Below are 57,671 nucleotides of genomic sequence, written 5' to 3' on the forward strand. Positions count from 1 at the left end.
TTTTGGAATTATTTAAAAGTATACGGAACTGGAGCCTGCAATAATTTAGGGTTTTTAGCCACTTCGTTATCTGGATAATCCATATAGAAATCATTTGTTGCGTGATCTTCACTATAAACTGGTGTATAGTGACGTTCTCCGTATCTGTCTCCTCTATTTTGCGCCGACATAATAGCGATTGCTTTCGCTTTGTCTATACGTCCTAGATCAAACCAATAATCTCCTTCAAAACATAATTCTTTTCTTCTTTCTAAAAATATATCATCAAAAGTAATTGAAGTTAAAGCTGCTAAACCAGCTCTCTTTCTTACCGCATTGATCGAACTTAAAGCTGATGCATCTGATGTGCTTGCTCCTCCTGCTAGAACTGCTTCAGCATGAATTAACAACAATTCGGCATAACGCATTACATAAGTATTGTTATCCATCATTGCCCATCCATCTGCCTGGCCTGTAACATTTCCGTTAACCACACCAATGCAATATTTTTTAATTGCTCCTCCAGACGCTTGAGCAAGATCTTTACCTGACGGAACTGTAAATCCTATTCCTTGTGTCGTTTTAATATTTGGATAAGTATCACCACCAATCATTACTGTTTCATGTTTTCTTAAATCCCCAGCACCATATAAAGAAAGCATAACTTCTTGGCTTGGGCCAAAAACTCCAGCATAAGATGCATTAGAAGTTGACAATGTACCGTCTTGGAATCCGAATTGTGTGTTACAGTTATTTGCAGATCCGTAAGCTCCATCTCCCTTCCATTGAATCGCAAAAATTGACTCTTCGTTGTTATTGTTGGCATAAGTAAACAAATCACCAAAACTTTTCCCAGGAAGCTGATCTCCACCTAAAAGTTTAAACTCACCGCTATTGATCACCTCTTCTGCCATTGCTCTTGCTTTTGCATAGTCTTTTTGATACAAATACGCTTTTGCAAGCATCGCTTTTGCAGAACCTTTAGAAACATGTCCATTATTTGCATAATTTGTTCCTCTGTTTTTTGCCACCAATAGATCAATTGCCTTTAAATAATCAGATGTGATTAATTTATAAATATCTTCAACTGGATTTGTATTTACATAAGGATTACTTGTATAATCTAACGGGTTTTCAATAATTGGCACTGGCCCCCAAAGTCTCACCAAATCAAAATAAGCAGTAGCTCTCATAAAATAAGCTTCTCCAATAGTATTATTCAAGACATCTTTAGAAACGCCCGACCCTACTCTTGCAGCAAGAAAGTTAATGATCATATTAGACTGCTGTACATTTGCCCATAAAGATGACCATCCGTTTACTAACTCTGGATCACTTCCGTTTAAAGAGAAAGTTCTTAATCCGCTTACGTCAGGAGAACCAGAATACATGTTTCCAGAACCTACTTCTAGCGCCCACCAAAATTTATTATACATTTGAAACCAAGTTCTGCTGTACATACCATTTGTCGCCGATGATACTTGATCGTCTGTGCTGTAATACGAATCCAAACTTATTCCATCTTCAGAAGGTCTGTCGGTAAAATCATCCTGACAAGATCCGAAAGTCAAAAATGCCACTGCTACAAAAAGCAGGCTATATCTATTTAAAAAAGATTTCTTTTTCATTTTTCTTTAATTTTTAAAATTCTAGGTTAAGTCCAATTAAAAATGTTCTCGCTACCGGATATCTTCCGTTGTCAATTCCTGATAAAAGCACATTCTGATTAAATGAACCAATCTCCGGATCGTAACCTGAATAATTTGTAAACGTATACAAGTTCTGAGCAGACCCGTACAATCTTAATCTTGATATTTTATATTTTGAAATTACATCTTGCGGTAAAGAATACCCTAACGTAATATTCTGAATTCTTAAGTATGATCCATCTTCAACATAACGATCTGAAATAAGAAGGTTATTATTTGAAGAATCTGCAATTGGTCTTGGGTTATTACTTGCTGTATTTGTTGGAGAATAATAATCCATTGCTTCCACCAATTGATTGTCATATAAAGAAGCATTTGTTGTACCAGCTCTTCTAGTCAAATTCATAACATCATTTCCGTATGAACCTTGAAGGAAAACAGAAAGATCTACGTTTTTATATTTAAAATTGTTTGTAAAACCGTAAGTAAATTTCGGATGTGGGTTTCCGATGAATGTTTTATCATTTGCATCAATTTTCCCATCTCCATTTACATCCACATATTTAACATCTCCCAAAGCTGTTTCTCCCGCTCCAGTTCCTACTGCTTGGCCAAATTGTATTGGCGCATTGTTTAAAACTGTCTGATCCTTAAAAATTCCATCTGTTTTATATCCGTAGAACAATCCAATCGGGTTTCCAATTGTAGTATTAGTAACCACAACTGGCTGATATCCGTTAGTATTAACCTCTTGAGTTAACACGATTCCGTTAGCAATTTCATCTAAATTATTTTTGTAATGAGAAACAACCAAAGAAGCATCCCAATTAAATTTCCCTGAAGATCTTAAATCATATCCAACCGTAATGTCATAACCTTTATTACTCATTGTTCCCAAGTTAGAGTATGGAGCAGAAACTCCTCCGTATTGACCTCCACCACCTGTTAGATATAAAGGCAATGGCACTTGAAACAAGAAACCTTTAGATTTTTTATCATAAACATCAAAACTTGCAGAAAGCTTATTATTCAATAATGTAAAATCAATACCTAAGTTAGTCTGATTCAAAGACTCCCAAACTAAATCTGGATTTGGATAATTTGAAGGTAAAAATCCGCTGCCTAAACCTGAGTTTTGAGTTCCTAACATTGCAGAATAACTGTTATTTGGAATCTGCTGATTTCCAGTTTCCCCATAACCCACTCTAAATTTAATATTATCTACATATTTACGAGTTCCTTCCATAAAAGACTCATTAGACAATTTCCATGAACCCGAAATAGCGTTAAAAACCCCTTTTTGGTTATCTGTAGTAGGATCAAACTTAGACGAAACGTCCTGTCTTATAGAAGCTGTAATGCTATATTTATCATTAAAGTCATAAATAATACGAGCAAATAAAGACGAAAGCGAAGCACTTCCTTTATACTGCGTTATAGTATTATTATCAACATCAGCTAAATTAATAGTATGAATTGAATTTGTTTTAAACCCTTGAGCAGATGCAATTAAACCTTCCCAATGAGAATCATTTGCTTCCTGACCTGCCAAAAGTGTTATTTTGTGTTTACCAAAAGCTCTATCATAAGTTAGCAAGTTTTTAATATTTGTAGAATACCAATTTTGTCTTCTTACGTCTAAATCTGCCAGTAAATTTACTTGGCTTCCCCAAGCGTACGATGGCCTGAAGTCATCATTTTCAGAAAACTCTGTATTTGCTGCAATTTCAATGCGATACTTTAATCCTTTAAAGATATCTGCCTCAGCATAAACATTTCCTAAGAAATTTTTTCTAACCAATTTATTATCTCTCGTCAATGCCTCTGCTACAGGGTTATAATATGTAACGCTTTGCTCAGAAGATGGCGGACCAGCAAATGAGCCATCAATATTTCTAACCGGAATATCAGGAGATTGCAATAATGTATTAGAAATTAATCCTGAATAACTTTGGTTTACAGTAATTCTTTCATTTGTAATACCTCCTGTTAAATTTCCACCAACTCTTAACCAAGATTTAATTTTTGAGTCTAAATTCAATCTGACAGTATATCTCTTTAATCCAGAATTGATAATAGTTCCCTCATTATCCAAGTAACTTCCAGATAAATAATAGCTTGTTCCATCTTTTGCACCAGAAAACGAAAGCTGATGACTATTAGAAATAGCCGTTCTATACACTTCATTCTGCCAATTTGTACCAGCTCCCAACAATTCTGGATGAGAAAACTCCTGACGAGTCTGAAAACCCCATAGTTTAGCCAGATTAGTTTTTAAAGTTGCGTATTCTGATAAATTTAAAACATCCAATTTATTAGTTACTGTTGCAAAAGAAGTATAGTTCTCATACGATACTTTTCCACCACCTTTTTTACCAGATTTAGTTGTAATAATAATAACACCATTTGCTCCACGAGATCCATAAATTGCAGTTGCCGAAGCATCTTTCAAAATATCCATCGATTCAATATCATTTGGATTAATCATAGACAACGGACTCATCGCAGTATTACCGCTTCCTCCAGAAGCAGAAAATCCGTCTTTACCAGCCAAAGTCTGTCCACTTGTAGATTTACCAGTTGCATCTCCAGAAATTGGCACACCATCAATTACGTATAAAGGCTCATTTGTTCCTGTAATAGAAGTCGTTCCACGAACCCTCACAGAAGCTGCACCACCTGGCTGGCCTGAGTTATTTGTTACCGAAACCCCAGCAGCCTTACCTTGAAGCATCTGATCAATAGAAACCTGTTTTAAGTTTTCAATATCTTTTGATCTAACAGAAGAAATGGCACCATTTACATCTTTCTTTTTCTGAGTTCCGTATCCAATTACAACAACCTCTTTTAAGTCTTCTGAAGACGGTTTTAAAGAAATATTAATTTTAGTTTTGCCTGCAATGGCAATTTTTTGAGAATCAAAACCGATAAATGACACTACCAAAGTCCCATTTGAAGGAGCATCTATACTATATTTACCGTCAAAGTCTGAAGATGCAGTATTTTTAGATCCAACAACAGAAATATTGGCTCCAGGAATTGTCATTCCTTTATCATCAGACACTACTCCTGTTATTTTAACCTGAGCAGTAATAAAATTACTAGTCAGCAGCAAGAATAAAATCAAAGGAACCGCTCTGTGGTTAGCATTCCAATGAAGAAAGTTAGTCATTAGTTTTTTCATAATAATGTTTGGTTAGTTAAATTTGTTTATTGCATAATTTTAAAAGTAAATGCCAGGGTAATTTTTACTTTTAAATTATTTAACAAATCTATAACAGAGAGAATTATCAAATCGATAATATTATATCATTTAATGATAATATTTTTACTGTAAGCGATTAAAAAAACATATATGAAAATAAAATCATATAAAAATTAAATTATTCGCAATTACAATCCTCAAAAAGAACCTAAACAATGAATAAAAACCAATGAAATCTCGAAAAGCAAACGTTTTCGTTAAAAATAATATTTATTTGTGATAAAAAAGTATCACTATAAAATACGCTTTAAACCTGAAAATTCTTCTCGATATTGACTTGGCGTGCAATTTTTTGTTGCTTTAAAACTGCGATTGAAGTTTGCAATATTATTAAAGCCCGATTTAAAAGCTACTTCAGAAACACTCATATCTTTCTCCACCAGCCAACGTGCGGCATAACCAATACGGATATCATTTATATAATTGACAAAAGTTTTCCCAGTACGCTTTTTAATAAATCTATTAAAAGAAATAATAGACATGCTCGCCACATTTGCCGCATCTTCTAAAGTAATTTTTTCTGCAAAATTTTTCTGCACATACTCGTAAACAAATTTCATTTTATCATAATCATCAAAAGTATCATAATCTACCGTATATGTAGAAAGCAAGCGCTGATTTCTAGAATTGGCAAGATCATATAATAAGGAAGTGATTTCTAAAAAATAATCCATACCATCCAATTTAGAAAGCCTCACAAGCCTTGGCGTTAACTCCTCTGCGGTTTTTTTTGAAAACAAAATTCCATGAATAGATCGGTTAAACATATCTCGAATCGGATTCATAATACGTCTTGCAAGCAAAGATTCATGAAATAAATCATTATGAAACTGTATCGTTATTTCATGTATTTTTTTATTTGTGCATTTATTCAGCTCCCATCCGTGATATAAATTTGGTCCAATCAAAACCAATTCTACATTATCAATTTCTTCAATATTATCTCCTACAACTCGCTTTACTCCTTTTCCATTTAGAATAAAATTAATCTCAAATTCTGGATGATAATGGACTGGAAAATCAAAACTATCTTTTACGCGATCAAAAACCAAAAAACTGTCACTTGCAGCAAGCGGCGCTATTTCTCTATAAAAATTTTTCGTAGTACTCATATTAAAAAGTATTTTCAGAAAGGTGATATTCTTTTTTTTGACTGCAATAATATGATATATAATTGATAAAATAATATTAATTACAGTTTAATCATCCGTTTATCTTTGAAAAAATTAATTATCATTTCTTTAAAAAGAATATTAATAATAAACATTAATCATTTTTAATCAAATAACTTTTTATAGTTTTAATAATTTTAACAAGAATAGCATAAAGAATTCCGAAAGAACAAACTCTATAATCAAAAAACTGTAAACCATTGTTTATTTTGCTTTTAGCTAAACAATCAACCAATAATTTCTCAATGAAAAAACATTTTTTAACGCTTTTGACTATAACTATAATAAGCAATTCCTGCTTATCTCAAAAAAGTATCACTGATACTAATTTGTCACTTTCAGATAAAAAAGCAACAACTGAAACTAAATCACTTTATAAAAACTTAAATGCATTATCTCAAAAAGGGTTCTTATTTGGCCATCAAGACGATCTTGCTTATGGTGTAAAATGGAAATATGAAGACAGACGAAGTGATGTAAAAGATGTTGCAGGCGATTATCCAGCAGTTTATGGATGGGATATTGCAGGTTTAGAAAATGATAAACCAAATAATATTGATGGTGTTCCTTTCAGTAAAATGAAACAATATATTGCAGAGGCAAATGCAAGAGGCGGAATTTCTACTATAAGCTGGCATTTTGACAACCCTGCAACTGGAAAAAATGCTTGGGATAACGTTCCTAATTCTTTAAAAACAATTTTACCTGGAGCAGAAAATCATAAAAAATTTACTTCTTGGTTAGATAAAGCTGCTAGTTTCTTTTTGTCTTTAAAAGATAAAAATGGCAAAAACATTCCGATACTTTTCAGGCCTTTTCATGAGCTTACCGGTGGATGGTTTTGGTGGGGAAAAGGCAATTGTACTCCGGAAGAATTTAAAACTGCTTGGAAATTTACATTCGATTACCTTCAGAAAAAAGGTGTGCACAATCTAATCTATATCTACAACACAGGAAGTTTTGGCAGTGAAGCCGATTTCTTAGCCAATTATCCTGGAGATAATTATGCCGACATTGTAAGTTTTGACACTTACCAAAATAATGATGATCCAAATGGTGAAAAATTTATCAGAGAAGTTCAAAATCAGTTCAAAATACTCAATGAAATCAGTACAAAAAAACATAAATTAATGGCATTGGCTGAAGCTGGTTACGAAGCTATTCCAGATCCAAAATGGTGGACAGGAACTTTACTAAAAGCCATTGGAGATTATAAAATTTCTTATGTTTTATTGTGGAGAAACCATGGCTGGCAGGAAAAAGAACAGAAAATGCATTATTACGCTCCATTTTCTGGACAAGTAAGCGAAAAAGATTTTGTCGATTTTTACAATCTTAATCAGACTATATTTGAAAAAGACATTCAGAAAAAATTGAAATAATTGCCCCAAATAAATTACAACCTTAAAAAATAACCAATGCACGACAAAATTAGTTTAAAAGAAAAAATCGGTTACGGACTTGGAGACGCTGCTTCATCTATGTTCTGGAAAATTTTCAGCATGTATCTCCTATTTTTCTATACTGACGTTTTCGGATTAGCGCCTGCCGTAGTGGGAACCATGTTTTTAATTACCCGTATCTGGGATTCTTGCTTTGACCCGATTGTTGGAATTCTAGCCGATAGAACCAAAAGCAAGTGGGGTAAATTTAGACCTTATCTTCTTTGGGTTGCCATACCTTTTGCCGTGATTGGAGTTCTAACTTTCTATACTCCAGATTTTGACGAAAAAGGAAAAATCATCTACGCTTATGTAACTTATTCGTTAATGATGATGATTTATTCTCTAATCAACGTTCCTTACGCATCACTTTTGGGTGTAATGTCATCTGATAGAAAAGAAAGAAATACACTTTCTTCTTACCGAATGGTTTTTGCTTTTGGAGGAAGTTTATTGGCGCTTTGGCTAATTGAACCTTTAGTAAATTATTTTGGCGGAAATCTAAATTCTAAGACAGGCTGGCTGGCAACAATTGCCGTTTTCGGTTTAATTACTACAGCATTTTTCTGGGCTTGTTTTGCCTTCACAAAAGAAAGAATCAAACCTATTGTAGACGAACAAAACAATCTAAAAGAAGACTTAAACGATCTTCTAAAAAATAAACCTTGGTGGATTTTATTGGGAGCAGGAATTGGTGCTTTGGTATTCAATTCAATTCGCGATGGAGCTGCCGTTTACTATTTCAAATATTATGTAAGCAGTTCTGTGAATTTCGATTTTTCGCTTTTCGGAACCGATTTTCACATGACACCAACTTCTATTTACTTGGTTTTAGGGCAAGCAGCAAATATTATCGGAGTTATCATTGCAACTCCAATTGCGAATAAAATTGGTAAAAAGAAAACCTTTTTTGGCGCAATGGCTTTAGCAGCAATCTTAAGTCTTGTTTTCTATCTATTCGGAAAAGAAGATGTTTTCTTAATCATGAGTTTCCAAGTTTTAATCAGTATTTGTGCCGGTTGTATTTTCCCATTAATCTGGTCAATGTACGCCGATAGTGCCGATTATTCTGAATGGAAACAAGGACGCAGAGCTACAGGATTAGTTTTCTCAGCTTCATCTATGTCACAAAAATTTGGCTGGACAATCGGCGGTGCTGGAGCTGGATGGCTTTTGGGTTATTTTGGCTTTCAGGCCAATGTCGAGCAGACTGCAACAGCTCAAAACGGAATTCAATTAATGTTAAGCATACTACCAGCAATTGCGGCCGCAATATCAGTAGCTTTTATAGCATTTTACCCTTTATCAGAAGAAAAATTACAGATTATAGAACAGGATTTAAACGAAAAGAGAGATCAAAATCAATAAAAAACCAAAGACAAAGAAATCAATTTATATGACAACAATAACATCTTCAATCAATTTTCAAGAAAGAAAATTGGCATTAGAAAACGAACATAAAACACTTATTGAACAAAAAAATGAGCCGCAGGAAATTGTTGGAAATGGCATTTACGAACGTTATAAAAATCCAGTTGTTACCGCTTCTCACATTCCGTTAAACTGGCGTTTTGATTTTAACGAAAAAACAAATCCGTTTTTGCAGGAAAGAATTGGTGTGAATGCCGCTTTCAATGCTGGAGCAATGAAATGGAATGGAAAATATTTATTGGCCGTTCGTGTAGAAGGAATTGACAGAAAATCGTTTTTTGCCATTGCTGAAAGTCCAAACGGAATAGATAATTTCAAATTTTGGGACAAACCTTGCGTAATTCCGCAAACGGAAGAACCTGATACTAACGTATATGACATGCGTTTAATCAATCACGAAGACGGATTTGTTTATGGAATTTTCTGTACCGAAAGAAAAGATCCAAAAGCTCCAAAAGGCGATACAAGTTCTGCTGTTGCCAATGCCGGAATTGTTCGTTCTAAAGATTTAGTAAACTGGGAAAGACTTCCTGATTTAATTTCGAATACAGGACAACAGCGAAATGTTGTTTTACATCCTGAATTTGTAGACGGAAAATATGCTTTATATACACGTCCGCAAGATGGTTTTATTGATGTTGGTTCAGGTGGCGGAATTGGTTTAGGGTATATTGAAGACATGAAAAATCCAGTCGTAAAAGACGAAAAAATTATTTTCGGAAAACAATATCATACTATTTATGAATTGAAAAACGGTTTGGGGCCTGCTCCAATTAAAACTTCAAAAGGCTGGTTGCATTTAGCACACGGAGTTCGTAATACTGCTGCAGGATTACGCTACACTTTATACATGTTCATGACCGATTTGAATGATATTTCGAAAGTAACACATGTTCCTGCAGGACATTTTATGGGACCTGAAGGAATTGAAAGAGTTGGAGACGTATCGAATGTTTTGTTTTCTAACGGATGGATTGAAGGTGAAAACGGAACAGTTTACATTTATTACGCTTCCTCTGACACAAGAATGCATGTAGCAGTTTCTACAGTTGATAAATTGGTTGATTATGTAATAAATACTCCAGCAGATACTTTTATTTCTGCAGGTTCAGTGCAAACCATCATTAATCAAATCGAAAAAAATAACGCAATTTAAAATATCGTGTCATTACAATTAAAGCTTTTAAAATCAGAGTTAACTGCAGAACTAGATTCTATTCTCAACTATTGGTCAGAACGAACGGTAGATGAGAAAAACGGAGGTTTTGTTGGCCAAATCGATTTTAACGATCATCTGATTGCCCATGCAGAAAAAGGTTCGGTTCTTAATGCCCGAATCCTTTGGACATTTTCTGCCAGCTACAAAACCACAAAAAACGAAAACCACAAAAAAGTGGCAGAAAGGGCATTTGAGTTTCTCGCAGCTTATTTTTATGATACAAAATTTGGAGGTCTTTTTTGGAGTATAAATGAGGATAAAACTCCAAAAGACACCAAAAACCAGATTTACGCATTGGCTTTTGCGATTTATGGATTATCTGAATATTATTCGATTTCAAATGAAGAAAGAGCTTTAGAAATTGCTAAAAAACTATACTTAAAAATTGAGGAACATAGTTACGATCCTATAAACAAAGGGTATTTTGAAGCTTTCACGAGAGATTGGCAGCCTATTGAAGATTTGCGTTTGAGTGCAAAAGATGCCAATGAAAAGAAAACCATGAATACGCATCTTCATATTATTGAAGCTTATGCGAATTTATATAAAGTCTGGAAAGACGAAAAATTGCTTGCTGTTATTATCGAATTACTAAAAACCATCGAAAAGTATTTCATCAATACAGAAACAGGACATTTACGTTTGTTTTTTGATGAAAATTGGAAAGAAAAACCAGATGTTATTTCATACGGACATGATATTGAAGCAGCTTGGCTTTTACAGCAATGTGCCGAAATTTCAGGAAATGAAACTTTGATTGCCAATTATAAAAAATATGCCATTCAAATTGCTGAAGTAACCAAAGAAGGTTTAGATGCTGATGGCGGTTTATGGTACGAATTTGATCCTGAAAAAAATGAGTTAATTGCTGAAAAACATTGGTGGCCACAAGCTGAAGCTTTAATTGGTTTCTATAATGCTTATCAATTAACAGGAAAAGAAGAATATCTGGATATTGTTTACAAAAACTGGAAATTCATAAAAAAACACATCATAGATCCGCAAAATGGAGAATGGTATTGGGGTGTTTATGGCGATTATAGTATAATAAAAAAAGACAAAGCCGGATTCTGGAAATGCCCTTACCATAATGGGCGTGCTTGTCTGGAGCTCATTCATCGAATTAAAAATTAAGGTTTCAAATAAAAATCAAAACGTCTTACAGAACGTAAAGCCCTAGCCCCGATAGAAGTGGAAATCCTTTTTGTGCTGGGGTTCAGCACAAAAAGATTGGAACGGATAGCGGGATTAGCTCCTTAAAGTATAAATTATGAAAAAAAGATTTTTTAAAACCCTTTCATTTGCCTTGATTTTTTCTGCAATTGCTTGTCAGGCGCAGGAAAGAATAACCGTAAAAGGAAATGAATTTTACAAAGGTGATAAACCGTATGCTTATATTGGAACTAATTATTGGTACGGAAGTATGTTGGCTTCTAAAAAAATAGGCGATCGTAAAAGGCTTTTGCGCGAGTTGGATTTAATGAAGAAAAACGGAATCGATAATTTACGTGTTTTAGTTGGCGCTGATGGCGGAAAATACGATTTTACAGTTCGTCCAGCACTTCAATATGAACAGGGAAAATATGACGAAGATTTATTGGACGGATTGGATTTTCTGATTAGCGAAATGAGTAAACGCAGTATGTATGCCGTTTTATACTTGACCAATAACTGGGAATGGTCGGGCGGAATGTCGCAATATTTGGAATGGAATGGCAAAGGTCCCGTTCCTGTTCCGAATATTCCGCCAAATACTTGGCCACAATTTATGTCTTATACGGAACAATTTCACAGTTGTGAACCTTGTATGGAAGCTTTAAATAATCATGTGAAGTTTATTATTGGAAGAACAAATGCATATTCTAAAAAGAAATACAACGAAGACAATACAATTATGTCGTGGCAAGTTGGAAATGAACCTCGACTTTTTACGGTCGAAAATGAAGTTAAATTCACGAAATGGCTCAATAATATTGTGGATTTAATTGATAGTTTAGATAAAAATCATTTGGTTTCTACAGGTTCTGAAGGGAAAAACAGTTCGAATGACAGCATGGAAATTTTCGAAAGAACACATCAAAATCCGAATATCGATTATTTGACGATGCATATCTGGCCAAAAAACTGGAATTGGTTTAAAGCTGACAATGCGGAAGCAACAATGCCAAAAACAATCGAAAATGCTGGAAAATATATTGACGATCATATTAAAGTAGCCAACAATCTTAAAAGGCCAATTATTATTGAAGAATTTGGACTTCCGAGAGAAAATGAAAACCTGAATACAGGAGCATCTTCTGTTTACAGAGATAAATTTTACAGCTATATTTTTGGAAGAGTTGCAGAAAGTGTCAAAAACAATGGTCCATTACGAGCTGCCAATTTCTGGGGTTATGGAGGTGAAGGAAAAGCAATTCATCCGGACGGAAAGTGGAATCCCGGAGAGCCTTTTACAACAGATCCTCCACAAGAACCGCAAGGGTTGAATTCTGTTTTTAATGGTGATAAATCGACATTAGAAATTGTTAAAAAGTACAATTCAGAATTAAAGAAATAAAAACAACTACTTTAATTTTCCAAACCCGACAGGTTTTAAAAAACTGTCGGGTTTAAAATACAACATAATCTGGGCGTAGATGCACTGCGGTGCGTCTCTACAGGATAACAAAATCGAAATTTGATAAAAAAAATACAACATGAAAAATATATTTATTCTTTTTTGTTTTTTATTTCTGAATATCTCTTTTTCACAAAATAAACAAGACTTTATTCTGAAATCTCCCGACGGAAAAATTGAAGTTAAAATTGCTGTGAATAATAAAATCTCTTGGTCAATTTCGCATGAAAAAGATTTGATTTTGGCTCCGTCTGAAATGTCAATGATCTTAGGTCAAAATGAGGTTTTAGGAAAAAATCCAGTTGTTTTAAATTCGAAAAAAGAAAGTATAAATACTGAATTTGAAACACCATTATACAAAAAGAAAACGGTTAAAGATCAATACAACAAACTGATTCTAAATTTTAAAAATGATTTCGCTCTCGAATTTCGTGTTTTTGATGACGGTGCAGCCTATCGTTTCATCACAAAAAAGAAAAAAGATATTACGGTTAAAGACGAAGAAGTGGTGCTGAATTTCGATCAGGATTATAATACTTTGATGCCGTATGTTCGTGATTTAAGAAATCCAAAAGATCAATTTATTTCTTCGTTTGAATCGCATTATGAAAACAAAAAAATAAGTGAATTTTCTAAAGATACTTTAGCTTTTCTTCCATTTTTAATTGATTATAAAAATCATAAAAAAGCCGTTTTCTTAGAAGCTAATCTCGAAGATTATCCGGGATTATTTGTCACAAACAATAAAAACAAAACCGGTTTTGAATCTCGTTTTTCTAAATATCCAACTCAAGAAACCAACGGCGGATTTAATTACCTCAACAAACTAATTACTGAAAGAGATGATTATTTGGTAAAAACGAAAGGAACGAGAACTTTTCCGTGGAGAGCAATTGTAATTTCTGAAAATGATGCTACTCTGGCTAATAATGATATGGTTCAGAAATTGGCAGAACCATCAAAAATAAAAGATGTTTCGTGGATAAAACCTGGAAAAGTAGCTTGGGATTGGTGGAACGATTGGAATATTTACAATGTAGATTTTAAAGCTGGAATTAACACACAGACGTATAAATATTATATTGATTTTGCTTCTAAAAACAAAGTTGAGTATGTGGTTTTGGATGAAGGTTGGAGTGTTGAAACTGATATCATGAAACACAATCCAAACGTGAATTTACAAGATTTGATTGCTTACGCGAAAGAACGAAACGTTGGCATTATTTTGTGGGCTTCTTGGATGGCATTGCATGACAATATTGATGGCGTTTTTGACAATTATGCAAAACTAGGCGTAAAAGGTTTTAAAGTAGATTTTATAGATCGAGACGATGCTAAAATGGTCAATTCGGTTTATGATATTGCGCAAAAAGCAGCCAATCATAAATTGATTATCGATTTTCACGGAATGTACAAACCAACGGGAATTCAGAGAACGTATCCAAATATTTTAAACTTTGAAGGCGTAAAAGGTCTAGAAAATAATAAATGGACACCAAATGATGATGTTCCGTTATACGATGTAACAATTCCGTTTATTAGAATGATGGCTGGACCAATGGACTATACGCCAGGTGCGATGCGAAATGCTACAAAAAGCGAATTCAAGCCAAGTCATTCAACTCCAATGAGTCAAGGAACAAGATGTCATCAATTGGCATTGTACACTATTTTTGAAGCGCCTTTACAAATGATGGCTGATAGTCCGACGGCTTTTACGAAGGAACAAGAAAGCACCGATTTTATAGCTAAAGTTCCAACTACTTTTGATGAAACCGTTGCTCTTGATGGTGAAGTTGGAAAATATGTTTCAATTGCTAGAAGAAAAGGAAATACTTGGTACTTAGGCGCGATAACAAATTGGGATTCTAGAGATATTATAATTGATTTTTCTTTTCTTGAAAAAGGCAAAAAATTCCAAGCCGAAATCTTCTCAGATGGAATAAATGCTGATAAAGCGGCAACTGATTATAAAAAGGAAATCATAACCGTTGACTCAGCAACTAAACTAAAATTTCATTTAGCAAGCGGTGGCGGACTGGCGACGGTTATAAAGTAATATTATTTATATACAAAAAAACATTGCCGTAATTTTTTTACGGCAATGTTTTTTTGTATATTTTTGTAAAAAAAATGAAATTATGCTAACAAAATTTAAAGTATCAAATTTTAAAAGTTTTAACGAAGACTTTATTTTTGATTTAAGCGAAACAAACGCATATAATTTTAATAGCGAATGTGTCAAAAATGGAATTGTAAATAATGCCTTGATTTATGGACACAATGGAGTAGGAAAATCTAATCTAGCATTTGCTATTTTTGATATAATTGAGCATTTGACAGATAGAGAAACTAATAATACGGAATATTCTGTATATCTTAATGCTTATAATAAATCTGAAACTGCTCATTTTTATTATGAGTTTTTAATAAATTCTTGTAAAGTTGTTTATGAGTATAAAAAAATTAATCATAAAACAATTCTGTATGAGAAATTTTTAATCAATGATAAAGAATTTGCATTTCTTGATCGAAAGAAAAAGGATAATGCAATTATTAAATTTAAAGGCGCGGAATCTTTAAAAACGGAACTTACAAATAGTAATTTATCTTTATTAAAATATATTAAAAACAATACGGAACTAGATAAAAACAATGACAATAAAACCTTTAGTCTTTTCTTTAAATTTATTGAAGGAATGTTATTTTTTAGATCATTACAATCTAATTTTTATTTAGGGATTGAAGTTGGAAAAAAAGGAGTCGTCGAAGATATAATTGAGAAAAAAAACATCACCGATTTGGAGCGCTTTTTAAATGAAGCAGGTATTGAATGTAAATTAAAAGTTATTGATTCAACAGATAAAAAAACTTTAGCATTTGATTTTAATGGAAAAGCAATTCCTTTTTTTAACATTGCTTCTCAAGGCACAAGAGCTTTAGTAATGTTTTACTTTTGGTTTCAAAGAATTAAAGAAAAATCTAAAGTTTCATTTCTTTTTATTGATGAGTTTGATGCTTTTTATCACCATGAATTATCTGCTTTAATTGTTAAAGAACTAAAGAAAAGCGGAGTCCAATTTATTTTGACAACCCATAACACATCTATAATCACAAATGATTTATTAAGACCAGACTGCTATTTTTTGATGACTAAAGAATCTATAAAATCTTTAGCAAAAAGTACTTCAAAGGAATTAAGAGAAGCTCATAATATTGAGAAAATGTATAAAGCAAATTCATTCAATGGCCAGTAATATATTGTTTGTATTTGAAGGTGCAAAAACAGAGAAATTAATTACGGATAACATCAAAAAAAATCTATTCAATGATGAAAATGTAATTATTCAATGTGCATTTTGTACAACTATTTATAATTTATATAAAAAAATCTCCCAAGATGAAGATTTGGATACTTTTGAAATTTTAAAAAATATCCCACATAATGCTGAAAATCTTTCCTCCTTCAACCGTAATGATTTTGCTGAAATATATATGTTCTTTGATTACGATGGACATACAACTTCTGCAAGTGACAAAAAATTAATTAAGTTACTAGATTTTTTCAATGAAGAGACCGAATTTGGCAAGCTGTTTATTAGCTACCCTATGGTTGAAGCTTTAAAACATTGTCATGACAAAATTGATTTTAAGGAATTGAAAGTAGAGGCAAAAAAAGAAATAAAATATAAAAAGAAAGTCAATAGAGAATGTGATAAAGATTTTATAAATATGCCTTTATATGATTTGAAAATATGGTTACATTTAATTGACTTACATTTAAAAAAAATGAATTACATTGTTGATGATAATTTTATTTTTCCAACGAAAAATTTTTCTCAAAATGATATTTTTTTTAAACAACTAGAAAAATATATAAATATCGATTCTACTGTAGCTGTTTTAAGTGCATTTCCAATTTTTTTGTTTGACTACTATGGCAATGAATATATTAGTAAATTGTTTTCTCAACATGAGTAAAACATAATTAAACAGCAAATTTATAAACTTTTAGATTCTGTTTAATTAGTCTCTTATGTGAATATCTTCTCAATCGCATTCAATTCATCTTGCGAAAATTCAGTTTTTTGAAGACAGTCAATATTATTACACAATTGTTTTACAGAGCTCGCTCCAATTAAAACAGACGTAATTCGTTTGTCTTTTTGTAACCAAGCCAAAGCCATTTGTGCCAAAGATTGATTTCTATTCTGAGCAATTTCATTCAGCTGAATTAATTTCTGAATTCTTTCCTTCGTCACCTCATCCTCTCTCAAATGCCCATTCGGATTATGAGCTCGTGAGTTTTCAGGAATTCCTTTTAAATATTTATCAGTTAGAAGTCCTTGTGCTAAAGGTGAAAAAGCAATACAACCTACTCCCTTTTCTTCCAGAACATCCAATAAGCCATTTTCAACCCAACGTTCCAACATGGAGTATTTTGCTTGATGAATCAAACACGGCGTTCCCAATTGTTTTAAAACATCGACCGCAACTCTGGTTTGTTCAGCAGAATAATTACTGATTCCAACATACAAAGCTCTTCCGCTTCTAACAGCGTGATCTAAAGCCATCATCGTTTCTTCAATCGGCGTTTCTGGATCTGGGCGATGTGAGTAAAAAATATCAACATAATCAATGCTCATTCGTTTCAAACTCTGATCTAAACTAGAAAGCAGATATTTTCTTGAGCCCCAATCTCCATAAGGACCTTTCCACATGGTATAACCTGCTTTAGTAGAAATTACGATTTCATCACGAAGATTTCCCTGAAAATTATGCCATAAGATTTTACCAAAATTTTCCTCAGCAGAACCTGGAACTGGCCCATAATTATTCGCCAAATCAAAATGGGTAATTCCTTTATCAAAAGCTTCAATAGCAATGCTTTCTGCATTTTCAAAATTATCAACCGAACCGAAATTATGCCATAATCCTAAAGAAATTTCAGGAAGCAGCAAACCGCTTTTTCCACATCTGTTATATTTCATGTTTTTAATTTAAAAGTTGGAGTTATAATAGATTTTAAAGGTAAAAAAAACTCCCCCAGATTTAACAGATTTAGGAGATAAAAAATCTGCCGAATCTGCTAAATCTGCGAGAGAAAATTAAAATCTAATTCTTTTTAAACGAAATCGTGTAGTTTTTTCAGTTTGAAAGAAAAATAAATATAAAAAATACCACTTGCGATGAAAGCAAAAGCAGTCCAATATACTATTGAAAGTCCAGCAAAAATAGGATTCCATAATAATAAAAATGAGAACAACACTCCCAAAATTCCTAATCCTAAAAGATTTTTCCAATCTGGAACAGAATAGCTTTTTAAATTAAAAGCCATAAAAATAGCCATTACAGAACGAAACAAAATAGCCAATCCAACATAAAGCGGCAAAAGTGTTACTGAAACTAACGGATTAGCAATTAAAACTATTCCAACACCTAAACCTATAATTCCTGATACCAGTGTCCAGCCCCAATTGTCTATTTTTTTTCTGTTTGAAAGTGCAAAAATAATTTCGAAAATTCCGCTGACCAGAAACGACACACTAAATAAAAATGCCAATGTTAAATATGCTTTTACAGGTGTGGCAAAAGACCAAAATCCGATGATTACAAAAAGTATTCCCACTAATAACGGAATGTACCAATAATCAATTGCTGCTTTCACTTTTTTAAATAAAGAATGTTCCATAATACTATTTTAAAATCTTGCCTACTCTATAAAGTTTTCAGCTTACCTTGAATTGCCAATTAAAAAACATTTAAATGGCTGTCTATCAAAGATAAGACAAAAGCGTAAACCAAAATATTTTTCCTACAATAAAATACTTACATGTAAATTTTTATCATGGCATCTATTAAAAATCCAATTCATTTTTAATTTTGTAAATTTGTTTAAATTCTTAAATTATGAATAATAACTGGCAAAATTTAATTTCAATAAATCCTGATATAAGATTTGGTAAACCTGTAATCACGGGAACTAGAATTTGTGTTTCAGATATTCTTTCATGGCTATCAACAGGAATGTCTTCTGAAGAAATTATTGAAGATTTCCCTGAATTAAATAAAGAACATATTCTTGCAGCTTTAGCTTTTGCGGCCAATAGAGAAAACATTACCAAAATAGTCGCAGCATAATGAAACTGCTCTTAGACGCCAATATTTCTTGGAGAATAACCAAACTTATTGAAAGTAGTTTTCCTACTTGTCTCCATTCTAAAGATATTCCAGTAAATCAACCCGCAAAAGATTTGGAAATTTGGGAGTATGCTAAAAAAAATAATTTTACCATACTTACACATGATGATGATTTTGAAAAATTATTACTTCTAAAAGGTGTTCCTCCAAAAGTGATTATTTTAAAAACTTTCAATAAAAACACTAAAGAACTTTCGGAACTCTTAATTTCAAAAAAGGAAATTATAGAATCATTTATTCTAAACGACGAATTAATGATTTTAGAAATATATTAAAAATATATCGCCACGAACTCACGAATTATAAATCAATTAATTCGTGAATTCGTGGCGAAAAAACTATGAACCTTTGTCACTTTGCTTCTTTGAACCTCAAAAAAGCTACTCTTTAATTTCAAAACCGCCCATTAAACCATTATCAGAGCTTCCTCCAACCATGATTTTAAACGTTCCCGGTTCAACTAAATAATTTCCTTCATTATCATAAAACCCAAGTTCCTCATCGGTTAAAGTAAAGTTTATCGTTTTAGTTTCACCCTTTTTCAGATTAACCAATTCAAAACCTTTCAATTCTTTTATTGGACGAACGATACTTGCAAATTCATCATGAATATATAACTGAACTACTTCTTTTCCATCATAATTTCCTGAATTTGTAACCTCAACGCTTATCTCAACTTTTTCACCTTTTGCGAAAGCCATCTTATTTAATTTCAAGTTTTTATAATCGAATTTTGTATAACTCAATCCAAAACCGAAAGGAAATTGAGGCGTTTTTTCCACATCCATATAATGTGACCAGAAAACATTTTTATCGCTGTCAATTGGCCTTCCTGTACTGTATTTGTTGTAATAAATTGGCACCTGACCTACATTTCTCGGAAACGACATTGGCAGTTTTCCACTCGGATTATAATCTCCGTATAAAACCTGAGCAATCGCATTTCCAGCCTGCGTTCCCAAATGCCAAGCCTCAACAATAGCTGGAACATTCTCTGCAGCCCACGGAATACTCAACGGACGACCATTATTTAAAACCAAAACCACATTCGGGTTTACTTTGTAGATTTCTTCTAGCAATTCTTGCTGTAAACCTGGCAGATTCAAATCAGTTCTACTTCTCCCTTCACCGCTTTGAAAACCGTATTCACCTAAAACCAATACCACAACATCGGCATTTTTTGCTGCTTTTTTAGCCGCTTCAAATCCGCTTTTGTCAGTTGTATTGAAAACGGTTTCCGTTAAGAAAGTTGCTTTTTGTTTTAGTAAATCAGCACCTTTTTCAAAAGTCAGCTGATTGCCTTTATATTGTTGCATTCCTTCTAAAACCGAAACTGCAGTATCGTCAGAAGCCGCAATTCTCCAGCTTCCCAACGGACTATTTTTATCATTTGCCAAAGCGCCAATCAAAGCAATTTTCTGTCCAGATTTCTTTAGCGGAAGCAAATTCTTTTCGTTCTTCAATAAAACGATAGATTTTTTCGCCATATCCAAAACGCCTTCATTGTTGGCTTTACTTCCAACGACTTCTTTTTCGCGTTTTTCATCACAATATCTGTACGGATCATCAAATAAACCCAATTCAAATTTCACACGCAAAATTCTTCGAACTGCATCATCAACCAAAGATTCTTTTACTTTTCCAGATTTTACCAAATCGACCAATTTTGCCACATATAAATACGATTCCATATCCATATCAGAACCTGCAATCACCGCTTTTGCAGTCGCATCGGCTTCGTCTTTTGCATAACCGTGAGCGATCATTTCACGAATTGAAGCATAATCAGAAATCACAAATCCGTCAAACTTCCATTTCCCTTTTAAGATATCTCTTTGCAAAAAAGCGTTCCCAGTCGCAGGAACACCATTCAAAGTATTAAACGAATTCATAAACGTACGAACTCCAGCCTCAACCGTTGCTTCAAAAGGAGGCAAAACTGAATTGTACAATTTCGAATTACTAATGTCTACAATATTATATTCCAATCCCGCTTCAACATAACCATAAGCTGCAAAATGTTTCGCACAAGCCGCGATCGTATTTACTTTAGCCAAATCAGCTATAGTTTCTCCTTGAAAACCCTTAACTCGTGCATATCCAATTTTACTTCCTAAGTATGGATCTTCTCCTGAACCTTCCATCACACGTCCCCAACGCGCATCATTTGCCACATCAACATTTGGTCCGAAAGTCCAATTAATTCCAGATGCCGAAGCTTCATCTGCTGCAATCGCCGCCGATTTTTTAATTGCTTCTAAATCCCAACTTGCCGCTTCTGCCAACGGAATCGGACTTAACGTTTTATAACCATGTATTACATCAAAACCAATAATTAATGGAATTCCTAATCGGGTTTCTTCCACCGCAATTTTCTGCACGGCACGAACTTCTTTCACACCACGAACCGTCAGCATCGATCCGACTAAACCTTTTCTTAAATGTTCGTATTTTAATTCGGCTGTTCCGCCTTTTGGTGCAGGTCCAGTAACATCCCAAAAACCATTGTACTGGTTCATTTGCCCTACTTTCTCCTCCAAGGTCATCATTGGCAAAAGCAAATCAATTCTTTGCTCTATTGTTTTGTTTTTATCCAGATATGTTTTTTTCTGTGCATTCATATTTCCAACAGTAAACAGGGAAAAAATCCCAATGGTTATTATTTTTTTATTTTTCATATGTGGTTTAGTTAGTTTTTTTCTAAGGTTCTGAGACGCTAAGATTCTAAGTTTTTATATTTTGGCGTGCCCCGCTGAAAAAAGCGGGTCGGGCTTTCGGCTTTATCTTTTGTTCCGTTTCTCTTCACAAAAGGCTCTATCCCTCACGCAAATCGTTTTCAAAAGAACGTTTCGATTATCTTATCATCCTGAGGAACGAAGAATCACAGTAGAAGCTGTGCATCGAATTCCGCTAATCTTTGTCGAGTTACATATGTGATCCTTCGTTCCTCAGGATGACAAACTTTGTGTCTCACTTTGCAGGGTTTCGACTTCGCTCAGCCTGACAAAGCAGATCAAAAATCTAAAAACTACCTTCTAAAATCTAAAATTCAGTCGTAAAACAAGATGCAGGCAAATTCGCTTTATTAAACAAATCTGACTGAATCGTATTTCCCCATGCAAATCTCACTTTTGCTGGAGAAGCCACTTTTTTGCTTGTCAAAACCACTTCGTTATTTTCAATTGAAGCCTCGGCAGGATAAAAAATGCCATCTGCTCCTGCCATTTCAAACTGATTCGATTTTTTGTCTTTAAAGTGTAATCCGTTTGCGTAATCAAAAGAAACGATTACTTTATTCTTATCTATTTTAATGGATTTAAAGAGCGGTCCATTAACTAAACTATTGTTGGTTTTATAAGTTTCAGCTAAAGCTAAATTGCCCAAACGAATTCCAACTGATTTTTTATTTTTTGGATGAATATCAATCGTATCTGAAATATCACTAATTACGACCATTCCCGTTTTTGAAACTTCTTTCAATAATTTTCTCTGCGAATCTCTAACCGTCACATTTGAAAAATTATTCTTTCCGGTTTTAAAAGGTGCAATCTGAACATAATAAAAAGGAAACTCATCTTTCCATTCCTTTCTCCAAGAAGTAATTAACGCTCCCAGAGTTTTATCATAAACTAGGGAACCAACATTAGATTCTCCTTGATACCAAAGCGTTCCCGCAATTTTAAATCCTATAATTGGATAAATCATGGCATTGTAAGCTCTTCCAGGCTGTCTTGGTCCGTATTCTTGTTCATTTAGTTTTTTAGCATTTTCCAATAAAATTGGGTCGTTATTTACAACTTCTGCTGACATCCAGATTTCAGCAGGAGTTCCGCCCCAGTTCGAGGAAATTAATCCGATTGGAACATTTTTTAAATCTTCGCGAAGGCGTTTGGCAAAAAAATAACCAATGGCACTAAAATATTTCATCGTCTCTGGAGTCGATTCTGTCCAATTTCCCAGTAAATTATTCTGCGGATTTTCAGCTGTCAATTTAGGAACCGTAAAAAATCGAATGTTTGGATTTGTGGCATTTTTCATTTCTTCTTCGCCATCGTCAATTCCCCAGCTCACCGACATTTCCATATTCGATTGTCCAGAACAAAGCCAGACTTCGCCAATTAAAATGTTTTTTAAAACCACTTCATTGTAGCCTTTTATCGAAATTGTGAACGGTCCGCCCGCTTCAGGAGTTTTAATTGTCAATTCCCATTTTGCCTGATTATTGGCAACGGTTTTATATTCCTGATTATTCCAGCTAGAAATTAGTTTGATTTCTTCTTTTGGATTTGCCCAACCCCAAATTTTCACTTCAGAGTTGCGCTGTAAAACCATATTATCACCAAAAATATTCGGAAGTGAAACGTTTGCCATCATAGTACTGGAAATCAATAGAAAGAAAACAAACTTAAAAATATTATTTTTCATTTAGCAACTTCTTTAAAAATGGGCCATATTCCTCTGCCAAAACCTTATGATCAGCTACATCTGGATGACCTGAACATCCGTTTGGCGTCATTGGTTTGAACTTGAAAATCTGAATTGATTTGTGTGATTTATCATCCGCGAAAGCGTTTTTAACTTTATTCAAACAATCCTCAAAAATAACTGCTCTTTCTCCGCCAACCATCGGACTGTTTGTAATGACAATCTGTGCATTCGGATTGTGTTTATAAAGCATTTTGATGAAGTTGATATAATTAGAAACATATTTTTCTGCATTAAAAGGAAGACGTTCTTTTTTGCCATCTCCGCCAGAAAAATCATTTGTTCCTAAAGCAATGCTGATAATATCGGGCTGAAAAGTAAAATCATATTTAGGTTTTGAAGCTTCTTTTGTTAAATATAAATTTGGATAAACATCTGGCATTATCGCTTCGTCTTTGTGCTCATCATTCCAGTTTCTGTACATTCCGATTCCTGAAACACAGCTCATTAAATAGTCAACATCGATTGCTCTTGAAAGTGTTGGTCCATACGCATAATAACCATTATGATGATCCATATATTCACCTTTATCACAAGAAACATCAGACGGATCACTCGCCGCGCCACAGGTAATAGAATCTCCAATGAATTCGATTTTCTTTTTCTTTTGAAACGAAATCGAAGTCACTTTTGCCGTTGTTCCAGCAAATAAAATATTGCCACTTTGGGCTTCTGTATTTTTGTAGATTTCTAATCGATGCTCTTTTTGATTTGAAGTCACTTTGATTGGAAAAGACTTAACTGCTCCTTTTTCAATTCTAATTTTTCCAATATATTTTCCGTCCAAAACCAACTGAACATAATTATGATGTTCTTCAACGCTTTGAAGAGAAATCGAGCATTCATTTCCCAGAAAATTAAACGAAACTGAAGAAGCTGTACCTATTAAAATGGCTTGATCATTCTGAAGTTTATCGATTCGACCTTGATACAAGAAAGTTTTACTTGAATTTTGAGTTTGCGAAGTCGAAACAACCGAAATCAGCAAAAACGAAATTAAAACAGCTATTTTTTTGGGAAACATAGTTTATTTGTTAAAATATAAATACGATTCACAAATATATTGGAAAGAGATTATCCAAAAAGATACTAAAATGTCAAAAAGTAATAAAAAAACACCACATAAACCCATCATTTGGGTAATTACAGATGTTAATTCTTACATTTCTAAAAAGAAACTTACAATTTAGATTTATCTTTGTCGTTTTATACTTTTACAATCCGTCAAAAATGAAAGCCCTGACCTTAATTTCTCTATTGTTTTTTATCACTCTTTCTTCTTTCAATTTAAAAAAAGAAAAAAGGCAAATTGAAAACAATCCATCTCAAACCGAAATCAATCGTGACTCTATAATTGCTTATGCCAAACAATATCTAGGAACGCCTTATGTTTACGCCAGCAGCAATCCGCAAAAAGGATTTGACTGTTCGGGTTTTGTGAGTTATGTATTTAAAAATTTTGGAATGACACTTCCAAGAAGTTCCAGCGGTTACAAAAATTTAGGCCAAGCTCTAAAACCAGAAGAATTTAAAGTGGGGGATGTTTTAGTTTTCTACGGATATAAAAACCGGAATGTCGTTGGTCATGTTGGGATAATCTGTGAAGCCAACGGAATGCAGTCAAAATTCATTCATGCTTCTTCAGGGAAAGCACAGCAGGTAACTATAACAGCTCTTGATACAGAACATTACACCAAACGCTTTTATAAATGTGTTGATGTTTTAGCGAAATAAGTTTTGCCACAGATTAAAAGGATTAAAAAGATTCTAAAATCTGTGCTAATCTTTTTAATCTGTGGCCTAAATTTTTCTTATACTAATTAAACCGAATTTTATATTAATGCCAATTTTGGAATTTGGATTTTTTGAAATTGGAATTTAAAGTTTTATTCTTCAGTTAAGAGTTTAATCATACTTTCATCTCTTCCGTAAATATCTTTATAGAAATTTAAATTGCCTTGTCGATCAACCCAAGCAGTAAAATATCCGATATAAACTGGAACTTTTTTCTTAAGCGTGTACCAACTTTCTTTTCCAGCATGCATAGCTTTATCAATTCTCTCAGGATTCCATTGCGGATCGACTTTTAATAATTCAATTGCCAATTCACGAGGTTTTGCTACACGTACGCAACCGTGGCTAAAAGCTCTGCTTTCTCTTTCAAACAAACTTTTTGAAGGCGTATCGTGCAAATAAATATTACTCGAATTAGGAAATAAAAATTTCACCAATCCTAAAGAATTATTTTTTCCGGGAAGCTGACGAACAGCGCCATTATTCCATTCAAGATTTTTCTTTTGCAGATAGTTTTTATCCTTTGCCATTCCAGGCTTAATTTCCGATTTGATGATACTTGGCGGCACATTCCAATACGGACTGAAAACAATATTGCTCATCATTCCGCTGAAAATAACAGTTTTTGTCATTGCCCTTCCCACAACAACTGGCGATACAAAAGCAATTTTACCATCCTCAACTATATACAATCTAAATTCAGGAATATTAACTTCTATATACTTCTGCCCTTTTTCTAATTCCGGATCTATCCAGCGGCAGCGCTCCATATTGACAATAATCGTTTTGATACGATCTGAAACAGGAATATTCAAATCGTTTATATGTTCCAGAAGAATCGTGTTCTTTGCAGTATAACCATGACGCAATTCGTAGTTTTTCATGGCTTTGATCAAAGTCGTATCACAAATAGCACTTTTATTGTCCTCTTCAATATCTTTAGTAACGAAAAGCCTTTCTCTAATTTGTGCTACAACAGCAGAAGAATCCCCAACTTTTAGGCTTTTATAGTCTTCATCTGTTTCAATAATTTTCCAGCCACCATTTTTCTCAATTTCTCTATACTGTTTCAGAGCATCGCGCAGTTTATAATACTGACTGAACATCTTTTTTTTCTTATCATCCAAAATGGTTGATTTTTTAAAGATAGAATCTGAGAGTACTTGGTAATTCAGTTTTTTACGAGGTAAAAGCCATTCTAAAGAAACTACTGTCTTTTCGTCAAAACCGCCCACTTTTTCACCATAATAATAGTATAAATTAGAAAGTATTAGGTCGGTATCTTCTTTTGAAAGTTTGGTGTTTGCATTATTATCAAAAACAGAATTTAACTGTTCATTATAAGGATAATTAGCTTTTAATCCTTCTTGACCTAAATTTTTGTATTGATTGAAAAGTGTATTGGCAAATTCGACAATTCCTTTATTATCCTGCCACAATTGAGTCGACTTATTTTTTTGATATAAAGAAGTCACATCATTTTTAAACTTGTCCAGTTTCGGATAATTTTCATAAAACTTCGCAATGCGCATACTGTCGATCGTAAGTTTTAATTCAGGGACTTTTTCAACCGTTTTTATCGAGTTTTCCTCTTTTTTATCAGCTTTCGAATTACACGAAAAAACAGCAAAAAAAACAATAGCAATAATAGGCGTATACCAGATTTTCATAACTCAAAATTTTTGATTAAAAGTAGAAAAAAATCTATTAAAACAAAGAACTCAATGTTAAATCTTAAACCTTATTTTTTTGAAGTTTAAGCGGTTAATAAAATAAAAAGCTCCAAACAATTTGCATGTCTGGAGCTTTCGCCATATAACCAACCTATTAAAATTCTAATTAAATAACAGTACCTTTTAAAGTAAGTACTTTTGGTGTTGTTTCTGCACTAGTTGTTACAGTAACCGTTTTTGTAAAAGCGCCTTTGTTTGCAGCATTGTAAGTTGCAGTAACTTTTCCAGATTTACCAGCCTGAATTGGCTCTTTTGTGTAATCTGTTGCTGTACATCCGCAAGAACCTTGTACGTTTGTGATTACTACAGCCGTTTTTCCTGTGTTTTTAAATTCGTAAACAATTGCTTTTGGAGTTCCTTGCGGAATTTGTCCAACATCAATTGTTTCTGCTTTCCAAGCAATTGTAGAGCCTGCAGTTGCTGAAATTTCAGTTTCTGAAACTAAAGATTGTACTGGAGCAATTGCTGAAAAAGACATTAGGCCTAAAGCCAAAGCTAACATCGAAATTTTGATCATTTTCATAACTGATATATTTAAAATGGTTTATAGTTCATTTTTGATATTACAAAGGTAATTCAGACAAATTCAAGTCGCTGTTAACTGGTTTCAAACGTTTGTTAATGACTTGTTAACCGCCTGTTTTTAGGCCAAAATTGATTAATATTACACTCTCAAAATCCTTTATTCTTGAAAATTAATAAACTCAACAGCATCATTATCTTAGGATTAGTCGCTATCATCAGTATTTTGGTAGCGCAATTACTATGGACGAAAGAGGCTTTTACAATAGAACAAAAAAAGCTGAGCCAAAAGGCTCATATTGCCTTACTGGAAGTAGCTAAAAAATTATACGAAGGAACCAATCACGAATTGCCAGTTCAGAATCCTGTTCAAAAAATTGCAAACGATTATTATATCGTAAATGTGGATAATGAATTTGAACCCGATATTTTAGAATTTTATCTGAAAACGGAATTCAAAAAAATGAATATCACCACCGATTTTGAATATGCAATGTACAATTGCCAAAGCGACGAAATGATTTATGGTGATTACATTTCACTTTATAAGAAAAAAGCAGAATGCAAAAAGACTGTTTATTTCCCTAAACATAAAAATCTGGTTTATTATTTCGCCGTGCGTTTTCCAAACGAAACGACTTATCTTTTTAGTTCGATGCGATTTTGGTTCGTCCTTTCAACCGCATTGATTCTGATTCTACTTATTTATGTTTACTCGATTTTTACTCTTTTGCAGCATAAAAAATATTCAGAATTGCAACGTGATTTCATTAATAATATGACGCATGAATTTAAAACACCTTTGGCTTCTATTCTAATTGCGTCAAAATATCTAATTGAACAAAAGCCAATTAAAGAAGACAAAAAACTGTTTACTTATACCGACATTATTATCAATCAGGGAAATAAATTAAATAGTCATATTGAAAAAATTCTAAATATTGCAAAGTCTGATTATGCTCCTTTAGAACTTAAAAAGGAAAATATTTTAATAGTTCCGATTATTGAAGAAGCCATAGAAAACATCAAACTAAAATATCCTGAAGCTTCTATTACAATTGAAACTCTTTCAAGAGATTATTTAATTGAGACAGATACTTTTCATTTTGCAAATTTAGTTTACAATCTTTTGGATAATGCAATAAAATACTGCAATGAAAAGCCAGAAGTTACGATAAAAATTGTCGAAAATAATAACTGTTTAAAATTGGAGTTTATTGATAACGGAATTGGAATTAATCCTAAGAAAATATCTTTTATCTTTGATAAGTTTTACCGCGTTCAAAACGAAAAAAGCAACGAGGTGAACGGATTTGGACTTGGTTTATACTATGTAAAAGAAATCTGCAGTCTGCAAAACTGGAAAATAAAAGCCGAAAATAATTCAGAAAAAGGTGTTACCTTAACTTTATCAATTCCTTACAAAAAATGAGAAATTTCAAAATACTATATGCCGAAGATGATGAAACCTTAGCGTTTTTAACCAAAGACAATTTGGAGCAAAACCGTTATGAAGTAATTCATTGTTCTGATGGAAAATCGGCACTGAAAATTTTTGAGGAAGAAGAATTCGATATTTGCATTTTTGATATTATGATGCCAAAAATGGACGGTTTTGAACTTGCCGAAGCCGTTCGAAAAATAGATCAAGATGTTCCAATTATTTTTCTTTCGGCTAAAACTTTAAAAGAAGATCGAATAAAAGGTCTTCGTTTAGGTGCCGATGATTATTTGGTAAAACCTTTTAGCATTGAGGAATTACTTCTCAAAATTGAAATTTTCTTAAAACGTTCACAGAAAAATATTCCAGTTGTAAAAACGATTTATGAAGTTGGAAAATATCAGTTTGACACCAAAAATTTCATTCTTTTCAATGATGAAGAAAAAGTTGGTTTAACACAGCGTGAAGCCGAATTATTGAAACTTTTTCTAGACCATAAAAATTCCGTTTTGAAAAGAGAACAAATCTTAACTTCTTTGTGGGGAACTGATGACTATTTTATGGGAAGAAGTTTGGATGTTTTTATTTCGCGACTGCGTAAAATCTTGGCAAACGAACAAGGAATTTCGATAGAAAACCTTCATGGAATTGGGTTTAGATTTTCTATTGGGTAAAATCATTACTGAGTTCTATAAACGAACATTTTGTCATTCCGACGAAGGAGGAATCTCCGCGATAATATTCCACAAAGCTATTCCATTCTTTGGCGAGCTACTTACGGGGATTCCTCCTTCCTCGGAATGACATACAGAACTTAAATACTTTAAATCAACTACAGTAACCGCAAAGTTTTGTCATTCCGACGAAGGAGGAATCTCCGCGATAATATTCCACAAAGCTATTCCAATCTTTGGCGAGCTTCTTACGGAGATTCCTCCTTCGTCGGAATGACATACTAGACTTGAGAGACTTTGGCTTCAAATTAATACTCCAAAAATTCCAATTCAGGATTTATAGTTTTAATTAAATCAATTTTCTTCTCTCTCCTCCATCCTTTAATTTCTTTCTCCCTGGCAATCGCTTCTTGAATCCAAGTAAATTTTTCGTAATAAAGTAAGAACTCGACATTGTATTTTGAAACAAAAGTTTTATTGTTCAATAAAATATTCTCTTTATGCTTTATTAATCTTTTTTTTAAATTATTAGTAACTCCAACATAAAAAACGGATTTTGCTTTATTTGTCAAAATATAAATGAAATACGTATGAAAACCTTCTTGTAAATGCATAAATTTAAATAATAACAATACTACTAAAAATAAAGAAAAATCTGTAAATTAATTTTAGAAAAACTTTGTATTTTTAATATCTAATTTTCTTGGATATGAAATTACATCATTTGCGAAATGCCTCTTTGGTAATTGAAACAGAAAAGCATGTCATTTTAGTTGACCCAATGTTAGGTAAAAGAAAAACAATTCCACCTTTTACTATTTTCAGATATAAACCAAAACGAAATCCGCTTGTGGCATTGCCAAAAAACAGCCGAGATATCTTGAGCCGTGTAACACATTGTTTGATTACACATTTACATCCAGATCATATTGACAAAGCAGGTGAAGTTTTTTTAAGAAGAAAAAGCATTCCTGTTATCTGCAGTTCTAAAGATGAAAAAGCTCTTGTGCAACGAGGGCTTAGCGTAATTCAAACTTTGGAATATTGGGAACCTCAAAAATTTCTAGACGGAAAAATTACAGGAATTCCAGCAAGACACGGTTACGGATTTGTTGCTAAATTAATGGGAAATGTAATGGGCTTTCTTATCGAACTGGCAGATCAAAAATCTATTTATATCAGTTCAGACACTATTTTTACAGAGCATGTAGAAAAAGTTTTAACGCAATTTAAACCCGACATTTCGATTGTAGCCTGCGGAACCGCAAGATTAGATTTCGGTCAGCCTCTATTAATGAGAATGGATGACATTTTAAAGTTCGTCACACTTGCGCCAGGAAAAGTTCTTGCGAATCATTTAGAAGCTTTAAACCATTGTCCAACGACACGTTTACAGTTAAGAACTGCTCTTTCAGATCATGGCCTTTTAAACAAGACTTCTATTCCGAATGATGGAGAATGTATTGAATATTAAAGCACCAATAATCCGAATTCACGTAAAGTATTTATTGGTTTAGAATACCAAAACAATTCGAAATCTTCTAATTCGGTTTCAAAATCATTTTTGACTTCTTGAAAAGTATAATTTTTAGAACCAGAAACAGCTATTTTTGATAAAATTGAAGTCAGCCACTCGCCTTCTTCTTTATTGGTTTGGATATCAAAACTTTCTTTTTTATCATGAAAAGTGAGCGACATCATCTCCCAACTTCTTCCTTTTTTAGATTTTGTAAAGACTTCCGCAGTAGGTTTTCCTCCAATCCAAACCACTTTTGCATTTGGTTTTGTATTGAAATCGTTTTGTTCTTCTAATGCATTAAAAATAAAATCGGGATGGATTTTGGTTTTCGGAATTTTAAAATCAAACCACTCCTGAAGTTCATAATCAAAACAGATTCCATGCATGAAATTAAAAAGCGATTTCTTTAATCCGAAACTAAATTTGTCATGATTGATGCCCGTTGCATCGGTGTATTCAATATCATTATTCGCAAAAGTTCCAATCACTTCTGTTTTTTTGGTCACGCCAAATTGTTCCGGATATAATCCAACGGGACTATGTGCAGTTAAAGCAAATTGATGCCAAAATCCTGACTGTAAAACTCCCGCTTCAAACAACTGACGAACCATTTCTAAACTATCAACCGTTTCCTGAATGGTTTGTGTTGGATATCCATACATTAAATAGGCATGAACCATAATTCCTGCTTCAGTGAAATTTCGTGTTACTTTTGCAACTTGTTCAACAGTTACGCCTTTGTCAATTAATTTCAACAGTCTATCTGAAGCTACTTCTAAACCGCCTGAAACTGCAATACATCCAGAAGCTTTTAGCAATAAACATAGATCTTTTGAAAAACTTTTTTCAAAACGAATATTGGTCCACCATGTTACAGCGAGTTTTCTTTTTAAGATTTCAAGAGCCAAAGCACGCATTAAAGCTGGCGGCGCGGCTTCATCAACAAAATGAAATCCGTTTTGACCTGTTTGCTCGATTAATTCTTCGATTCTGTCGCATAAAAGACTTGCGGCAACAGGCTCATAAACTTTTATATAATCTAAAGAAATATCACAAAATGTACATTTTCCCCAATAACAACCATGCGCCATTGTGAGTTTATTCCAACGGCCATCGCTCCACATTCTATGCATCGGATTTACAATTTCGATAACCGAAATGTACTTATCCAAAGGCAAATCTGAATAATCTGGTGTTCCAACCTGAGATTGTTTGTAATCGTGTTTTAGAGAATTGTTTTTGTAGACTACTTCTCCATTTTCTAATAAAAAAGTTCTTTTGAAAGAATCAGAATCTGGATTTTCTAAATGAAAAATTAATTCTTCAATTGGAACTTCTCCATCATCTAAAGTGATAAAATCGAAAAATTCGAAAACACGTTTATCAGAAAGCGAGCGCAATTCGGTATTAGGAAAACCTCCACCCATCGAAATTTTAATCTCGGGATGATTTTGTTTTACCCATTGCGCAGAACGAAACGCGCTATATAAATTCCCTGGAAAAGGAACAGAAATTAAAAATAAAGTCGGTTTTACTGCTTCTATTTTAGCTTTTAATAACGAAATTAAAATCGAATCGATATAAGTTGGCTCTTGTTGAAGCGCTTCGTATAATTCGTCAAAAGAATTGGCACTTCTACCTAAACGTTCAGCATATCGACTGAAACCAAAATTTTCATCAACACATTCGACAATAAAATCTGAAATATCCTCAAGATATAAAGTTGCCAAATGTTTGGCTTTGTCCTGAGTTCCCATTGAACCAAATGCCCAATCCAACTCTTCTAATTGTGCAAAACGAGAAGCTTCGGGCAGAAAATCTTCCTGACAAATCTGTAAAGCCAAAGTTGGATTTTTTCCCTGCAAAAACTGAATTACAGGATCGATTGTTTTAATGTATTCGTCTTGAAGAGCAAAAATACGTTTGGAATTATCTGAGATTTCATTTCCAACAACTTCAAACTTGAAACCTGAAACTTGAAACAAACTTTCTAATCCTTTCTTCGAAAACAATTCCAAAATCACATCAATACCCAAATCAGCTTGAACCGATTCGATATTCTTCGTATTCAGAAAACCTTTTATATACGCCGTTGCCGGATACGGTGTATTCAGTTGTGTAAAAGGTGGCGTAATTACAAAGAGTTTCGTTTTCAAAAGGAATTATTTTTTTGCAAAAATACGTGTTATTTTGAGATTTTTATGGTAAAGATTTTATTCACTTGAGTTTTGATTTTTTAATATGGTTTTGTAGATATTTAATTACATTTGAAATGACTTAATTTTCTTTTATGAAACAAAAATTACTTTTCTTTTTTCTTTTTTATTCCTTTTTAATGCAAAGCCAATGTTTTGATTGCGCAAAAGTCTATGCAGGCTGGATTGGAGGTGCGGTTTTTGATTTAGAAAAAACAGACAATGCTGTATTCGTAACTATAGGAACACATCTCTCAGGCGCCAATAGAACCGATAGGCCAGGGCTTTACAAATATGATTTAAATTGCAATCTTCTTTGGAAAAAAGAATTTCCTAGTTATACAGCTGCCAATTATTTTTGTGTTGATGATCAGGGAAATTCGTATGTTTTAGTAAAAGAACTTTTAGGAGGAAATTACAACTCTGGGAGAGAGCCATTTGTTCTTGATGGTTTACAATTTTATTTTGGTGTTACGCTTTATAAGTTGTCTCCTAACGGAAATGTTGTATGGAATCGCAAAATTGGCACCATAAACAACTTAGCAAAAAACGTTTACTACAACAATGGCTACATTTATGTTACTGGCTCATTTAATAATTCTATCAATATCAATAATCAAATTTTATTAAGTGATAATGCTTATTATGGACGAGCTTTTGTAGCAAAATTTGATATTGCAGGAAATTTAATTGATGCTAAAAAATATGGATCAGATTCTGATGTTGTTAAGACTTCCGAAATCGATAAGAATGGAAATATCTATTTTGGTAAAATTGGATCAAACTATACTTCTTCCAGTATTTTCAAGGTGAATTCAAACTTAGAGATGGTATGGAGTAAAGAGATTTCTAACAATGGTAATATCCTTAATAAAACCGTTTATAGACCAACAATATTGCATTATAACCCAATAAATGACAAACTATATTTATGGGGATGTTTTGATCGAGATGTAAATGTTCTTGGAAATACCTTCAATACAAATTCTCCAAGAAATGATGTCACACAATCCATTTTAACAGAATTTAATCCTTCTAACGGAAATTTGGAGCGATTTAAACAAATTAACAACAATTCAATGCTTGAGTATCCTGGAGAAGCCAATCTTCGACCAAGTAGTTTAAACAAAGCATATATGGCTGGAAAAGGCAATGAATTGTTTGTTTTTACCAGTTTCTCTAATACAATGACTTTTCCTAATGCAAATATAACATCAAGGAATTTGGGGGAAGATCTCGTGCTCTTTAAAATGAATTTAGATAATTTTGAACCAGAGTATGTTCTAAAATCGACTGGTACAAACCATTATGCTAATAGCCTATCTCTAGATGCAGCGGGGCCAATTAAATTTGACAAAGATGATTTGTTTTTAACATCCAATTTTCAAAGTGAGCCCTTAATAATTAACAATTCAGTCATTTATGGTAATAGTGGTAATAATGAGGCAAATGGATTGCTTTATAAGCTAAAATCCAGCACATCTCCACCCAACAAAGGTGAAATTTTAGCCGAAAACACTTGTTTTAACAAAGCTGTTAATTTTAATGTTAAAGGTACATTTGATTCTATACTATGGAATTTTGATGACCCAAATTCAAACGCAAACAATACTGCAGCAATAAACAATCCTCAGCATCAATTTACCGCTATAGGAACATACACTGTTGCTGCGACAATAAAATGTGGTAGTGAAACCCAAACCATAACTAAGGAAATCACAATTACCAACAGCCCAAATGACTTTACCCTAAATCCTATTTATTCTTGCGAAGGAAATTCTGGATCAGGTATTTCAAATTCTTTTAACACCTCTGGAATACATGCAATTGTAATAGGAAATCAATCAGATTTAATTGTAGAATATACGAATCAAAGCGGAGTCTCTTTGCCAAGTCCGTTGCCAAATCCTTACACAAATACTGTAAAAAACGAAGAAATTATAACCGTAAAAAGTTATTTCAAAACAAATCCTTCTTGCTTTATTGAGAAAGATTTTAAGCTAATTATCATTAGTAAACCTCAAAATCCTACAGGTAATTCTCCACAGATTTTCTGTATGCAACAAAATGCAACTATAAATGACATTCAAATTACAGGACAAAATATAAAGTGGTACAGTGCGCAAACAGCGGGGACAATTTTGTCTAACATAACTCCTCTTCAAAATGGGGTAACTTATTATGCATCTCAAACTATAAACGGATGTGAAAGCGAAAGAGCAGCTGTTTTAATCAATATTCAGAATACACTAGCTCCAACAGGAAATGCAAATCAACCATTTTGCACAGGACAAAATCCAACGATTTTAAATATCGAAATTACAGGAACTTCAATAAAATGGTATGACTCTCCAAATAATGGTACTTTATTATCTGAAACAACAAATCTGCAAAACGGAAAAACATATTATGCATCACAAACAGAAAACAGTTGTGAAAGCCCAAGATTTGGAGTTACGGTTTCACTCGTAAATACTCCTTCTGTTCCATCTGGAAATCCAGAGCAATCTTTTTGTAAAAAAGAAAACAAAACCCTTAATGACATTCAAATAATGGGACAAAGCATCAAATGGTTTGATACCATGATGTCTGCATCAACATTACCCAATACCACTTTATTAGAAAACAACAGAACCTACTATGCTTCTCAAAAGATTGGTTGCGATAGTGACAGAATACCAATTCTTGTTCACGTTTATGATACTCCAATTCCAATAGGAAGTAAAAACCAACAATTTTGCATTGATGAATTAGCGACAATTGAAAATCTAAATATAGCAGGAACTGCACTCAAATGGTATGACGCTCCAATAAATGGAAACATTTTAAATGAGACAACTCTATTGAAAAACGGCACATATTATGTAACTCAAACCGCAAACAACTGCGAAAGCGAAAGATTGGCAATTACCGTAAAAATTCAAGATACACCAATTCCAATTGCCGATTCTCCACAGCAATTCTGTATTCAGAAAAGCTCAAAAATTAGCGATATTGAAATAAATGGTCAAAACATCAAATGGTATGAAAGCTCTTCTTCTACAAGTAATTTATCAGAATCAACCTCGTTAGAAAATGGAATTACCTATTATGCTTCTCAAACAGTAAGCACTTGTGAAAGTGATAGAATTCCTGTAACAATAAACATTTTAGAGGCTACAGCTGGAGATTGTATTCATTTGGTTAATGAACTTCCGTTTCTAAAATTCTTTACGCCAAATGGAGATGGTTTTAATGATACTTGGACAATCGATCCTGATTATTTGGCTCCTAATTCATCTATTAGAATATTCGATCGTTATGGAAGATTAATTAAAGAATTGGCATTAAACACTTCTTGGAATGGAACTTATCTGGGAAATCAACAACCTGCTTCAGACTATTGGTTTACCGTTACTAGAATAAACGGAACAGAATATAGAGGACATTTTTCTTTAAAGCGATAAAAACAAAATCGCAAAGATTTATACTGAAAAAAAAACTTCCAAGTATATAAATCTTTGCGATTCTATAATTTTATTTAATCTGCAACAGAACCCAACTTGAAATCTCTTCTAATGCTGTCGGAGATATTGTTTGCTCAATTGATGCATACTCTTTCGGCAATCCCGTTTTACATTCTTGAAATAAGTGATTTAAATTTGGTAATTCTTTAATTGTCACCTTTTTATTTCCTGCTTTCGTCAAAGCTTTATTAATATTCTGAAGATTAGCTTCTGCAGGAACTTGCAAATCTTTGCTTCCATTAATTGCCAAAACTGGGCATTTTACTTTTTCTAAATATGGTGCAGGATCAAGCTTTAAGAAATTATATATCCAAGGATTTGTAACTTCATAGGTGTAAGCATCTGCTCTTTTATCTTTTACACCAAGTTTAGATTCAAAAATATTCTTAACATCTTTCTTAAGTTTTTCGTCAACTGAAGAACTGGAAGTTATAAGTTCGTAAATCTCTTTATAAGTTTCCTGTCCTCTTTTTATTTCTTCTTCAGAAACTCCCATTTCTCTTTCTATCAATTCTTTTTGTAAGAGAAGCAATTTATCACCACGAATTCCTGTTCCAGCCATTAAAACAATAAATGCGATATCTTTAGAATTTCCAGCAACAATTGGCGCAATTACTCCCCCTTCACTATGCCCAATTAAACCAATTTTGTTTTTATTGATTTCTTTGCGAGTCTTCAAATAGTCAACCCCAGCCTGTACATCTTTTACAAAATCTGTAGTAGTTGCACTTTTAAAATCACCAGTAGACTCACCAAAACCACGATCGTCAAAACGTAAAACAGCTATTCCTTTTTTGGTAAGATAATCTGCTAAAACTAAAAATGGTTTATGCCCTAACATTTCTTCATCTCGATTTTGCGCACCGCTTCCAGAAATTAAAATAACTGCTGGAAAATTACCTTCTTTTTTAGGTAACGATAAAGTCCCTGCCAGAGTTACTTGATCTTTTTTATTCTCGAATTTTACATTTTCTGTATAATAAGGAAATGGCTGTTTTGGTTCCTGAGTTTTTGCGACTTCAATATTTCCTTTTGATAAATTAAGATCTAACGTATGTCCGTTTTGAGTTATTTTCCCAACAAAAATAGTATCAGCATTCAATTTTCCTTCATACGAACCACCTACAGCAGGAATATCTAATTTCAATACCGAATTTTCAAAAGTAGTAGATTTAACTGGAATTCCTTTCACATTTTGATCTGGACTATCTGTTGTAGAAGTATATCCGTTTTCTGTTTTAGTAAGATTAAAAACAACCTTTAATTGATTGTTTGGAAGTTTTAAAACACCATTCCATTGCCCCGAAATATCTTGAGCAAACGAATTAAAAAAGCTAAAAATTAGGAGTGCAAAAAGTATTATTTTTTTCATTTTGTGGTTTAATTACTTAAAGGTTATTTTCTTTTTTTTCTAAACTTTTAAATTTGAAATAAGAATAAATCATAGGAACAGCGGCAATAGTAATTCCTATACCAATAAAAATTTTAGAAAAATTAAATCCCGAAAATGTCAAACCACCCAATATTATCACAAAACCGCCTGCAAGCCATAATTTCCCAGCAAAAGCATGTGTCGCTTTCCAAACCTGCTGATTTTCCAACGTCCACGGGGTACGAATTCCGATAAAATAATTAGGCTGAATAACTTTAAAATAATTTCCGAATATAATTAATAGCACTCCAACAGCTACATACATTAAACCTGGACTAGAAAGAGATTGATTTTTGGCCAAGTAAATAAAAAAGGAAGCCAGCACTGACATAAATAAAACCAAGAAAAACTTAAGCTGATAAAACTTTCTTCCCATTAATGAAATTCTTTTTTTGGGATCAATTTTAGATGCCGCAGTCATTAAGCCGTACATCAAAACAGGAAGCATAAAAAGCAAAAACAGTAAGCTAAACTTATCCCCCCAATTATCTATTTCACCTTTGTAATTCCAATGCACAGGGACTCTTTCAGGAAGTGTGTTCCAAATTGTTGCTAAATAAACAAAAGGAATCAAAACAATTCCAATTAGGGGAAGTTCTTTTTTCAATTCTAAATTCATTTTATTATTGTTTAAAGGTTAGTATCCATTGCAAAACATCTTCCATTATGGTGGTATTTATGGAATAAATGATGAATTGCCCGTTTTTTTCAGATGTAATTAAATCAGCCCGTTTTAAAATATCTAAATGATGTGAAATACTTGGTTTAGAAATATTAAAAGCATCGGCAATCTCTCCTGCCGACATATCTTTTTGCTTCAGAAGGTCCAAAATCTCTCTTCTAGTCGCATCGTTTAGTGCTTTAAAAATATCATTCATTACATTTATATATTTAGACAAATATCTAAATACTTTCTGAACAAACAAAAAAAAAGCAGTAATTTTTTACATTACTGCTTTCAAATATTTTAAACGGAATTTATTTAAAACTTATGTTCATCTTTACTAATTACTAAAAATGAAATCAAAGAAATAAAAGCAGCTGTTACCAAATAATAACCCACATAACTCACATCATAAGTCTTAGCTAGCCAAATCGCAATCATTGGCGCAAAAGCTGCTCCGAGGATTCCTGCCATATTGAAAGTCAAAGACGCTCCAGAATAACGAACATTTGTCGGAAACAATTCAGAAAGAAAAGTTCCCAAAGGACCATACGTAAATCCCATTAAAGACATTCCGATGCAAGCAAAAATGGCTACTAAAACAATATTTCCTGAGCTTAAAAAGTAAGAAAAGAAAAATCCGAAAACAGCAATCGCCGCTGTAGCTGCAATAAGCATTTTTCGGCGTCCGATTTTATCTGCAACTACTGCAGAAACTGGAATAAACAAAGCAAAAAACAATACTGAAAATAACTGAATTAATAATCCGTCTCTTTTTGCAATTCCTAAATCTGAGGTTGCCCAGCTTAGAGTGAAAACCGTCATTAAATAGAAAACCAAAAACGTTGTAATCGCTGCAAATGTTCCAAAAATCAATTGATTCTTATAAGATTTTACCAATTCTAAAAACGGAACTTTTACTTCTTCCTCATGCTTTTTAGCCTCTTCAAATGAAGGTGTTTCAGTAATTTTTGTTCTGATATAAAAACCAACAATTACTAAAAGTGCGCTGGCAATGAAAGGAATTCTCCAGCCGTAATTCATAAAATCTTCGTTGCTCATCGAATCGGTAAGCAAGAGAAAGGTTCCGCCTGAAAGCAATAATCCAATTGGAGCGCCTAATTGCGGAAACATTCCGTACCACGCGCGTTTATTTGGCGGTGCATTCTCGATTGCCAATAAAACTGCTCCTCCCCATTCTCCTCCTAAACCAACACCTTGTCCAAATCTACAAAGCATCAATAATAATGGAGCGGCAACACCAATGCTTTCGTAACTTGGCAGAAAACCAATTGTTACAGTAGAAATTCCCATTGTCAACAAAGCAGCAACAAGAGTAAATTTACGTCCGATTTTATCGCCATAATGTCCAAAAAATGCAGAACCTAACGGACGAGATAAAAAGGCGATAGAAAAAGTAGCTAACGATTCTAGAATCGCCATTGTCGAATCTGAACTTGGAAAAAATAATTGTGGAAAAACCAATACGGCCGCATTGGCATAAATATAAAAATCAAAAAATTCGATTGTGGTACCTATAAGGCTTCCAAAAAGAACGTGTTTTAAAGAGTTCTTTTTATTCGGGTTATTTTTCATGAAAAATGATATCTTTTTTATTTGCAAAAATAGAGTTTCATTATTAATAATTCATGTTTACACAAATTACTTTTACAACTACATTATATTTTTAACAAATTAGATAAATTATCAATTTTCAACAACCTTACAAAATCAAAATTTAAAACCCTGATTACAATACTTTTAAAAACATCAGAAAAAAATCAATTCTTAAGCAATTGTTAATAGCGTTTTTAACTATATATTTTCATTAAATTTACAGCTGTCAAAAATAAATATAAAATTATGCCTACCGACTGTATCAGCTTTCAATCTTCTGGATATTTCTCTAAATTAATGCAGGATTATTTAGATCAAAAGCCAGAATTAAAACCGCTGTACAATAATTTTCCAACCTTAGAAAATTTCGAAAAACAAATTGCTGAAAAATCAGCCAATTTTGACCATAACAACCGAACAGTGTTGGTTGACACTTTGCATAAGCAATATCAAAACATTGAAATTTCTGATTTAACGAGACAGAATATTTCTCTTTTATCTCTCGAAAATACATTTACCATTACAACTGGACATCAGCTAAATTTATTCAGCGGACCATTATATTTTTTATATAAAATTATTTCAACAATTAATTTAACTAAAGAATTAAAATCGAAATATCCTTCGTACAATTTTGTTCCAGTTTACTGGATGGCTACAGAAGATCACGATTTTGAAGAAATTAATTATTTTAATTTTAAAGGAAAAAAAATCCGTTGGAATGCAGAAAGCACAGGTCCTGTCGGAAGACTTGCAACTGATGGTCTAGAAGATTTATTTGAAGTTTATTCTAAAGAATTAGGCTCAAGCACGAATGCAAACGCGCTTAAAAAACTTTTTGAAGACGCTTATTTAAACCACAAGAATCTAGCAGATGCAACTCGTTATTTAGCCAATACTCTTTTTGCAAATTACGGTTTGGTTATTGTAGATGCAGACAGTGCCGATTTAAAACGTGCTTTTATTCCGTATGTAAAAGAAGAATTAGAAAATCAAACTTCGTTTAAAGAAGTTCAAAAATCAATTGAAGAGCTTGCCGCATATACTGTTCAAGTAAATCCGCGCGAAATCAATTTATTTTATATCGAAGATAAACTGCGCGAAAGAATCATTTTTGAAAATGATAAATATTGGGTTAACAATACCAAAATTTCGTTTTCAAAAGATGAAATTTTCAAATTACTAGAAAGCAATCCTGAAAAATTCAGTCCAAACGTAATTATGCGTCCATTATATCAAGAAATTATTCTACCAAATCTTTGCTATATTGGCGGAGGTGGAGAAATTGCTTATTGGTTAGAACTGAAAGCCTTTTTTGATGCTGTAAATATTACTTTCCCAATAGTATTAGTTCGAAATTCAGTTCTTCTGGCAACCGAAAAACAAGTTAAAAAAGCTGATAATTTAAATTTATCATGGAAAGATTTATTCAGCAAATCAGAGAATTTAATTAATGAGATTACACATAAACTTTCCCCATTTCCTATAGATTTAACTCCTCAAAAAGAAGCTCTTGAAAAACAGTTTAACTATCTTTTTGAATTGGCTGAAAGAACAGATAAATCTTTCTCAGGAGCTGTAAAAGCACAAGAAGTAAAACAAAAGAAAGGTTTAGAAAATCTAGAAAAGCGTTTATTAAAAGCGCAAAAAAGAAAATTGGCCGATCAATTGGAACGTGTTACCGATTTGCAATGTGAATTATTTCCAAACAATAGCCTTCAAGAACGCCAAGCTAATTTTTCTGAATTTTATTTAGAAAAAGGAGAACAATTGATTACGCTTTTAATTCAAAAATTAAAACCTTTAGAACATAATTTTGACATCATAATAATCTAAAATAATTATCTTTAGAAATTCAAAAGCGATAATTTAGGAACAAATAACCAGCTCATTTCCGATATTATTGCTCTCTCAAACCAAATAGAATTATATTTTATAACCTATTAACGAACTAACCTAATGGTAAGAGAACGCCTAATTTCGCTTGATGTCTTTCGCGGACTAACTATTCTATTGATGACAATTGTAAACAATCCCGGTGATTGGGGTAATGTTTATCCGCCACTTTTGCACGCACAATGGAACGGCTGTACACCAACAGATCTTGTATTTCCGTTTTTCATCTTTATAATGGGAGTTGCAGTACCGCTTGCAATGCCAGAGAAAAAATATGACGAAACCACATTCAACAAAATCCTGATTCGTTCTTTAAGGATGTTCTGTTTGGGGATTTTCTTTAACTTCTTTGGAAAAATTCAGCTTTTTGGTTTAGACGGAATTCCACTTCTTATAGGCAGATTGATTATTACTTTTGCAGTTGGTTATGCTTTAATGGGAAATTTCAGCAACAGACTAAAAAACATTTTTGCCTTTAGCATTTTAGCAATATATCTCATTTTGGCCTACGGAGGTTTTGAAAATTATGCAGATGTAAGACTTCCTGGAGTACTACAACGTATTGCAGTTGTCTATTTTGTAGTTTCGCTTTTATATTTAAAAACATCAAGAAAAACACAGCTTATTACAGGAATCGTTTTGCTTTTTGGCTATTGGGCTATTATGACTTTAATTCCAGTTCCAGGATTTGGAGAAGCTAATTTAGAAAAAGGAACCAATTTAGCTGCTTGGATTGATAGCGTGTTTCTAAAAGGACATATGTATCATGAAACCAACACTTGGGATCCTGAAGGAATCTTGAGCACACTTCCGTCAATTGTAAACGGAATAATTGGTTTATTTATCGGACAAATTCTGCTTCTTAGTGTAACTAAAATCCAAAAAGCCCAAAGAATGGGAATGATCGGCACATCGCTAATCTTTTTCGGATTAATCTGGGATTTAGTTTTCCCGATAAATAAATCCATCTGGACAAGCAGTTATGTTTTATATACAACAGGATTAGCAACAGTTTGCCTCACGGTATTATATTATACAATTGATATAAAAGAATTCAAAAAAGGCTTTAAACTATTTGTTATTTGGGGAGTAAACCCAATGATTGTTTTCTTTGCTTCACAAATTATTCCTCAAGCTTTGGTAATGATTCGTTTTCAAAATCCGTCACTTCCAAGTGAACAAATCAATCTATTAGATTATTTGTACCGATTTGGCATCGCACCATTTTTCAGCAATCCAATGACAGCATCTTTAGCTGGCGCATTAACCTATGTAGCAATTTGGACATTTATTTTATGGATTTTCTATAGAAATAAGCTGATTTTTAAAGTTTAAAAACAATAAAAATATTTCTAAAGACGCGCAATTGTGCGTCTTTTTTTTGACTGCGATTCGCCATATTCTTTTTTCTTAATTAAAACATCATTCCAGCATACTTAAATTATGAATTTATTAAAATCAATTCATAAAAAAAGTATACTTTTGCACAAAATTTAATAAAATACAAAATGGCAACAAATAGAACTTTTACAATGATTAAACCAGATGCTGTTGCAAACGGACACATCGGGAATATCTTAGCAATGATTACTAATGGTGGTTTCAAAATCGTTTCATTAAAATTAACTCAATTAACTGTAGCTGATGCTAAAGCATTTTACGCAGTACACGCAGAAAGACCTTTCTACGGAGAATTAGTTGAATTCATGTCTCGTGGACCAATTGTTGCGGCTATTTTAGAAAAAGACAACGCAGTAGAAGATTTCAGAACTTTAATCGGTGCTACAAACCCAGCAGAAGCTGCTGAAGGAACTATTCGTAAAGCATACGCTACTTCAATCGGAGAAAATGCAGTTCACGGATCTGACAGCGACGAAAACGCTGCTATCGAAAGTGCATTTCACTTTGCAGGAAGAGAGCAATTCTAAGACTTCTTAAATCATAAAAAAACCGCTTCATAACTGAAGCGTTTTTTTTATTTACTTATAATAAATAATTAAAGACTTTCAGAAGTCTTCTTTACCATTTTTTCAACTCTGCCATCCAAATCTTTTAAAAGCTCCTCTAATGCACTTTCACACATTGGCAATACTTTATCAAAAGATAAAACAGGAATTCCTCCTACTATTGTTCCAGTTTTCTTTGAATTTGCTCCTTCGTTAAAAGCAAAAACTTTTTTTCCATTTTTATCATACAAAGCAATTCTTGCATAAGCTTTCATTTTAATAGTTCCAGTTCCACCAACTGCAAACCCTTTTACTACAGCGAAGTGAATCTCTGTAAACAAGACACCATCTGCATTATCTTTAAACATAGTAGCCGTCGCTACTTCATTTGCTGAACCATTTATTCCTTCATAGATATATTTATATCCAGGGTAATTGATAATATATTTCCCCTTTTCTCCCTCTCTATCAAAATGAGGAACATAATCAATATACTCTTGTTTTTGAGTTACATCTGTTTCAGGAAGTAAATCGAATGGAAACTTTTTAGAATAGTCATTAAAAAAAGCATTGTGATACTTTTCTAAAATTGGTTCTAGGTTAAAATTTGGATTGTTCCCTAAATCTGTTACTGCAGCAACAGCACTTAAACCAAGTTCTGAAAGATCAATTGTTTTGTCAGTGTAAAAAGCAACAACAGCAACTTTTTTCTTTTGTGAATAACCAGTTAATGTACATAATACGGTTAAAATTAGTAAAATTTTTTTCATTGATTTTTTATTATTTTGGGTTTATAAAAAAGACGCTATTTTAAAGAAATAACTGCCCAAATGTATCGCAAAAAAAACACTTCACAATAGAAGTGTTAATTATTTTTAAAATTTATCTTACTAAAAAAACTACCGCAAAATCACGTCTTTCACCACTTCACGGCCTAATTCTTCATTGATCATTTTCACGATTTTATATTTTCCATGAGTTAGCTCTTCACGTAAAACAGAAGATCCCAATTCTACATAAAGCGTACTTCCTTTCAAAACAACATTTCGAGTATAGGTATTCACACCATTTCCCATAAGCTGTCTCCAAGCCTCACGAACATCGATTTCATCCATTCCTGGCTGCAACTTATTAACCTGAATAATTTGCTGTAAAACAGCCCCAATTGTAGTTTCGTTATTTAGTCTTTTCGCCATCGTTCAAAAGATTTACTGGTCCAGCTTTTTTATAATGATATTCTATTTTTTGCGGATTTTTCACCACTAATTTGTCATCCGAGAGCGAAATAATTTCTTCACTCCATTTTGCATACTTTGTTTTATAATCCAAGAAAACCTGCTCACCAGCAAAACGAACTGAAACATTTTCAAAAGTATCTGTAGTCAAAAATGTTCCGTCAAATTGCGGCATAACTTTCGTTCGAACACCTTTATTATTTTTAATTTGAAAAAAATCAAAAGTCTCGTTCATTTTATATTCCTTCTCTTCTCCTTTCTCAAAAACCACTTTTTCAATTTCCCAATAGCCATTCAATTTAGCAATATCTGCAGGTTTTAATTCCTGTTTACAGCTCACAAACAAAAGCGAACAAAACAAAACTATGAAAGCATTTTTCATAAATAAAAATATTAAAAATTTATTCTTTTTCTTTAAAATGAAGTCGAAGATTTTAGGAGCTGATTCCTGCTGTCCGCTGTATCTTTTGCTTTTTAAAGAAAAAAGCAAAAGGATGCCGCTCCCATCAGGGCTAGGACTCCCGTTTTCAAAAGAAATTTTATCGAACTACAAAGATAATCTTATAATCATCAAAAGAAATAAAAAATCAAAAACACATTAAACTATTTTATATACTCTTAGCTAAACCCCAAAACAAAACACTAACAGAATTGTTTTTATCATCCTGACATCTTAATGTATATGTAAAACTTTAGGATGCTGTAGCAAAAGCACGCGAATTAATTATGCTAATAAAGGAAATGGAAAAACGATATAATTCCAAATGAAGAATGGAAGATGCTACGGATAATATAAATATCGTCCTATCTCATTTTGATAAACCATTATGGGAGAAAATTAATACTATGTATCAATAAGCGAAGAATTTCAATTTAAATCAACTGCCATCCCTTATTTTTTAAAAAGCTTTTACAGTTTTCACAAAAGTCTTTTTCTTCATTCAGTGGGTTTCCGCCTTTGGCATCACGCATTAAACATGTCTTAATTTTGCAGTGCGGCAAACCCGCTGTATGACCTAATTCATGCAGAACTAGTTTATAAAACTGGCTATTTCTGTGTTTTTTAGACAATCTAAAATCCGAAACAACACAAGCCTTTCCTGGCATGTAACCTAAACCCATTACACCCCAATCTTTAATATTGTTTTTTGTTGTACTAATATCAAAATGCGACAACCCAACAATCACAGAATCATTGCCAATATTATTTTTAAGATTTTTAATAATACTGTCAGCACGATATCTATTGCGAGGCTTGTAAAAAGAATTTCTAGGAAAGTCTATATTTTGCCTTAAAACAACATTTGGGTTAATTGTTTTTATTTCAGCTAAAACTTTTTGAGATTGATTAAGTTCAAAATCACCCAAAGGCTGTATCACTATAACCCTTTGATTTTTTCCAGCATTTTCATTCTGTTGTTTGTTTGCACAACAGTACAAGCAAAAAAATAAAATGAAAATACTGTATTTCATATTAGACAAAGAAAACTATATCAATTATTTTGATTTGTTTTTCTTTTCTTAAGAACTCCTAAAAAGAATAAAACAATTCCCAAAACCAGCAAAATATAATATACTGAAAGATTTTTATCCTTTAAAACATTTGCTAGAACAAAAGATATTACACTAGCAAAATAGAACGTTAAAGCTGATATATTTTTCATTGTGAATTATTTAAAGAAACTATCAACGAATTCATATTTATTAAAGACTTGCAAATCTTCAATTCCTTCGCCGACACCAATATATTTTACAGGAATTTGGAACTGGTCTGAAATCCCAATTACAACTCCTCCTTTTGCAGTTCCATCCAATTTAGTTACAGCCAAAGAAGTAACTTCTGTCGCTGCCGTAAATTGTTTTGCTTGTTCAAAAGCATTCTGTCCTGTTGAACCATCCAAAACTAAAAGCACATCGTGAGGCGCATCGGCTACAACTTTCTGCATTACACGCTTTACTTTTGTCAGCTCATTCATCAAGTTTACTTTATTATGAAGACGACCAGCAGTATCAATAATAACAACATCTGCATTTTGAGCCACTGCAGACTGCAAAGTATCAAAAGCTACAGAAGCAGGATCACTTCCCATTTGCTGTCTTACAATTGGCACATTTACACGATCTGCCCAAACTTGCAACTGATCAATTGCAGCCGCACGAAAAGTATCTGCCGCACCTAAAACCACGTTATGACCTGCTTTTTTAAATTGATAAGCCAATTTACCGATCGTTGTTGTTTTACCCACTCCATTTACTCCAACAACCATTAAAACATAAGGCTTTTTATCTTTCGGAATTTCGAATTCAGTTGCTTCACCTGTATTTGTTTCAGACAGCAGAGCACCAATTTCATCACGCAGAATCTGATTTAGTTCCTCTGTCCCTAAATATTTATCTTCAGCAACACGTTTTTCAATTCTTTCAATAATTTTTAATGTAGTATTTACTCCAACATCAGAAGCAACAAGTACTTCTTCCAAATTATCTAAAACATCATCATCAACTTTAGATTTTCCTGCAACGGCTTTACTTAACTTCGAGAAAAAAGTAGTTTTTGTTTTTTCAAGACCTTTGTCTAAAGTCTCTTTTTTTTCGCTAGAGAATAATTTTTTAAAAAAACTCATTTTTTGTAGTTTATTAGATTATTAGGTTTCTTGATTTCCTGACCAGAAACCCAAATCTTTAAAGAAAGTGCAATGGTTTCCTTAAAAAGAGCCAATTGTTACGATTCTTTAAATTTTTAGACAAATATAGGTAATAAAAAAGCTACTTCCGAATGAAAGTAGCTTTTCTATATAATGTAAATGTAATTATTTCTTTTTCAAGAATTCATCAACTTCTTCAGGAGCCATAATAGATTCTACGAATGTATATGCACCAGTTTTAGGAGATTTTACCATTTTGATGGCTTTTGACAATCTCTTAGAAGCTGTTTGTAACGATGCTACGGTTTTCTTTGCCATGATTCAAATGTTATTTGAAGCTTTTATAAAACTCTCATGGCTAAACCAATCGAGATTTACAAAAATCTCTAATTATTACTTAATTTCTTTGTGAACAGTTACTCTTTTTAAGATTGGATTAAATTTTTTAATCTCTAATCTATCTGGAGTATTTTTTTTGTTCTTAGTTGTAATATATCTAGAAGTTCCTGGAACACCAGAAGTTTTGTGCTCAGTACATTCTAAAATTACTTGGATTCTATTACCTTTCTTTGCCATCTTGCTATATATTTATTTAGGAAAAGATTATTTGATAAATCCTTCTGACTGAGCTTTTTTCAAAACTGCAGTGATTCCATTTTTATTAATTGTTTTTATCGTAGATGCTGCTACTCTAAGAGTAATCCATCTATCTTCTTCTGGAAGATAAAAACGCTTTTTAACTAAGTTTACAGAAAACTTTCTCTTAGTTTTGTTCATAGCGTGAGAAACGTTATTTCCTACCATCGCTCTTTTACCTGTAAGGTCACAAACTCTTGACATTATACTTATCTTTTATCGTTATTCAAAATCAGGGTGCAAAGAAAAGAAAAATAAACCATTGTAGCAAAAAATTATTGCACAAATTTTAAAATTTCTTTCTGTAAAATTTCCAAACTCTTAACTGATGCCCTATCTATCACTTTTTCACGCGGTTGTCCGAAGTTAAATTCTTCAACAATTACTCCGTTTGGAGTTGCCAAAGCAATAAAAACAGCACCTATTTCGGCATCAGAATCACCTTTTGAAGGCCCTGCATTGCCTGTCGTTGCTAATGCATAGTCGGTTTTCAGCAAATCTTTAACACTCAAAGCCATAGCCGACGCAACCTCAGCGCTTACTACCGAAAACTCATCGATTAAATTCTGCGAAATTCCCAAAACATTTACTTTGGCTTCTGTTGCGTAAGAAACAACACTTCCTTTAAAATAATTTGACGAACCTGGAACAGACGACAGCAGCGAAGCAATTCTTCCTCCTGTACAACTTTCTGCTGTTGAGATTGTTTTGTTTTGTTTAGAAAGGAGTTTACCAATTACAGTTTCAATTGTTTCATTTTCTTCGTAACCCACAATTATATCATGAATTATAGCATCCAATGATTGCACATTGCTTTCTATAGCTGCTTCCAATTCTTCTTTATTGGTTCCGCGGGCAGTTAAACGAAGACGAACTCGTCCCGGATTTGGCAAATAAGCCAATTTTATAAATTCTGGAAGATTATTCTCCCATTGCTCAATACGTTCTGCAACTAAACTTTCGCCTTGACCATAAGTTAAAATGGTTTTATGAATTATATAAGGACGTTTGTATTCGCGGACAATTTTAGGAATTATTTCTTCTTCTACCAGATATTTCATTTCGTACGGAACTCCCGGAAGCGAAATAAAAACGGTATTTTCCTTCTTCATCCACATTCCTGGCGCAGTTCCAACTTTATTGTGCAACACCGTACAAGTTGACGGAACTAGAGCCTGATCTTTGTTCAATTGAGAAATTGGTCTTTTGTAAAAACCTTCAATTAATTCTGTAACGTGTGCCAAAACTTTTTGATCGACTACTAACTCATCATCAAAGTATTCACAAAATGTTTTCTTTGTAACATCATCTTTGGTTGGGCCTAATCCGCCAGTCACGATAACAACATCTACTCTGTTTTGCAATTGAGTAAAAGTATCTAAAATATGTTTTTTGTCATCGCTTATTGACAGCATTTCTGCCACCTCAACTCCAATTCTATCAAGTGATTTAGCAATAAAAGCCGAATTTGTATCTACGATTTGGCCAATTAAGATTTCATCTCCAATAGTAATAATTGCTGCTTTCATATCAGTGAAATATTTTTGTTTCTTACTTTTAGTAAGCTATAATTTATAAGTAGAAAATTTAAATTTTGTCTTGGAGGAAGGTATTAACGGCTTTTACGAACTATAAGCCACTTACAAAATTTAAAAAATGATTTTGACTTATTCCTTATTTAAATAGAAGGAATAAGTCAAATTTTATATTAAAGATCAAAATCTTTTTTAATTTCTTTAATCGCTTCTTTTACTTGTACTTTAATACTCTTAAAAGTTTCGATAATATCTTTTTTCTTGCCTTCAGCTTTTGTCCAAGCTTCTACTTGCAAGATTTCTTCAAAAGCCACATTTAACCCCATTAAATCTAACGTTGGCTTTATTTTGTGCGCATACGAATACGCATATTTATGATCCTTCTTTTTTATTCCTTCTTTAATTTGTTTTAAATCTTCCGGAACTTCTGTAACAAATAAAGTTAAAATCTGATTTACAAACTCAGGATCGTTATCTGAAAGCGCATATACTTTCGAAAGGTTATACTTTAAAGCCATTATTTTACTTGTATTCTGAATAATTTTTTATCTTCTAAAAAGCCTTCTAAAATGTCATTTGGTTTTACAGCCGCAACACCCGCTGGTGTTCCTGTAAAAATAATGTCTCCAATTTTTAAGGTAAAAAACTGAGACACATGAGCGATTAATTCATCAATCTTCCAAAGCATCATACTCGAGTTTCCTTTTTGAACCGTTTCTGAATTTCTCCTTAATTCAAAATTAAGGTTTTCCATAGAAATAAAATCAGTTTTTGGTAAAAAATCACCAATAACCGCAGAACCGTCAAAAGCCTTAGCTTTTTCCCACGGAAGCCCTTTTTCTTTCAATTTACTTTGCAGGTCTCGAGCAGTAAAATCGATTCCTACACTTATTTCATCATAATATTTATGAGCAAATTTCGGCTCAATATATTTCCCAACTTTATTAATCTTTACGATTATTTCAACTTCATGATGAACATCTTCAGAAAACTCTGGAATTACAAACGGATGCTGTTTCAGCAAAACAGCAGAATCTGGTTTCATAAAAACAACCGGCTCGCTTGGACGCTCGTTTTTCAACTCTTCTATATGATTGGCATAATTCCTGCCGACACAAATAATTTTCATTTCTTTTTAAGGTTCTAAGACGCTAAGACGCTAAGTTTCTAAGGCAAAAACTCAGAACCTTAGAAACTTAGCACCTTAGAAGCTTACTTCGTATTTAATTTTCTTAATTTAATTGCTGTCAAAACTTTTTTGGTATATAAAGGAAAATCGGCATTTTGAATCCAGCTGAAATATCCAGGTTCTGTTTCTAAAACTTTCTCCACTTTGGCTCCTTTATGTTTTCCAAAAGTAAAAACTTCTTCATCATCTTTATCAAAAGCGATCATTCCCGCAAAATCTGCTATTTTTTTACGAGTTGTAAATTCAGACAAAGATTTCATGTCATTTTCTAATTCTGGATAACGATCTAACTGCGCTTTCAAGATTTCGTAAGTCGCCATTGTATCTGCTTCTGCTGAATGGGCATTGTCTAGACTTTTTCCGCAATAAAACTTCAAAGCCGCACTCAAAGTACGCTCTTCCATTTTATGAAAAATAGTCTGAACATCTACAGAAACTTTATTTTTCATATCAAAATCAACTCCGGCACGAAGCAATTCTTCTGCCAAAAGCGGAATATCAAAACGATCAGAATTAAATCCGCCAAGATCACTGTCTTTAATCATATTATGAATATGCGGAGCAAGTTCTGCAAAAGTTGGTTCGTTGGCTACTTTCTCATCAGTGATACCATGAACTGCAGTTGTTTGTGGAGGAATTGGAATTGTCGGATTAACCAACCAAGTTTTACTTTCTTTGTTTCCGTTAGGAAAAACTTTGAATATTGAAATTTCTACGATTCTATCTTTACCGATATCAATTCCCGTTGTTTCGAGATCAAAAAAGCAAATTGGCTTGTCAAGTTTTAATTCCATTTCTATTTTTTATAAGTTTACAAATGTAATTTTTAAAGCGGAATATCTCTCTTTATTCTGATTTTTTTTGTCAAAAAACACATTCAATCACTCAATTTTAACTTTTAAAAATTAAGCCCATAGCAAGCCTACGTAATACTGCTTAAATCTTTTCTTACAAAATAAAAAAAATCCGGCAAGTTTTAAAACTGCTGGATTTGAATTTATTTTTATAATGAATTTTAGAAATCTCTATCTACATCAAAAGCTTCTAAATATTCTGCTACTCTTTTCACAAAACTTCCTCCCAAAGCTCCATCAACTACTCTATGATCATAAGAGTGCGACAAGAACATTTTCTGACGGATTCCGATAAAGTCACCTTCTGAAGTTTCAATAACCGCAGGTACTTTACGAATTGCACCAAGAGCCAAAATACCTACTTGTGGCTGATTGATAATTGGCGTTCCGAAAACACTTCCAAAAGTACCAACGTTTGTTACTGTATAAGTTCCGCCTTGTGTATCGTCTGGTTTTAGTTTTCCAGCTTTTGCACGGTTTCCTAAATCGTTAACCGCTTTTGCCATTCCAACCAAATTCAACTGGTCTGCATTTTTAATTACAGGAACAATTAAATTTCCGTTTGGCAATGCTGCCGCCATTCCTAAATTGATATTTTTCTTTTTAATGATATAATCTCCATCAACAGAAATATTCATTCCTGGGAAATCTTTTAAAGCTTTTGCAACAGCTTCCATCATAATTGGAGTAAAAGTCAATTTCTCACCTTCTCTTTTTTCGAAAGCCGTTTTTACTTTATCTCTCCATTTTACAATATTTGTTACGTCAACTTCAATGAAAGATTGTACGTGAGCCGAAGTCTGAACCGAAGCTACCATATAACCAGAAATCAATTTACGCATTCTGTCCATTTCCACAATTTCGTCAGCACCGTTTACTGAAACCGGAACCGCTTGCTGGCTTTTTTGAACAACTGGCTCAACTGCTTTCGGAGCTTCAGCTTTTGGAGTTTCAACTGCTTTTGGAGCTACTACAACTGCTTGAGGCGCTTGAACAGAACCTGATTTACGATTTTCTACGTATTTCAGAATATCTTCTTTAGTCACACGTCCGTCTTTTCCAGAACCTGCAATATTTTCAAGTTCGCTTAAAGAAAGACCTTCTTCTTTTGCAATATTTTTTACTAATGGAGAAAAGAATTTATCTGATCCTGAAAAATCTTGAGAAGTTACCGTTTCTTTAACAGATTCGATTGTTTTTTCAATTTCGGCAGCTTCTGCAGGAGCGGCAGTTTCTTGAACTGCATTTACAGTTTCTGGAGCTGCTGTTTCTCCGCCTTCAGTTTCAATAATGGCAATAGTCTGCCCTACTTGCACTAAATCATCTTTACCAAACAATTGCTCAACTAAAATTCCTGATACTTCACTAGGCACTTCGCTGTCAACTTTATCTGTTGCAATTTCGAGTACGGCTTCATCAGCCTCAATTTTGTCTCCAACCTCTTTCAACCAGTTTGTTATGGTTGCTTCAGCGACACTTTCTCCCATTTTAGGAAGCTTTAATTCAAATCTTGCCATATTGTTAATCTAAAAGATGTTTTTGATTTTCAGATTGCGAAATTAATGAAAATTTTAAATATAAATTTCATTTAATATAATTTTTTACTCGATTTTCACGATTTGCCCTCTGTCATTCCTTGAATTACTTCCAATAATAAAACCTGTATTTTTGGGAAAAATTTTAAAAGTAACCTGCTTATCTTTAAGAGTTTCTATGATTTCGATACATTTTTTGAATGAAATATAGTGATTATCCAAAATGATCTCTGCCTTTTTACCCTTTAAAATTAGCCACGAATTTACCATTTTTTCTCCTTTGAAATCTAAAAAACCAACTTTATTTTCCAAAATCGGAGCCAGTTTTTTAGCGAAATTCTCATTTTCGGAGTATAAAAAATAACTTTCCGGCAATGGGTTTTCTTTTGGTTTTCCTTGAAACATTTTAGCACTTGAAAACAAAAAAGCGCCAATTTGAATAAAAAAACTAAAGAACCATGATTTCTTAAAATGCTTTTGATAAAAGAAATTCATAGCCTCCTGAAAACGCATCATATATTTTTCGTCCTTTATTGTACTTTCTCCTTTATAATGCAAAACGGTAGTTTCATGAAAATAATAATTATTTTTTTGCATTTGTAAAGCGCGATACGACAGATCAATATCATCGGCATACATGAAACAATTTTCATCAAAACCGTTTAAATTTTCATATAGTTTTCTTTCTAAAAACATAAAAGCTCCAACGAGAATATCTACCTTTCCACTTTCATTTTCGCTTAAATGCTGAGCATAATATTGATTAAAAAGTTTTGCTTTAGGAAATATTTTATACAATCCGAAAATCTTTGTAAAGGCAACCCAAGGCGTTGGAATGCCACGTTTACTTTCTGGAAGAAATTGCCCTGTTCCATCAATTAATTTGCATCCAATGATCCCGAGATTAGTTTGCCTTTCGGCAAAAGCCAAAATCTTTGTAAAAGTATCTTCTGCAACGACAGTATCAGGATTCAAAATACAAACGTACTTTCCTTTCGCTTGACGAACACCAATATTATTGCCTTTTGGAAAACCAAAATTTTCTTTGTTTTCAATCAGTCTTACGTTTGGAAATTTTTCTTTCAACATCAAAACGCTTTCGTCTGATGAATTATTATCTATTATAATAATTTCTGCATCGATTGACGCAATTGCTTCCTGAACACTTAAAATGCATAGTTCGAGAAAGTAGCGCACATTGTAATTTAAAATAACAACCGATAATTGCATGAAATATTGAGTCTGTAGATTTTGGCCGAAGTTAGAAATTTTCTGATAACCCTAAGCGAAGCGACCAATCGTTTTTACTGATTCCGTAATCTAAAGCCAGATTACTGCCATTGCGCTTATTCCATTTAATGCGAATTCCAGTTCCGACCGCTGGATTCCATTTTTTAAATTCATAGGTATCAAGTTTTGAAACCGAAGAAACATTAGTAAAAAAAACAGCGCCAAAAAATCCGTTTCGACTAATATCGGTTCTGTATTCGGTTTCAAAATAAATTAAAGCATTGCTGCGATATCTATTTTTGGTGAATCCGCGTCCCGTTTTTCCTTCACGATCCCAGCCAATACTTGGTAAATCCAGATAATGTGGTTTCCCGCCAAAAGTTGACCAAAAGAATGCGCGTGAAGCCCAAACCCGATGTTTGGTTTTACTAAAAGAATGATATTTTCGGGCATCAAAATATATAGACTGCCATTTATCGCCTTCTACCCCGCTGGTATTTAATCGTAAATCAGCTTCAACGTACAAACCTTGTTCGGGATTAATAATATTTTCTCTAGAATCGTACAAACCTTGAATTGCAAATCCGAAAGAAGTCTCGTCTGAATAATCGCCATTCATATACTTATAATAATCTGTTTCTCCGTCTATATAAGATTCTTCAGAAATATTTTTATAATTGTCAAAAAGAAAACCAACTCCCAACCGGTAATTGCCAACAATCTGCCTTGTAATAAACTGGTAAAAACGCCATTGCTGATAATCGAGCGTTGACATTTCTTTTTCTGAATTGTCGGTGCCTAATCCGTAAGTATCTTGAGGATAAATCATATACCGATAATCTCCCATAAGATTCCATTTATTGTCACTGGTATAAATATAAGATTGGATCGGAAATACAAATTGATTGCTGAAACTAAAATATGGCGAAAAGGTAATTTGAGACATTTTGGTTTTTTCTGCATCTCCCAAATAAAAAGTAGTCAGAAAAGAAACAACCAAACCATTGCTTGAATTTACGCCTACAGGAACAGGCAGTAAAGAAAAAGTTAGTTTTCGTTTTCGATCTGGGCGAATGGTATCCTGTTTATCAAAAATTTTATGAATGACATCTAAGATATCCCGAGTTCCCACGGCCGTGCTGTCATTTTGAGCCTGACAAAACGATCCAATTAAAAATAAAATTAAGATGTATTTAATTTTTAAACTATTCACACGCAATGTCTTAAAAACCGTCTCTTACAAATTTAAAATTTTATTAAGAATAAATTCAAAATTTTGTTCGAATAAAAAAGATTTTTAAATGATACAAAAAAATTATATTTGAAATGATAAACTTATGATTTTGAAAAACTTGCAAACACTTCGTATTTTTCTTTTTTTACCATTAATGCTACTATTGGGCTTTTCTGCAAAAAGTCAGAAGAATGAAACAAATCTCGTAAAATCGAATAAATGGTTTATTGCTGGGCCAGCACTAGAAAATGAAGAAGAAATCAACAAAACTAGACTAGAAAAAGGAATCGTTGCAGTTACAGCAAAAGACAATCCGAAAGGAGAAATAGAATTGAATGTCATGATTACACCTTCTGAAATTAATGATGGAGTTCCAACTAATCTTCCAGATAATTCCAAATTAGTAGAAATTACCTATCAGTCAACCCAAATTATAAAATTACAAGCAAGAGAAGGAAATAAAGAAGGGACAGGTTGTGTACATGGAGGTTCGCATCCGAGAGTTACTATTCCCGCTTCTCCAAAGCATTTTTCTACCATAAAAATTCCTTGGTCAGATTTTAGGCAAGACGAACTTTCTAATGGAAAACTTTTGAATATCCATAATCTATGCAAATTCAATTTTGTCAATTATAATCCAGTTTCTGGTTCTGTTTTAAAGATAAAATCGGTTATTATTTTTTAGTTTTTTTGTTTCAGGTTTCAAGTTTCAGGTTCCAAGTTTTATTCGGAACGTGAAATCTAAAACTTGAAATATCTCCTGTATTTTTAACGCAAAGCACGCGAGATTTGTTCTAGGTTCAACTCACTAGAAATGTAAAGTTCGCAAAGCTTTGTCTAAAAAACTTTGCGAACCTTACATATACCTTTGTGTTCTTTGCGGTTAAGTTCAACAACTTGAAACTTGAAACTTGAAACTCTAAAGATGCAGTTGAATTTTATATCGGTTTAAAATCTTCATTACAAAAAGCATAATTATTGAAAATACCAGAGACCATAAAATTCCCGGAACTCCTACTCTGAAATATCCTGGTATTATATGAAAGTTAAATGCTTTACAGAAATAGTAAATAACGCCTGGCAAAATATAAATCAATAACGGATTGGCAGCTGCTGGCATAAAAAACTCACTCCATTTGGTCTGTTTTTTAACTTCCATCAGCCAATACAGAAAATAGA

51 protein-coding genes (1 of these 51 only partly in view) are annotated in these 57,671 nt (G+C 33.0%); 19 read left to right on the forward strand and 32 right to left on the reverse strand.

The annotated features are described in order from the left end of the window. Positions 1-8 precede the first annotated feature (8 nt). From DMA14_RS21980 to DMA14_RS21990, 3 genes are all read right to left on the reverse strand, one after another. Positions 9-1,607: a RagB/SusD family nutrient uptake outer membrane protein gene (locus DMA14_RS21980; RefSeq protein ID WP_111426615.1), complete on the reverse strand. Its 1,599-nt coding sequence runs from the start codon at positions 1,605-1,607 to the stop codon at positions 9-11. 13 nt (positions 1,608-1,620) lie between these two features. After that, positions 1,621-4,812: a SusC/RagA family TonB-linked outer membrane protein gene (locus tag DMA14_RS21985; protein ID WP_111426616.1), complete on the reverse strand. Its 3,192-nt coding sequence runs from the start codon at positions 4,810-4,812 to the stop codon at positions 1,621-1,623. A 314-nt stretch (positions 4,813-5,126) separates the two neighbouring features. Beyond that, positions 5,127-6,005: an AraC family transcriptional regulator gene (locus DMA14_RS21990; protein ID WP_111426617.1), complete on the reverse strand. Its 879-nt coding sequence runs from the start codon at positions 6,003-6,005 to the stop codon at positions 5,127-5,129. Between the two features lie 305 nt (positions 6,006-6,310). On the opposite strand from DMA14_RS21990, the gene DMA14_RS21995 reads away from it, so the two are divergent. From DMA14_RS21995 to DMA14_RS22030, 8 genes are all read left to right on the forward strand, one after another. Next, positions 6,311-7,447 (forward strand): glycoside hydrolase family 26 protein, encoded by a 1,137-nt coding sequence (locus DMA14_RS21995; RefSeq protein ID WP_111426618.1) that lies wholly within the window; start codon positions 6,311-6,313, stop codon positions 7,445-7,447. A gap of 36 nt (positions 7,448-7,483) precedes the next feature. Beyond that, positions 7,484-8,875: an MFS transporter gene (locus DMA14_RS22000; RefSeq protein WP_111426619.1), complete on the forward strand. Its 1,392-nt coding sequence runs from the start codon at positions 7,484-7,486 to the stop codon at positions 8,873-8,875. A gap of 28 nt (positions 8,876-8,903) precedes the next feature. Further along, the gene (locus DMA14_RS22005; protein ID WP_111426620.1) at positions 8,904-10,094 is read left to right on the forward strand and encodes a glycoside hydrolase family 130 protein; all 1,191 of its coding nucleotides are present in this window, start codon (positions 8,904-8,906) and stop codon (positions 10,092-10,094) included. Positions 10,095-10,100: 6 nt separating this feature from the next. Then, the gene (locus tag DMA14_RS22010; protein ID WP_111426621.1) at positions 10,101-11,291 is read left to right on the forward strand and encodes an AGE family epimerase/isomerase; all 1,191 of its coding nucleotides are present in this window, start codon (positions 10,101-10,103) and stop codon (positions 11,289-11,291) included. Positions 11,292-11,427: 136 nt separating this feature from the next. Beyond that, positions 11,428-12,714, forward strand: coding sequence for a glycoside hydrolase 5 family protein (locus DMA14_RS22015; RefSeq protein WP_111426622.1), 1,287 nt, complete (start codon positions 11,428-11,430; stop codon positions 12,712-12,714). Positions 12,715-12,853: 139 nt separating this feature from the next. Further along, positions 12,854-14,833, forward strand: a complete 1,980-nt coding sequence (locus tag DMA14_RS22020; protein WP_111426623.1) for a glycoside hydrolase family 97 protein — start codon at positions 12,854-12,856, stop codon at positions 14,831-14,833. A gap of 82 nt (positions 14,834-14,915) precedes the next feature. Then, complete coding sequence (locus DMA14_RS22025) at positions 14,916-16,031, forward strand: AAA family ATPase (RefSeq protein ID WP_111426624.1); 1,116 nt, start codon at positions 14,916-14,918, stop codon at positions 16,029-16,031. Next, a complete protein-coding gene (locus DMA14_RS22030) occupies positions 16,021-16,755 on the forward strand; it encodes a hypothetical protein (protein WP_111426625.1) in 735 nt (244 codons plus the stop codon). The genes DMA14_RS22025 and DMA14_RS22030 overlap by 11 nt, the downstream gene beginning before the upstream one ends. Before the next feature lie 53 nt (positions 16,756-16,808). Here the strand turns inward: DMA14_RS22030 and DMA14_RS22035 are convergent, their stop codons facing one another. Continuing rightward, positions 16,809-17,765, reverse strand: coding sequence for an aldo/keto reductase (locus tag DMA14_RS22035; protein WP_111426626.1), 957 nt, complete (start codon positions 17,763-17,765; stop codon positions 16,809-16,811). 134 nt (positions 17,766-17,899) lie between these two features. Further along, complete coding sequence (locus tag DMA14_RS22040) at positions 17,900-18,466, reverse strand: HdeD family acid-resistance protein (protein ID WP_111426627.1); 567 nt, start codon at positions 18,464-18,466, stop codon at positions 17,900-17,902. A 218-nt stretch (positions 18,467-18,684) separates the two neighbouring features. On the opposite strand from DMA14_RS22040, the gene DMA14_RS22045 reads away from it, so the two are divergent. After that, complete coding sequence (locus tag DMA14_RS22045) at positions 18,685-18,915, forward strand: DUF433 domain-containing protein (protein ID WP_111426628.1); 231 nt, start codon at positions 18,685-18,687, stop codon at positions 18,913-18,915. Next, a complete protein-coding gene (locus tag DMA14_RS22050) occupies positions 18,915-19,250 on the forward strand; it encodes a DUF5615 family PIN-like protein (protein ID WP_111426629.1) in 336 nt (111 codons plus the stop codon). Before DMA14_RS22045 ends, DMA14_RS22050 begins: the two co-directional genes overlap by 1 nt. Before the next feature lie 105 nt (positions 19,251-19,355). Here the strand turns inward: DMA14_RS22050 and bglX are convergent, their stop codons facing one another. From bglX to DMA14_RS22065, 3 genes are all read right to left on the reverse strand, one after another. Next, the gene (gene bglX / locus DMA14_RS22055) at positions 19,356-21,653 is read right to left on the reverse strand and encodes a beta-glucosidase BglX (RefSeq protein WP_111426630.1); all 2,298 of its coding nucleotides are present in this window, start codon (positions 21,651-21,653) and stop codon (positions 19,356-19,358) included. Positions 21,654-22,017: 364 nt separating this feature from the next. Further along, a complete protein-coding gene (locus DMA14_RS22060; protein WP_111426631.1) occupies positions 22,018-23,400 on the reverse strand; it encodes a sialate O-acetylesterase in 1,383 nt (460 codons plus the stop codon). Next, positions 23,390-24,484, reverse strand: a complete 1,095-nt coding sequence (locus DMA14_RS22065; protein WP_111426632.1) for an SGNH/GDSL hydrolase family protein — start codon at positions 24,482-24,484, stop codon at positions 23,390-23,392. The genes DMA14_RS22060 and DMA14_RS22065 overlap by 11 nt, the downstream gene beginning before the upstream one ends. Positions 24,485-24,690: 206 nt before the next feature. Here DMA14_RS22065 and DMA14_RS22070 point away from each other — a divergent pair, with 206 nt between their 5' ends. Further along, the gene (locus tag DMA14_RS22070) at positions 24,691-25,194 is read left to right on the forward strand and encodes a C40 family peptidase (protein ID WP_111426633.1); all 504 of its coding nucleotides are present in this window, start codon (positions 24,691-24,693) and stop codon (positions 25,192-25,194) included. A 152-nt stretch (positions 25,195-25,346) separates the two neighbouring features. On the opposite strand, the gene DMA14_RS22075 is transcribed toward DMA14_RS22070, so the two are convergent. Both DMA14_RS22075 and DMA14_RS22080 read right to left on the reverse strand, forming a co-directional pair. Beyond that, positions 25,347-26,924 (reverse strand): L,D-transpeptidase family protein, encoded by a 1,578-nt coding sequence (locus DMA14_RS22075; RefSeq protein ID WP_111426634.1) that lies wholly within the window; start codon positions 26,922-26,924, stop codon positions 25,347-25,349. 169 nt (positions 26,925-27,093) lie between these two features. Beyond that, positions 27,094-27,510 (reverse strand): DUF1573 domain-containing protein, encoded by a 417-nt coding sequence (locus DMA14_RS22080; protein ID WP_111426635.1) that lies wholly within the window; start codon positions 27,508-27,510, stop codon positions 27,094-27,096. A gap of 165 nt (positions 27,511-27,675) precedes the next feature. On the opposite strand from DMA14_RS22080, the gene DMA14_RS22085 reads away from it, so the two are divergent. Together DMA14_RS22085 and DMA14_RS22090 are read left to right on the forward strand one after the other, a co-directional pair. Next, entirely contained in the window at positions 27,676-28,941 is a 1,266-nt protein-coding gene (locus tag DMA14_RS22085) for a sensor histidine kinase (protein ID WP_111426636.1), read from the forward strand. After that, positions 28,938-29,624, forward strand: a complete 687-nt coding sequence (locus tag DMA14_RS22090) for a response regulator transcription factor (protein WP_111426637.1) — start codon at positions 28,938-28,940, stop codon at positions 29,622-29,624. The genes DMA14_RS22085 and DMA14_RS22090 overlap by 4 nt, the downstream gene beginning before the upstream one ends. A gap of 308 nt (positions 29,625-29,932) precedes the next feature. On the opposite strand, the gene DMA14_RS22095 is transcribed toward DMA14_RS22090, so the two are convergent. Further along, positions 29,933-30,238 (reverse strand): GIY-YIG nuclease family protein, encoded by a 306-nt coding sequence (locus DMA14_RS22095; protein ID WP_111426638.1) that lies wholly within the window; start codon positions 30,236-30,238, stop codon positions 29,933-29,935. A gap of 95 nt (positions 30,239-30,333) precedes the next feature. Between DMA14_RS22095 and DMA14_RS22100 the strand changes: the two genes are divergently transcribed. Then, a complete protein-coding gene (locus tag DMA14_RS22100; RefSeq protein ID WP_111426639.1) occupies positions 30,334-31,098 on the forward strand; it encodes an MBL fold metallo-hydrolase in 765 nt (254 codons plus the stop codon). Here the strand turns inward: DMA14_RS22100 and DMA14_RS22105 are convergent. After that, a complete protein-coding gene (locus DMA14_RS22105) occupies positions 31,095-33,299 on the reverse strand; it encodes a B12-binding domain-containing radical SAM protein (protein WP_111426640.1) in 2,205 nt (734 codons plus the stop codon). The two genes, DMA14_RS22100 and DMA14_RS22105, sit on opposite strands and share 4 nt — an antisense overlap. Before the next feature lie 134 nt (positions 33,300-33,433). On the opposite strand from DMA14_RS22105, the gene DMA14_RS22110 reads away from it, so the two are divergent. Next, positions 33,434-36,784, forward strand: coding sequence for a T9SS type B sorting domain-containing protein (locus DMA14_RS22110; RefSeq protein WP_111426641.1), 3,351 nt, complete (start codon positions 33,434-33,436; stop codon positions 36,782-36,784). 70 nt (positions 36,785-36,854) lie between these two features. Here DMA14_RS22110 and DMA14_RS22115 read toward each other — a convergent pair whose 3' ends face one another. From DMA14_RS22115 to DMA14_RS22130, 4 genes are all read right to left on the reverse strand, one after another. After that, the gene (locus DMA14_RS22115; RefSeq protein WP_111426642.1) at positions 36,855-38,216 is read right to left on the reverse strand and encodes an alpha/beta hydrolase family protein; all 1,362 of its coding nucleotides are present in this window, start codon (positions 38,214-38,216) and stop codon (positions 36,855-36,857) included. A 16-nt stretch (positions 38,217-38,232) separates the two neighbouring features. Beyond that, positions 38,233-38,895 carry an SdpI family protein gene (locus DMA14_RS22120; protein WP_111426643.1) on the reverse strand — a complete coding sequence of 221 codons (663 nt, stop codon included), beginning with the start codon at positions 38,893-38,895 and terminating at the stop codon, positions 38,233-38,235. Between the two features lie 4 nt (positions 38,896-38,899). Then, on the reverse strand, positions 38,900-39,154 hold the full coding sequence (locus DMA14_RS22125; protein ID WP_111378348.1) for an autorepressor SdpR family transcription factor: 255 nt from the start codon (positions 39,152-39,154) through the stop codon (positions 38,900-38,902). Positions 39,155-39,258: 104 nt separating this feature from the next. After that, the gene (locus DMA14_RS22130) at positions 39,259-40,536 is read right to left on the reverse strand and encodes an MFS transporter (protein WP_111426644.1); all 1,278 of its coding nucleotides are present in this window, start codon (positions 40,534-40,536) and stop codon (positions 39,259-39,261) included. Between the two features lie 267 nt (positions 40,537-40,803). On the opposite strand from DMA14_RS22130, the gene bshC reads away from it, so the two are divergent. The 3 genes from bshC to DMA14_RS22145 all read left to right on the forward strand — a co-directional run bounded on the left by bshC (position 40,804) and on the right by DMA14_RS22145 (position 44,381). After that, complete coding sequence (bshC, locus tag DMA14_RS22135; RefSeq protein WP_111426645.1) at positions 40,804-42,393, forward strand: bacillithiol biosynthesis cysteine-adding enzyme BshC; 1,590 nt, start codon at positions 40,804-40,806, stop codon at positions 42,391-42,393. A 123-nt stretch (positions 42,394-42,516) separates the two neighbouring features. Then, positions 42,517-43,788: an acyltransferase family protein gene (locus tag DMA14_RS22140; RefSeq protein ID WP_111426646.1), complete on the forward strand. Its 1,272-nt coding sequence runs from the start codon at positions 42,517-42,519 to the stop codon at positions 43,786-43,788. A gap of 173 nt (positions 43,789-43,961) precedes the next feature. Further along, positions 43,962-44,381 carry a nucleoside-diphosphate kinase gene (locus DMA14_RS22145; protein ID WP_012026941.1) on the forward strand — a complete coding sequence of 140 codons (420 nt, stop codon included), beginning with the start codon at positions 43,962-43,964 and terminating at the stop codon, positions 44,379-44,381. Between the two features lie 68 nt (positions 44,382-44,449). Here the strand turns inward: DMA14_RS22145 and DMA14_RS22150 are convergent, their stop codons facing one another. The 15 genes from DMA14_RS22150 to DMA14_RS22225 all read right to left on the reverse strand — a co-directional run bounded on the left by DMA14_RS22150 (position 44,450) and on the right by DMA14_RS22225 (position 56,471). Next, the gene (locus DMA14_RS22150; protein WP_111426647.1) at positions 44,450-45,169 is read right to left on the reverse strand and encodes a hypothetical protein; all 720 of its coding nucleotides are present in this window, start codon (positions 45,167-45,169) and stop codon (positions 44,450-44,452) included. Positions 45,170-45,298: 129 nt separating this feature from the next. After that, positions 45,299-45,595 carry a DUF721 domain-containing protein gene (locus tag DMA14_RS22155; protein ID WP_111426648.1) on the reverse strand — a complete coding sequence of 99 codons (297 nt, stop codon included), beginning with the start codon at positions 45,593-45,595 and terminating at the stop codon, positions 45,299-45,301. Continuing rightward, positions 45,576-46,016 (reverse strand): lipocalin-like domain-containing protein, encoded by a 441-nt coding sequence (locus DMA14_RS22160; RefSeq protein WP_111426649.1) that lies wholly within the window; start codon positions 46,014-46,016, stop codon positions 45,576-45,578. The genes DMA14_RS22155 and DMA14_RS22160 overlap by 20 nt, the downstream gene beginning before the upstream one ends. A 491-nt stretch (positions 46,017-46,507) precedes the next feature. Beyond that, positions 46,508-47,107 carry a zinc-dependent metalloprotease family protein gene (locus DMA14_RS22170; protein WP_111426651.1) on the reverse strand — a complete coding sequence of 200 codons (600 nt, stop codon included), beginning with the start codon at positions 47,105-47,107 and terminating at the stop codon, positions 46,508-46,510. A 197-nt stretch (positions 47,108-47,304) separates the two neighbouring features. Beyond that, positions 47,305-48,258, reverse strand: a complete 954-nt coding sequence (ftsY, locus tag DMA14_RS22175) for a signal recognition particle-docking protein FtsY (RefSeq protein ID WP_111426652.1) — start codon at positions 48,256-48,258, stop codon at positions 47,305-47,307. A 186-nt stretch (positions 48,259-48,444) separates the two neighbouring features. Continuing rightward, positions 48,445-48,597, reverse strand: a complete 153-nt coding sequence (locus tag DMA14_RS22180) for a DUF4295 domain-containing protein (protein WP_070261881.1) — start codon at positions 48,595-48,597, stop codon at positions 48,445-48,447. 75 nt (positions 48,598-48,672) lie between these two features. Continuing rightward, on the reverse strand, positions 48,673-48,855 hold the full coding sequence (gene rpmG, locus DMA14_RS22185) for a 50S ribosomal protein L33 (protein ID WP_008253902.1): 183 nt from the start codon (positions 48,853-48,855) through the stop codon (positions 48,673-48,675). A gap of 27 nt (positions 48,856-48,882) precedes the next feature. Continuing rightward, entirely contained in the window at positions 48,883-49,119 is a 237-nt protein-coding gene (gene rpmB / locus DMA14_RS22190) for a 50S ribosomal protein L28 (protein WP_008468080.1), read from the reverse strand. 71 nt (positions 49,120-49,190) lie between these two features. Further along, entirely contained in the window at positions 49,191-50,444 is a 1,254-nt protein-coding gene (locus tag DMA14_RS22195) for a CinA family nicotinamide mononucleotide deamidase-related protein (protein ID WP_111426653.1), read from the reverse strand. Between the two features lie 179 nt (positions 50,445-50,623). After that, on the reverse strand, positions 50,624-50,968 hold the full coding sequence (locus DMA14_RS22200) for an Hpt domain-containing protein (RefSeq protein ID WP_008468078.1): 345 nt from the start codon (positions 50,966-50,968) through the stop codon (positions 50,624-50,626). Then, a complete protein-coding gene (locus tag DMA14_RS22205) occupies positions 50,968-51,579 on the reverse strand; it encodes a fumarylacetoacetate hydrolase family protein (RefSeq protein WP_111426654.1) in 612 nt (203 codons plus the stop codon). The genes DMA14_RS22200 and DMA14_RS22205 overlap by 1 nt, the downstream gene beginning before the upstream one ends. A gap of 83 nt (positions 51,580-51,662) precedes the next feature. Further along, positions 51,663-52,433, reverse strand: coding sequence for a 3'-5' exonuclease (locus tag DMA14_RS22210; protein WP_111426655.1), 771 nt, complete (start codon positions 52,431-52,433; stop codon positions 51,663-51,665). Positions 52,434-52,654: 221 nt separating this feature from the next. After that, positions 52,655-54,010, reverse strand: coding sequence for a dihydrolipoamide acetyltransferase family protein (locus tag DMA14_RS22215; protein WP_111426656.1), 1,356 nt, complete (start codon positions 54,008-54,010; stop codon positions 52,655-52,657). Between the two features lie 84 nt (positions 54,011-54,094). Next, positions 54,095-55,258 carry a glycosyltransferase family 2 protein gene (locus DMA14_RS22220; protein WP_111426657.1) on the reverse strand — a complete coding sequence of 388 codons (1,164 nt, stop codon included), beginning with the start codon at positions 55,256-55,258 and terminating at the stop codon, positions 54,095-54,097. A 31-nt stretch (positions 55,259-55,289) separates the two neighbouring features. Next, positions 55,290-56,471: a BamA/TamA family outer membrane protein gene (locus tag DMA14_RS22225; RefSeq protein ID WP_238990025.1), complete on the reverse strand. Its 1,182-nt coding sequence runs from the start codon at positions 56,469-56,471 to the stop codon at positions 55,290-55,292. A 124-nt stretch (positions 56,472-56,595) separates the two neighbouring features. Here DMA14_RS22225 and DMA14_RS22230 point away from each other — a divergent pair, with 124 nt between their 5' ends. After that, positions 56,596-57,177, forward strand: coding sequence for a hypothetical protein (locus DMA14_RS22230; protein WP_111426658.1), 582 nt, complete (start codon positions 56,596-56,598; stop codon positions 57,175-57,177). Between the two features lie 234 nt (positions 57,178-57,411). On the opposite strand, the gene DMA14_RS22235 is transcribed toward DMA14_RS22230, so the two are convergent. Next, positions 57,412-57,671, reverse strand: partial view of a DUF5009 domain-containing protein gene (locus DMA14_RS22235; protein ID WP_111426659.1) — the end only. The gene runs 931 nt beyond the window's last position; 260 of the gene's 1,191 nt are visible here — the last part of the coding sequence; its start codon lies off the right edge, out of view; the stop codon is at positions 57,412-57,414.

The sequence above is a fragment of the Flavobacterium sharifuzzamanii genome (assembly GCF_003254585.1).
GTDB classification, from domain to species: domain Bacteria; phylum Bacteroidota; class Bacteroidia; order Flavobacteriales; family Flavobacteriaceae; genus Flavobacterium; species Flavobacterium sharifuzzamanii.

Coding starts and splice junctions, on each gene's coding strand:
- DMA14_RS21995 (WP_111426618.1), top strand. CDS start 6,311: ATGAAAAAACATTTTTTAACGCTTTTGACTATAACTATAATAAGCAAT.
- DMA14_RS22220 (WP_111426657.1), bottom strand. CDS start 55,258: ATGCAATTATCGGTTGTTATTTTAAATTACAATGTGCGCTACTTTCTC.
- DMA14_RS22015 (WP_111426622.1), top strand. CDS start 11,428: ATGAAAAAAAGATTTTTTAAAACCCTTTCATTTGCCTTGATTTTTTCT.
- DMA14_RS22215 (WP_111426656.1), bottom strand. CDS start 54,010: ATGGCAAGATTTGAATTAAAGCTTCCTAAAATGGGAGAAAGTGTCGCT.
- DMA14_RS22205 (WP_111426654.1), bottom strand. CDS start 51,579: ATGAAAATTATTTGTGTCGGCAGGAATTATGCCAATCATATAGAAGAG.
- DMA14_RS22180 (WP_070261881.1), bottom strand. CDS start 48,597: ATGGCAAAGAAAACCGTAGCATCGTTACAAACAGCTTCTAAGAGATTG.
- DMA14_RS22040 (WP_111426627.1), bottom strand. CDS start 18,466: ATGGAACATTCTTTATTTAAAAAAGTGAAAGCAGCAATTGATTATTGG.
- DMA14_RS22000 (WP_111426619.1), top strand. CDS start 7,484: ATGCACGACAAAATTAGTTTAAAAGAAAAAATCGGTTACGGACTTGGA.
- DMA14_RS22030 (WP_111426625.1), top strand. CDS start 16,021: ATGGCCAGTAATATATTGTTTGTATTTGAAGGTGCAAAAACAGAGAAA.
- rpmB (WP_008468080.1), bottom strand. CDS start 49,119: ATGTCAAGAGTTTGTGACCTTACAGGTAAAAGAGCGATGGTAGGAAAT.
- DMA14_RS22115 (WP_111426642.1), bottom strand. CDS start 38,216: ATGAAAAAAATAATACTTTTTGCACTCCTAATTTTTAGCTTTTTTAAT.
- DMA14_RS22230 (WP_111426658.1), top strand. CDS start 56,596: ATGATTTTGAAAAACTTGCAAACACTTCGTATTTTTCTTTTTTTACCA.
- bglX (WP_111426630.1), bottom strand. CDS start 21,653: ATGAAAAATAAAAAAATAATAACCATTGGGATTTTTTCCCTGTTTACT.
- bshC (WP_111426645.1), top strand. CDS start 40,804: ATGCCTACCGACTGTATCAGCTTTCAATCTTCTGGATATTTCTCTAAA.
- DMA14_RS22155 (WP_111426648.1), bottom strand. CDS start 45,595: ATGGCGAAAAGACTAAATAACGAAACTACAATTGGGGCTGTTTTACAG.
- DMA14_RS22110 (WP_111426641.1), top strand. CDS start 33,434: ATGAAACAAAAATTACTTTTCTTTTTTCTTTTTTATTCCTTTTTAATG.
- DMA14_RS22145 (WP_012026941.1), top strand. CDS start 43,962: ATGGCAACAAATAGAACTTTTACAATGATTAAACCAGATGCTGTTGCA.
- DMA14_RS22020 (WP_111426623.1), top strand. CDS start 12,854: ATGAAAAATATATTTATTCTTTTTTGTTTTTTATTTCTGAATATCTCT.
- DMA14_RS22200 (WP_008468078.1), bottom strand. CDS start 50,968: ATGGCTTTAAAGTATAACCTTTCGAAAGTATATGCGCTTTCAGATAAC.
- DMA14_RS22170 (WP_111426651.1), bottom strand. CDS start 47,107: ATGAAATACAGTATTTTCATTTTATTTTTTTGCTTGTACTGTTGTGCA.
- DMA14_RS22005 (WP_111426620.1), top strand. CDS start 8,904: ATGACAACAATAACATCTTCAATCAATTTTCAAGAAAGAAAATTGGCA.
- DMA14_RS22095 (WP_111426638.1), bottom strand. CDS start 30,238: ATGCATTTACAAGAAGGTTTTCATACGTATTTCATTTATATTTTGACA.
- DMA14_RS22025 (WP_111426624.1), top strand. CDS start 14,916: ATGCTAACAAAATTTAAAGTATCAAATTTTAAAAGTTTTAACGAAGAC.
- DMA14_RS22125 (WP_111378348.1), bottom strand. CDS start 39,154: ATGAATGATATTTTTAAAGCACTAAACGATGCGACTAGAAGAGAGATT.
- DMA14_RS22035 (WP_111426626.1), bottom strand. CDS start 17,765: ATGAAATATAACAGATGTGGAAAAAGCGGTTTGCTGCTTCCTGAAATT.
- DMA14_RS22090 (WP_111426637.1), top strand. CDS start 28,938: ATGAGAAATTTCAAAATACTATATGCCGAAGATGATGAAACCTTAGCG.
- DMA14_RS22140 (WP_111426646.1), top strand. CDS start 42,517: ATGGTAAGAGAACGCCTAATTTCGCTTGATGTCTTTCGCGGACTAACT.
- DMA14_RS22160 (WP_111426649.1), bottom strand. CDS start 46,016: ATGAAAAATGCTTTCATAGTTTTGTTTTGTTCGCTTTTGTTTGTGAGC.
- DMA14_RS21990 (WP_111426617.1), bottom strand. CDS start 6,005: ATGAGTACTACGAAAAATTTTTATAGAGAAATAGCGCCGCTTGCTGCA.
- DMA14_RS22100 (WP_111426639.1), top strand. CDS start 30,334: ATGAAATTACATCATTTGCGAAATGCCTCTTTGGTAATTGAAACAGAA.
- DMA14_RS22120 (WP_111426643.1), bottom strand. CDS start 38,895: ATGAATTTAGAATTGAAAAAAGAACTTCCCCTAATTGGAATTGTTTTG.
- rpmG (WP_008253902.1), bottom strand. CDS start 48,855: ATGGCAAAGAAAGGTAATAGAATCCAAGTAATTTTAGAATGTACTGAG.
- ftsY (WP_111426652.1), bottom strand. CDS start 48,258: ATGAGTTTTTTTAAAAAATTATTCTCTAGCGAAAAAAAAGAGACTTTA.
- DMA14_RS22060 (WP_111426631.1), bottom strand. CDS start 23,400: ATGAAAAATAATATTTTTAAGTTTGTTTTCTTTCTATTGATTTCCAGT.
- DMA14_RS22070 (WP_111426633.1), top strand. CDS start 24,691: ATGAAAGCCCTGACCTTAATTTCTCTATTGTTTTTTATCACTCTTTCT.
- DMA14_RS22065 (WP_111426632.1), bottom strand. CDS start 24,484: ATGTTTCCCAAAAAAATAGCTGTTTTAATTTCGTTTTTGCTGATTTCG.
- DMA14_RS21980 (WP_111426615.1), bottom strand. CDS start 1,607: ATGAAAAAGAAATCTTTTTTAAATAGATATAGCCTGCTTTTTGTAGCA.
- DMA14_RS22050 (WP_111426629.1), top strand. CDS start 18,915: ATGAAACTGCTCTTAGACGCCAATATTTCTTGGAGAATAACCAAACTT.
- DMA14_RS22075 (WP_111426634.1), bottom strand. CDS start 26,924: ATGAAAATCTGGTATACGCCTATTATTGCTATTGTTTTTTTTGCTGTT.
- DMA14_RS22195 (WP_111426653.1), bottom strand. CDS start 50,444: ATGAAAGCAGCAATTATTACTATTGGAGATGAAATCTTAATTGGCCAA.
- DMA14_RS22130 (WP_111426644.1), bottom strand. CDS start 40,536: ATGAAAAATAACCCGAATAAAAAGAACTCTTTAAAACACGTTCTTTTT.
- DMA14_RS22045 (WP_111426628.1), top strand. CDS start 18,685: ATGAATAATAACTGGCAAAATTTAATTTCAATAAATCCTGATATAAGA.
- DMA14_RS22150 (WP_111426647.1), bottom strand. CDS start 45,169: ATGAAAAAAATTTTACTAATTTTAACCGTATTATGTACATTAACTGGT.
- DMA14_RS22210 (WP_111426655.1), bottom strand. CDS start 52,433: ATGGAATTAAAACTTGACAAGCCAATTTGCTTTTTTGATCTCGAAACA.
- DMA14_RS21985 (WP_111426616.1), bottom strand. CDS start 4,812: ATGAAAAAACTAATGACTAACTTTCTTCATTGGAATGCTAACCACAGA.
- DMA14_RS22080 (WP_111426635.1), bottom strand. CDS start 27,510: ATGAAAATGATCAAAATTTCGATGTTAGCTTTGGCTTTAGGCCTAATG.